Genomic DNA, 47,803 nt, shown 5'->3' with positions numbered 1-47,803 from the left:
GTAAGAATATCCTTTTAAGAAAATGTTTTGTTTTTGGGAAATAACATTTTATACAAAGAATATTAAAATTGAATTTTAGAAGTATAACATTATTTGATTAAATATATATTAATTACATATAATTTAAATATTATATAGATATTTTTTACATATCCATATAATATTATTTATAAATTAGTATGATATATTATGTCAATTTTCTTCTTTTGCAAAAATAATGAAAGTTATTGTAAGTTCCTTTTTCGCCTAAAAATTTCCAAATATTGCGTAAGGTTATTTTTTTAGATATAAGCTCTTTTATTAGATCTTCATCTTTATCATACATACTATTAAAACTATTTGTAGGACGACCTATATTTTTTCCATTTTTGCGTGCATTAGCAAGTCCTGCTTTTGTTCTTTGTGAGATAAAGTCTCTCTCTGTTTCTGAAACATAAGCGTAGAAAGAAAGGAGTAATTTTTGAGAAGGATTGTTAAATGAACTTAATTCAGGTTGTCGTAAAAAAACAAATTGCACACCCTTTTCAGAAAGTTCTAATATTAATGTAATAACTTCAAGCATACTTCTTCCTAATCTTGAAAGTTCTGTGCAAATTAATAAATCACCTTCATTGAGTTTATCTTTTAATTCATTCATACGCCTTTTTTCTAAACTTTTTCTTGAACTCATTTCAACTTCCATAACTTCATCAATATTAATTTTGTTTTTTATACAATATTCATATATTTGGAGTTTTTGGACTTCTGAGTCTTGTTTTGCTGTACTAATTCTTACATATGCTATTACCATTATGTAATTATATCTAAAATTGTTTGAAGTATTATTTTTTAATAGTATGTATCATTACAATATGTATATAATATTTTTTATATATTATATACATATCAAAATTATATTTTTAAAATATCTTTTAGTTATTTAACACCTTAAATCTTATAAAAGCACCTTTATCCATACCCATTTGTTCTGCCATACTTGATAATCTTTCATATTCTTCACTTGTAAAACCTACAAGAAGCTTTTTATCTCTTTTGATTCTTCCAGATTGCGTAGGGGTTTTTTGTGTTGAAGTTTCTCCCGTAGCTCCTTCAATAAAACTATCTAAATTCACATTTGTATTTTTTTTAAATGCCATTTTATTATCCTTTGATTTTATTTATTAATTCATTATAGAAAGTATTAAATTCTTCTAAAGCTTTATTGTTAGAATTAATTTCTGTTTCACTAATTCCTAAACCCATTTGAATGCAAGTTTTATATTTTTCTCTTTCACAGATAATATTATCTAAAAGTTTAATATTGTCATCTTCTTGCTCTTTAATATAGGCTCTTAAATCTTCAATCTTTTTATTTAAAAAAGGATTTGGAGAGCTTTTATTGATTAAAACAAATGTTTGTAGATCTCTATTTAATTCCTTTGCCATTTTAATAATTGTAAACATTTTATCTAAAACACTAACATCAAATTGACTTGGGATTGTAGGAATAATTACAACATCTGAAAAACCTAATGCTATTCTCATTTCTTTTGAGTCTCTACCACCAGTATCAATAATAATTAAATCATACTCATTTTTATTTTTTTCTTTTTGTATAAAATCTTTTAAAGATTCGCCAACTTTAGATACAACAGAGAATGTTCTATTAATACCTTCTTCCATTCTAATATTGACAAAAGTCATAACAGATTTTTGTGGATCGCTATCACACAATAAAACCTTTTTACTCTCAGCTGCCTTAATTGCTAAATTTACAGCTAATGTGCTTTTGCCACTTCCGCCTTTTTCATTACAGATGGATATAATCATACTTATCCTTATGATATTTATTATATATCATAATTATATCATAAAAATATTAAATACATAGTATAAAAATATATATAAAAAATGTAAAAGATATTTATTTGATATAAATTAAATATAATTTATTTTTAATATTCCATATTTTTTAATTCGATTCAAGTTGTTTATATTTTAATAAGTTCTTTTTTAATTTCTTCAAACATCTTATTGTGAGCGTAATACATCATTACCTTATCCAATATAAATAAATTTGATAATAAAACTTTTTTATTTTCTTTATATAAAGCAATTAAAATTTTTTCTGCTTTATTTTTTTCGTTTGGTTTTAATTTTAAAAGATTTTTATTTTCTTTGATTTTCTTAAAAGCTAAATTTACGCTAATCTCGTTTTCTGTTTTTTCAAACATAATTACTGATAAAACATTATCAGCTTTTATTTCTTTTTCATATTCAAATACAAGCCCAAAAAACCCTTTTTTATTTTTTAAAGTATCTTTGATTATCCACAAAACTTTTTCATAATCTTCTTTCATAGTTTCTTTAATACATTCTAATATTTTATCTTTATCTATATTTTTCATTTTTCCCTTTTTCTTATTTTTTAATTTTTCTGTTTTAAAAACTTAATTTTTGATATTACAAAAATATTCATATTCTTCTTCACAAAAAGAGCTGAAAAACAAAAAGCATAAATAGTTTAATTCTTTAACTTCATTTTGTTTTAAAAATTCAAAAAATTCATCTTTGCTTAATTTTTTTTCCGTTTCTATTCCTTGTGAAAAATAAGGAATTATTTCTATATTATTTTCTTTGAAAAATTTAGATATTATAAATTCTTGCTTTTCAAAATCAATTTTAATGGTTTGTTTTGTTAATTCTTCAAATAATTGAGTTTTTTTAAACAATTCTATTGCTTCAAAAATAACAATATTTTCATATTCTCGAAATTTTGGCAAATAAACCCTAAGACTTATTGTCTTATAATCATTTTCTTGTTCATATCCAAATAAAAATCTAATTCCAACTATGTATTTTTCATAATACTCTTCTTTACTCATTGCTTTAAATTTTTCAACCATTTTTTTCCTTTTTACATAAATTTAAATTATTCTTTTGGCTTTTTAGTAATTTAGCAATTCCTTATCTTTTAATAATTCCTCATTCTCGTGAGTATTGCCGATGACTTCTAAATATTTTTCATTTGCTTTATTATAAAATTTACAATCACAATTTAATTTATGCGATAATTCTATTTGAGAATAAGAAGTTTGTATAATTGTTTGACTTTCTTCATCAAAGCTATATTTTAAAAATGAAAATTCTTTGCAATAAGTTAAACCATCAAATACTTTAAAAATATATTTTTTCTTATTTTTTTTATATAAAAGAATATCTTCTTCAAAAATCTTTTGTCCATTTTTATCTTTTATTCCTACAAAAAGTTCTAACTCAAATCTTTCTAATTTTTCATTAGGTAAATTTTTTATAATCGCTCTGCTTTTTGTATAAGGATCTAAAAAACATTTTTCATCTTTATCCCAAATCCTAAAATCAAATTCACTCAATTTCATTTATTTTCCTTTGCTTTGCAAAATTCTTTTATAAAATCATCTCTAAAGAATTCTTTAGTGATTTCATAGAATTTTTTATATTTATAATTTTCAATCCAACTATCTACCCAAATAGGAATGGGCTTATTATTATCATTCCAATTACTCACACTACTATAAGCTAAACCGGTTATATTGCAAAAATCTTGTCTTGTAAGTCCTAGACTTTTGATTTTTTCATCAAACTCTTTTTTTAGCATAGTTACTCTTTTTATGTTTTTCATAAAAAATCAACTTTCTCATATTCTTTGAAATTTTCTTCAAAATATTCTTGTCCTTCTTTTTTTGTTTGAAGACTATATCCTGAAAAAATTATTTTTTTATCTTCATCTTTTTTAAAGACAATTATTGTGTAGCATTGTTTATTCTTTGTTGTAATGAGAAAATTATTTTTATTTTTAAAACATTCGTATATTTTTGTAATATTGTATTTTTTTATCATTTCTTTTAAGAAATTTAAAAATACTTCTTCTGTAAGTTCTTTTTGTTCTTCTTTATATTTTTTCATCAGACAATCTGCTTCTTCTAGAAAGTTATAATAATCTAATTCTTTCATTTGTTGCTTTTTCCTTTCTCTACTTCAATCATCATTTTGCATTTTGGACAGATAACTTTTTTATATGCTTCATCTTCTGTATATTCAATATATTTATTTTCATTGCAATTTTTACATTTAATGTTAGTCCATAAGATCATAGGATGAAAATAAATTTTGTTTGAAAGAAAATAAGGATATTTTTTACTCATATATTCTTCTCTGAAATTTTAGATTCAAATATAATCGAGATTTAGGTTTTAAGTTTTGTTTAATTTTACTTCTTACCTTTATAATTTTTTTATACAAATCTGATTTTTTAGTTGCCAAATTTACTCCTTTTTAATCCAAAATCAAAAAAATGTTTATTACACATTTAATTTTAATAAAAAATTAAAATTAAATAATACCTTTATATTTAATATAAGAGCTAAATTTATCGTTCGTTATTTTTTAATGAAAGGACTCCTTTAAATGTTTAAAAAAATACTATTAATAGCATTAGCTGTAAATTTAGCTTTTGCTGTAGGCGGTATTGATAAAGTCAATACTTTGGCACAAGATATAGAGTCAGCTTTGTTTGGTGTTTCTATTATTGCTATTACAATAGCTTTTTGTATTGCAGGTTATAGAATGGCAATATTAAAACAGCAATGGACTGAAGTTTTACCAGTGGTAATTGGCGGTGTTGTTATAGGTTCTGCTTCTTCTTTGGCTGCTCTTTTGGTGGGTTAAAAGTTTATGAATAACTATTTTGATCCGCTCTTTAAAGGATTAACACGCCCTGCACTCCTTTTTGGAGTGCCTTTAGTGCCTTTTATAATAAACATTTTAGGATTTATCTTAATAGCTGTTTATACACAACAATTTTTTCTTTTAATTTTTGGAGTTATTTCTTATTTTATTATGAAAGCAATGACTAAGAAAGATGAGCAAATGTTTAGATTGTTTTTTTTAAAAACTAAATTTATTAGTAATTTTTTGAGTAGAAAATACCATAAAGCAAAAACTTTTAATAGCGTAAGCTATAAACGATTGCCAACTAATAATGATTTTCCAAAATTATCTATATTTCCACTTCATGCTGAACCAAGTTTAGAGAAATTAATTCCTTATAGCTCTTTACTTACAGATAGTATTGTTATTACAAAAGAACATATGCTAATTAGCACATTTTTTATTGAGGGTATAGAATTTGAGTGTGAGTCAGATGAGAATTTAATTTTTAAAAAAAATCTTTTAAATATGATGATAATGTCATTTTCTAATGAACCTATTGCTTTTTATTTTCATAATGTAAGATTTAAATTACATGAATTTTTAGATTCTCATTTTGAAAATTCTTTTTTAAAGGAAATTGATGAGAAATACCATAAGAGTTTTGATAAAAAAAGTTTTCAGCAAAATTCGCTTTATTTAACTTTGGTCTATAAGCCTTTAAAATCTAATATTGATCTAAAGACTTTCAATAAATTAAATTACAAATCAAAAGCAAAAGAAATTTCAAATTTTGTTCTTAAATTCCAAGAATACTTAGGAAAACTTGAAGCTAACATTAAAGATTTTAAACCAAAAATATTAAGTGTATATAAAAAGAATAATATTAAATATTCCGAGCAATTAGAATTTTATAATTATTTAATAGGTGGAAAATTTAATCCTGTTGTAGTTTGTGATACTCCGATATATCAATATCTAACAGGAACTTTAAAAAATATTCAATTTAACCACGATATGATTCAGCTAAACTACAATGATGATACAAAAAGATTTGCTAGAATTATTGAAATTAAAGATTATTCTAATGAAACTTTTTCAGGTATTTTAGATTCTTTAATGTACCTTGATGTAGATTATACTATCACTCAAACTTTTGTTCCTTTATCAAAATATGATTCAAAATCAGCATTAAACAAACAAATTAATCAACTAATTTCAAGTGAAGATGATGGCGTAAGTCAGATAGAGCAATTAAATTTAGCATTAGATGATTTAATTAGTAATGTTATAAGTTTTGGAAATTATCATTTTAGTATTTGTGTTTTTGGTGATAGCATTGATGAATGCAAGAAAAATACTAATAAAGTAATAACTTCATTAAATAGTTTAGGCTTTACTTCAACATTAGCAAATATTGCACTACCTGCTTCTTATTTTTCACAATTTCCAAGTAATTTTGCAATACGCCCAAGAGTTCATATGATTTCATCTTTAAATTTTTCATCTTTAGTTGCATTACATAATTTCTTAATGGGTAAAAAAGAAAAAAATTGCTGGGGTGATGCTGTAACTATTTTAAAAACACCAAACAAACAACCATATTTTTTAAATTTCCACAAAAGCGATGGAAAAAACAAAGATGAATTTGGTGATTTGAATTTAGCTAATACTTTGATTTTAGGTCAAAGTGGTGGTGGTAAAACCGTGTTTATGAATTTTATCATTAATCAAATGATAAAGTATGCTAATAAAGATAGTTTCCCTGCAAACATACCTGAAGATAAAAAGAAATTTACAGCTGTATTTTTAGATAAAGATAAAGGTGCTTTAGGCAATATTCTTTGTGCTGGCGGTAGATATATTTCTATTAAAAATGGTAAGCCTACTGGGTTTAATCCTTTTATGGTTGAAACTAATGAAGAAAATTTAAGATTTTTAAAACAACTAATAAAACTATGTGTAACACGCAATGGCGAAATTCTTAATACAAAAGAAGAAAAACAAATCAATGAAGCTGTAAATACTCTAATGTTTCAATTTGAAATTTCTGAAAGAAAATATCCTATTTCTTTACTTCTTGAAAATATTACAGATGATTTTAATGACAATAACTCTTTAAAAAGTAGATTGTCTTTATTCCAAAAAGGAAAACAATTTGGCTGGGTGTTTGATAATGAATATGACAACCTAGATTTTCCTGATGATATTAATTTATTTGGTATTGATGGAACTGAATTTTTAGATGAAAAAGATGTTTCAGCATTAATCTCTTATTTTATTCTTTGGCGTGTTATGAATTTAGCAGATGGAAGAAGACTTTGTATAGATATTGATGAAGCTTGGAAGTGGTTAGAAAATGATATTGTGGCAGAAGAAGTAAAAAACAAGTTTAAAACCATAAGAAAACAAAATGGCTTTTTAAGACTTGCTACACAAAGTATAGAGGACTTTTTAAAACTAAAGATAGCAAATACTTTAGTTGAGCAATCTGCTACAAAAATATTTTTACCAAACCCTTTAGCAAAAGAAGATGAGTATTTAAGACTAGGTCTTAGTAAAGATGAATTTTTAATAGTTAAAAACTTTGCCCCACATAAACGACAATTCCTTGTTAAAAGACAAGATGAAGCAGTTGTTTGTTCTTTGGATCTTTCATCTTTAGGCAAAGAAAACCTAAAAATTTTATCTACAGGCACAAGCTATATAGAAAAAATAGAAAATATCTTTAATCAAAAAAACAAAACTTTGGAAGAAAAAATCAATGAACTTAAAACATTTTATAAGGAAGAACAATGAGATTAAGTTTAAGTAAAAATCAAACCAAAAAGCCACAGGGGTGCTTTATCTTAAATAGCCCTGTCAAAAGACAGGGTAAGACTCAAAAAGCCTTGACTACTATTAAACTTAGTAGTATAATTGCTACTAAGATAAAGCGTGTGAACTTCATCTTAAAATATCTCCTTTCTGGAGTTAAGATTAAGCCACAGGGTTGCCGCCCTGTGGCAAACCCCAAAAATAATTATATCCAAAAACAAAATAAATTTTTATTTTCCATAATTTCATCATTATGTATTGCAAATTTAGCTTTTAGTGCTGGTATTCCTGTAGTTGATGCGACTGCAAATTCACAAATGGCAACCCAAAATGCAAAAGAAATTGCAGAATGGACTAAACAAGCTACAAGATGGCAAGATACGGTTAAACACTATCAACAACAAATTCAAGCTTATCAAAATGAACTTATGTCTAAAACAGGTGCAAGAGATTCAGTGTCTTTTATGAGAGACACAAAACAAATTTATTTAGATTTTGCTGAAGCTGGACAAAACATACAATCTTTTTATGATGATGTATTGCAAGATCCACAAGGCTTTTTAAGCGATAAAAGCAAAGAAACATTTAGAAAATTCACTCTTTTTGATCGTTGCAATGCTAGTTATTTGAGTGAAGAGCGAAAAAGAATATGTAGAATGGATATGATTACTTATGCAGCTCAAGTGGAGCATTATAATCAAGCTTCTATCCAAGTTAATACCGTAGCAAAGTCTTTAGAGAAACTACACCAAAGACTTATAGAATCAAAAGATATTAAAGAAACTAATGACATTAACAATGCGATTAATGTAGAAAAAACCAAACTAGAAATCATTAAAACTAATCTTGAAATTTCTAATATGCATTATGAAAATCAAAGAAGAATAAGACAAGATCAAGCAGCACAGCTGTTTGCAGAATCAATGGGGAAAGAGCCTTTGGATTATGGCGAGCTTAGAAAAAAATATGATAAAGAAGCTGATGCTTTATTTGACTAAATAGGAGTGAAAAATGAGTAGTGTTATTAATATTAACAATATAGATGTCATCTTTGAAAACAAAGATGAGCAAATTTTTTGCACAAGTTTAGATATAGCTAAAGTGTTTGGGAAAAGACATGATAATGTATTAGCAGATATTAAACTCATTTTAAATGAATTGCGAGAAATAGGAGCTTCTCAAGGTCTCCTCAATTTTGAGGAGACCTATAGAAATACTGAAATTAGGGGTTTTGGTAAGGTTAAAGGAAAAACAAGAAAAGATCGTTGTTATAATCTAACTCGTGATGCATTCACGCTTTTAGCTATGGGTTTTACAGGTAAAAAAGCTTTACAATTTAAAATAGCTTTTATCAATGCTTTTAATCAAATGGAACAAATCATTAAAAACAAAGAAATAGAAAAAATAAAACAACTAAAACATTATGATCTTCCTGATACACCTTATAAGGAAAAGATAGCAAACGCTATAAAGGAAATAGAACAAAAACAAAATTCTAAATTTATAGAACTAATAGAATATGAAATAGTAGAAAAATTTAAAAATGGAAAAACACAAGTTTTACAAAAACTTAATTTTAAAACCAAATTAATTTAAATAAAAACAAATTTTAAAGAAAGGAGATAAAGAAAGTTTAAGAAAGGCCGTAGGGTAAACTTATACCCCTAAAATAGGGGCAAGGCTAATAAGCCTTGACTGTAACTATACAAAGGAGTATAATTACAATTATAAGTTTGTTATAACTCAATTTAATCACCTACTTTCTAGGGTTAAATTTAGCCATAGGGTTGCAGCCTACGGCTAACCCTTCGGGGTATTATACCTTAGTCTTCTTAAACTTCTTAAAACACAATAATGTTTAATCTTGTATTTTCTTTTAAGGCTTACCATGCAAGGTAATTTCTTTACAGAGCTTGGTAATGCTACTCATGTGATTTTAGAAGTAGTAAGAAATGCAGCACTGAGTGAAAAAATGACTCAACTTGCTGTGCTTTTTTCTATTACCCTTGTAATTACTATTATGTATAAGGGTTATGAAATCTTATTTGGTCGTTCTCAAAGTCCTACTAAAGAAGTAATGTGGGATTTAGCTGCTAAGGCTATGATCATCACTTTTGCTTTAAATATCGGCGGATGGCTTACTTTAGTCATTAATGCTATGGATGGCTTTCATGAGTGGGCTGGTGGAAGCCTTAGTATGTATAAGCAAATTGATATTATTTTTAATGAAGTTAGAAATTTAGCTGATAGTATATGGGCTAAGGCTAGTGGATTTAGCATTATAGTTGCTGCATTTAGTATAGTTATGATTTATACAGGTTTTGGTATAGCTGTGTTACCTGCTTTAGTGGTAATAAATGCTACTGCTTTTACTCAAACTATATTAGTGATTGCTGCACCTTTAATGTTTTATTGTCTTTTATATAAAAGCACTAAAAATGTTTTTACTCAATGGCTTGCATTGCTTATTTCTAATACCTTATTAGTTCTTTTTATGAGCTTATTTTTTAAAGTTTTTGCAAAAGAAATATATCGTTTTGCTAGGTATTCTCAAGATCAATATATGAATGCAGATGCTGACTCATTTTTCATAGGAATATCAATGATTTTTTCCTCTGTTTTATTAGTTGCTATGGTTTTTGTAGCAAAGGTTTTTGCTGAAAAAGTAGGAAGCGTTGCTTTAGATTCTGCTATGCAAAGTGTGTTTTCAAGGGTAAGCAATCCTATAAGTTCTGCAGCTGGAAAAACTCTTGGAAAATTATTTGGGCATGCTCAAAAAGGAGGCTCTAAAATGGCAGAAGGTGCTTATTCTATGATGAAATCAGGTGCTTCTGTTGCAGGTGCTAATGCTATGTCTTTAGGAAAGAGCATATTACAAAGGATGAGAAATGAAGCATAAGGTAATTTTATTTGCATTTTGTGCAATCTTTTTTAGTGCTTGTTCTATTAAAAACAATACTAATTATAACTATTTGTTTGATGATAAAAGTGGTTGGGTTGCTGTAAATGATATTAAAGATCAAGAAAAGTTTTTAAAAATGGAAATTGTTCCTGTGTTTGAAAAGAAAGAAGAAAAAGAAACTTCCATTAAAAGCTTTGAAAACATTAAAAAGAAAAAGAGAATTATTTTAAATTATCCGAGTATGTCTTATGTGATTTTAAAAAAGGCTGTAAATGATTCTAATTCTTATCATGAAGATAAGATGGTTGAAGCTGGCGAGTTTGATTATTCTATCACTTACCATACGGAGCAAGGAGATGTTTTTGTAAAAGTTTTAAAACAAAATCTTTTTTTCAAAGAAAAAGATGTGCAAATAATTGAAACTGAAGTTTTAGAAAACAAATTTTAAAGAAAGGAGATAAAGAAAGTTAGTATAAAGCCAAAGGGATTATCCTAAACCCTGCTATAATTGCAGGGAGATTAGTATGCCTTGACAAAGCAAAGCATAACTAATATAATTACTAGGATAATTTTAGTCATTCGACTCACCTCCCTTCTGGGCGGTAAATTGAATGTCAAAGGTGGCACCCTTTGGCATTCCACCCTTTTTAATTATACTAACTTCTTTTAAACATAAAATTGAAAAACCAAAATGAAATTAATTCTAATGCTTTGAATTTTGAAGCAAGTGTAAGATATTTGATTGAAAAATCAAATCAAAGAGCTTGGTTAGTTGCATTTATAAGTATGGCAATATCAATTATTGCTGTAATTGCTGTAATTTTCTTAACACCATTAAAAACTACTGAACCTTATGTGATTAAAGTAGATAATACTACTGGTATGGTGGATATTATTACTAGCTTACAAGAAGAGCAAATTAGCTCTATTGAAGCTTTAGACAAATACTTTATCTCTCAATATATAAAAGCTAGAGAAGGTTATTATTATAAGTTTTTAAATCAAGATTATGTTCTTACTCAATTAATGAGTGATGAAAATGTTGCAAATGAGTATAGAGCTATCTATGCTGGCGATAATGCTTTAGATCAAATTTATAAAGATAATGTTGAAGTAAGCGTTAAGATTTTAAGTATTGTTCTTGGAAATAGCAATGGAGTAAAAACCTCTACTATAAGAGCATTAATTACTAAAAAAGATTCTGTAACAAAAAGCACACAGCAATCAACCAAAGTTATAACTTTGGCGTATGATTTTTTACTTGCAAAAACAAGTGAAGAAAATAGAATTTTAAACCCTCTTGGCTTTAAGGTTACTAACTATAGAGTTGATGAGGAAATAAGATGATAAAAAATATTAGCCTAGCCCTTTCTTTTTCATTTTTGGCTTTACCTGTTTTTGCATTAAATGAACCGCAAAAATCAGAATACGATCAACGCGTAGCACATGCTGAGTATAACTCTAAAGATGTTTTTAAAATGGTAGCTAGAAATGGTTTTGTAAGTATGATTGAATTTAGCGATGAAGAAGTCATTATAAATACCGCTACAGGATTTTCTGAAGGTTGGGATTTAATAGAGAAAAAAAATCTTTTATTTATTAAACCAAAAGCTTATAAAACTAGACTTTTTGTAGAAAATGATCCTTATAATCAAGGTCAGCAAAAAGAGATGATTGTTGATCCAAATCCAAAAGACTGGAAAACAAATTTAATTGTTACCACTAATTTAAAAACTTATATTTTTGATTTATTGCTAACTAATGATAGTAAGCAAGCAACTTATAAATTGTCTTTTAGCCACGCTGATAAAATCTTAAAGCAAGAGAATAAAATAAAAAAAGAGCTAGAAAAGAAAATTGTAAGAGAAGAGCTTGATAAAAATATAGTTCCTAGAAACTGGGATTTTTTAATGAAAGCGAATAAAGGAAGTGAAGATATAGCACCAAATTATGCTTATGATGATGGTGTTTTTACTTACTTAGGTTTTGATAACACAAAAACATTTCCGAGTGTATTTTTATATGAAAACGGCAAAGAAATGATCTTAAATACTCACATTAAAAAAGATGGAAAATATGATGTTTTAGTAGTTCAAAAAATTGCAAAACAAATTCTACTAAGAAGTGGAGATAAGGTTGTTGGAATTTTTAATAATGGCTATGGAAAAAATCCTTTAGATAAAACTAGAGAAACCTCTAATGAAAATATACAAAGAGTGATAAATGATCCAAGTAAAACACTTTTACTAGAACAATCTTTATTAGGAAATGAGCAATGAGTAATCAAGAAAAACAAGAATTAAAAGATATGGATTTACAAAGTGAGTTGCAAGCACAAAGCGTTAATGTTAAAAAAATTCAAATCTATGTATTCTTTATTGCTTGTGTATTTATATTATTGATTTTTGCATATATCTTTGCAAAATCTTTTATTGGTAGTAGTGATGATACTGCAAATACACAAGCAAAAGAAGTTAATAAAGACATTGCTAGTAGTGTGAAATTAAAAGATTTTATTTTACCTCAAAAAGAAGAACCTGTTAAAGAAGAAACAAAGAGTTTTGAAGAAGTATTGAAAGAAAGAGAACAGGAAAAACCCGTTGAAGTAACTCCAAAAGAAAATCCTTTCGAGCTTGTCTCAAAACCTTTACAACCAAGAATAGTAAAAGGTGCAGGGTTAGTTGTGGTAAGTAGTAGTAGTGATGGTGGGGCTTTTAATGCACAAGAAAACAATACACAAGAAAGCTCAAATAATATTTTTAATTCTAAACCTATGCAAGGAGATAATGCTTTATTATCTAATGGATCAAATGATTTTATCGGCGATGTTTTTACCCCAACTAGTGCTAGTGTTAGTCAGTTTGATCCAAATTTATTATTATCTAAAGGAACTTATATAGGTTGTTCTTTAAAAACTCGTTTAGTTAGCACTATTAAAGGGGGTATTGCTTGTATTGTTTCAAATGATGTTTATTCTTCAAATGGCAATGTTCTTTTAATTGAAAAAGGAAGCACCATTACAGGAAGTTTTAGTTCAGGACAATTAAATGATGGTATGGATAGGCTTTTTGTTATTTGGCAAGAAATAAGAACGCCTAATAATATTATTATACCAGTTTATTCAGGTGCAACTGATGAGCTTGGAGCAAGTGGAATACAAGGATGGGTAGATCATCATTATATGAAACGCTTTGGTTCAGCTATTTTATTATCAATAATTGATGATTCTTTAAATATTTTAGCTAATCAAGTTATTAATAAAAAAGAAAATAGCGTTGATTATACGGAAAATTCAAGAGAAACTTCTCGTGAAATAGCTAATACTGCTTTAGAAAAAATGATTAATATCCAACCAACTCTTTACAAAAATCACGGTGATTTAGTAGGTGTATATGTTAATAAAGATATTGATTTTTCTAAGGTTTATCAATTAAAAAGAAAGGGCTTTTTTTAATGAGTAATTCAAGAACCCTAGAAAAATTAGCTAATGATTTTTTTGGAAAACATTTGGCTAATTCCAGCGTAACTGAAATATGCTACAACGGCAAAGAAAATATTTTCATACAAACTAATGATGGAAAATGGCAAGAAGAAACAAGTAAGTTAGATTATGAAGCTTCTAAGTCGTTTGCTACTTCTTTAGCTTCTTTTAAAGAAGATAAGATAGATGAATCACGCCCTATCCTTTCTTGTATATTACATGGAGGTGAAAGGGTTCAGGTAGTAATTCCGCCAGCGACTAAAAAAGAGCATATTTCAATTACAATTAGAAAACCAAGCGAGAAAAGATTTTTAATACAAGATCATGTTAAAAGTGGTCTTTTTGAAGAAATAAAAACTGTTCATTTTATAACAAATCCTTTGGATGAGGAGTTGAAAAAGCTTTATGAGGCTAAAAATTTTAAAGATTTTATTTGTAAAGCAGTAGAGTATGAAAAAAATATCATTATAGCAGGAGGTACAGGAAGCGGTAAAACAACTTTTATGAAAACTTTAATTGATTTTATTCCCAAAGAACAAAGAATTATAACTATAGAAGATGTTGAAGAAATAAAATTTTATGAGCATAAAAATTTTGTACAACTTTTTTATCCTAGTGAAGCTAAAAATGAAGATTTTTTAAATTCTGCAACTCTTTTAAAATCGTGTCTTAGAATGAAGCCTGATAGAATCTTATTGGCAGAGCTTAGAGGTGCTGAAACTTATGATTTTATCAATGTTCTTTCTAGTGGGCATGGTGGTAGCATTACAAGTTGCCATGCAGGAAGCACTTCTGAAACATTCGAGCGTTTGGCTTTGATGACTTTACAAAATACTCAAGGTCAAAAAATACCTTTTGAAAAAATACAAGATATGCTTAAAAATCTTATTGATGTAGTTGTCCATATTAGAGCTCATAATGGAAAAAGACATATTAGTCAAATATATTTTAAAGAGATGAAGAATGGCAAATAAAGAAAAAAGAGGAATTTATAATGTGAGTTTTAACGATAAAAACTCAACTCCAATTAATACAGAATTAGAGATTATTGAAGAGGCAATCATTGATTATGTTGTCCATTATGTTAAGGGTTGGCATAACACAAAAAGAGACAAAGGAAGAGGTGCTGAACATATCAAATTACATTTAGCAAAAGAAAGCGAAGGAGAAATAAAGATTGAAGAGCTTTTAAATCTTGGTAACTCTATAAGAGAATATTTGAAAGTCTTTAAAGAACCATTCCTTGAAGATCAAAACAAAGATGGTAAAGTATATGAATGGGAAAATAAAGAAGGTGTTCGTTTTAGGGTTGCTACTGATAAGATCAAAGGGGAGGGTCTCATTCCGCCACTATCCCCCTCTGATGAAATTATTATAACTTTTTATTCTGATAGAAATCTTAATAAGAGAATGGAATTTAAAAATCCAAAAGTTAAAGCTTATTATGAAGAAAAATCTTTAAAACAAGAAAAAAATTCTGATTATTTTAAACAAAAATTAGAAAGCTTTTCTACAAAAATAAAAGGAATAGAAAATGAAAGATAAGATTGTAATGCTTGTTTTTATAAGTATTTTTTCACTATTAATAGCTTATTTTTTAAGCCCTTTTGTGATGTTTTATCTTAATGATGTAAGCTTAAAAAGAATTCTTGGATTTTACAATCTTAAATTCACTTTTGAGGCATTAATAAATGCTTACCCAAAAGCTTATATTTCTTTCTTTGGTATGTTTGGTTTTAGTGTTATTGTTTTAATGCTTTTAGCATTAATAGCTAAAAGCAAAAAAACTCAATTTGGCGAGGCAAGATTTGCAAATTTAGCAGAAATTAAAAAAATGAAATTATTTTCAGACAATGGAATAATCATCGGAAAATATAAGGGAAAATTTTTAAGATTTAAAGGTCCTCAGTTTGTGGCTTTGGGAGCTCCAACAAGAAGTGGTAAAGGGGTTGGTATTGTAATACCAAATTTAATGGACTGGAAAGAGAGTGCTGTTGTTCAGGATATAAAACAAGAATGTTTTGATTTTACAAGTAAATATAGAAAAGAAGTTTTGGGTCAAGATGTTTTTCTTTTTAATCCATTTTCAAAAAGAACTCATCGTTACAACCCTTTAACTTATATTGATATGAGTGATAGTGATAATTGTGATAGTCAGTTAATGGATTTAGCAAATATCATTTATCCAAAAGAAGGAGATTCTACAACTCAATTCTTTAATGGTCTTGCACAAAACCTATTTATAGGACTTTGTTATTTGTGGAAAGATTTAAATTTAAAAGAAGATGGGAAACTTTTTTTAGAAACATTTAACTTAAAAACAGAATTTAGTTTTTTTGGAATATTACAACTTTCAAAAGGTTTTACTTTTGAATATGAGGGTAAAAAAATAAATGGATTTGATAATACTTATAAGTACTTATCAAATTGTGATGATCTGCTTTCAGATATCACAAAAAGAAGGTTAGAAACTTATTTTAGTATTTCAAGTGATAATACAAAATCAGGAGTTATGTCTTCTTTTAACGAGCCTTTAACTCCTTTTGAAGCAGAAGTGTTAAAACTTTCTACTCAAACTAGTGATTTTGATTTGAGAGATTTACGCAAAAAGAAAATGACTATTTATATAGGTATAACCCCTGATCAATTAACTAATGCAAAATTTATATTGAATATTTTTTGGTCGCAGTTAATTCTTTTGAATACAAAAGAACTTCCTGAACAAAATCCACAAATTAAATATACTTGTTTAATGCTTATGGATGAATTTACAGCACCTAGAAAAATTCCTATATATCTTTCGGCAGTAAGTTTTATGGCAGGTTATTTAATGCGTTCTTTGATGATTTATCAATCAAAATCTCAACTTAAAGCACCTGCTCCTGATGGATATGGGGATGATGGAGCAAAAACTCTTTTGACTAACCATGCTTGTCAAATTTTTTATACCCCAAGAGAGCAAGAAGATGCAGAGGAGATTAGTAGAATACTTGGTAATACTACATTTAAAACAAGATCAAGAAGTGTAGGGGCAAGTGGTGGATCTACAAGTTATAGTGAAGCAAGTAGGGCATTAATGCTTCCACAAGAACTTCGAGAAATGTCTTTTGAAGATGAGCTTATTACTATAGATAATGGAAAGCCTATTTTATGTAAAAAAGCTTTTTATTATAACGATCCATATTTTATTGATAAGTTTAAACAAGTCTCTCCAACTTTGGCAAAAATTAAAGGCATACCTAAAGAACATATCTTAAAAGGAGCTTTTCAAAGAGGAGAGTGTCGCATACAAATACCAACAACAGGAGAAAATAATGAAAAAAACGCTTAGTTTGCTTTTATTAACAAGTGTAATTTTTATAGGATGTGCAAGTTCTGCACCAAAACCTAAAAAACTTGAAGGCGGTTCAAAGCTAACCTTGAATAATTCTTTATTGGAGGAAAAATATAGATTTGTTCCTAAAGATTCAAAGTTAAGCAATATGGACTGGATTTATCAAATAGAGCTTACAAAAAATAAAGAAGGCTTGCTCACTAATGAACAAATAGTAAAAACTTTTCTTTTGGCTCATAATGCAAAAAGAATTATCTTAATAGGCGAAAAAAATATCATTCAAGAATATGAAGAGTATTTTAAAAAAAATGGTGTTGAAGCAGAAATGATCTTACAGCCTATAAGCATTATTAAGGGAGATAAAAATACTATCAATATGCTTTTTTTTCATGCAAAAGATGGAGAGATAAATGAGTAATTCTTTATTTGATAATAATGAGATTAAACCAACCGTGATTAAAACCATTAATCAAGATGAAATTGTAGAAAAGAAAATGATACAAGAAGCCAAAAAAATTAAAAAAAAGGAGAATAAAAAATGAAAATAAAATTGATATCAATAATTTTAGCTATGTTTATGTTCTCAAATTTAAAAGCTATAAAATTGGATTATTTAAGTGGGGATACTAGATATGCTTGTGAAGCTATGCTTTGTTTAGCTTCGCCTATTAAACCACCTGAATGTGCAAGTGCAATTGCAAGATATTTTGCAATCAAGTTTAAAAAGCCTTGGAAAACCATACAGGCAAGAAAGGATTTTTTGAATTTATGTCCTGTGGATAATAGTGATACTGAAATGCTTAAATATAAGAATGATATTTTAGTTCATTTAGATGGTGAATGTAATTTATACGAATTAAACAAAAGAGTTCAATCTACTATTATAGGATACGAAAGAGTATGTGGAGGCGTGGGAGATCCTTGTGAATTAAAACCTGTTTATGGATATAGAATTAATCCAGAATTAACACAATCTTGTTATTTACTACAATCATCTTCATATACAGATTATCAAGGTTTTGAATATATTTGTCCTAAAGAATACATTGAAGAAGAAGCTTGGCATAGAGGCTATAAATTAAAAGAAATTTCCGAACAAGAATACAACTTGCTTCCTAATAATTTAAGAGAAAAATATCGTAAAAAAATAAATTTTCGATGGAAATGGGTTTTTTATAAAAAAATCTTTATTAATAAAAAATGCTGGATAAAAAATGACTGAAGAAAATCAAAATCTTTTTGATGAGCAAATAGAACAAGAAGATACAAGTAGTTCTTTATTTGATGAAATAAAAATTTGCAACTATCAAGAAATTATTGATGAGCAGATAAAAATATTAGAAATCATTAATAATACTATCAATATAGGCTTAAATAATGTTCTTGATGAGAATACCAAAGAAGGAATTTTTAAAGATTTAGAGCAAAATTTTTATAAACTTAAAATAAATATTGATTCTCTAATTTCATATTTTAAAAATCCTCCAAGTCAAGAAGAATTGGAAATAATCAATAAAACACTTTTGATTAAAACAGAGCTTGATAGTTTGAATTCATCTTTTTCAAAATTAGAAATAGAAGAATTTAGTCAAAAAGCAATGGAACTAAAAACTGCACTTGATAATTCTTTAGTTAATTTTGATAATACATTTCTTGAATCATTAAATAGTGCTTTAAAAGTAAGTAATGATGATTTAAAGGATTTTAGGTCAAAAACTGAAGCTAGATTAAGTGATAGCTTGCAAACATATGATCAAACTTTAAAAGTTTTTTTAGAAAAAGAAAAAAATGCAATTTTAGATTTTTCTAAAATTTTTTCGAAGCTAACTAAAAATATCAAACAAACTATGATTATTTCATTGATGTTTTTTGTTTTATTTGGGTTTTCTTTTGGAGTTTTTTCTTTCATCGTATACTTAAAATACGAAGATTATAAAAAAATAACCCAAAACGCCCAAAAGTTAAGCTCTATCATTATAAAAGAAAATAAAGACAAAAGCTTAACTTTGAGCTTCCCAAAAAACAAAACCATTCTTAATAAAGATGAGAATGGCATTCATATCACACTACAAGGAGGTGAATGAACATGTAATTATATATATTTTTTTTAAATTCCAAAACTAAAAACCAAAAAACAAAACATAAAAAAATTTTATTAAGGAGAAAAAAATGGCATTTGTAAAGTTATCAAATGGAAATAATCCAAGACTTATGGTTGATGTAAATAATGCATTAAACTATAAAGACACTCAAACAGGTGAGATTAAGCAAAGACAAGTCGCTACTGCTTTAGTTGATGTGATAGAAGAGGCTGGAAAAGTTGCTGGTATGGATAAAGGTGCTGTAACAGCTTCTTTTAAAGTAAATAATGAATGGAAAAATTATTTCGTAAATAGAGACAAGGAATCTCATAATATTGTTTTAGTTCCAACAGATGCGGTTGAAAGAAAAAATAGAGATAATCATATCTTTATTAATAATAACTGGAGTGAAGAGACTAAAAGATTTTATCACACAATTAATGATAAAAGAGAGGCTGGAAAAGCTTTAATTGAAGGAATTGGAATTAGTGAATTTCAAAATAAAGATGGTAGCAAAAGTTTTTATCTTGACACAAACATTAAACTTTCAAATGATGATATTAAATTTGCTTTAGAAAAAACTAAGCTTGAAAAAGGGGATGGCTATTTAGCTGTTGTTCGAAGTAGTGGTTTTGAAATAAAAAATGAAGCCGAAATGAAAGAGCAAAAAGCAAAACAACAAGATGGTTTTTCTAAAGAACAAACAATAGAGCAAGAAACTCAAGTTCCAAATAAGGAAAAAGATATCGAAAGATAAATTTTACACCCTTATTACAAGGGTGTAAAACAAATAAAGATAAAAGGTAAAAGATGAGATTGTTTATAGCGGAAAAACCTGAACTTGGTAGAGCAATTGCAGAAGGCTTAGATGGTAATGTTAAGAAATTTGAAGGTTATATTCAAAAAGGCGATAATTTAATTACTTGGGCTTTTGGTCATATATTGAGATTAGCGACACCTGAATTTTATAATGAAAAATGGAAGTTGTGGAATTTAAATGATTTGCCTTTGGACATTAAAGAATTTAAATATATTCCTATAAATAATAGCAAAAAACAATTAGAAATTATCTGCAAATTGATTAAAAATGATCAAGTAGATAGTATTGTTCATTGCGGTGATGCAGATGATGAGGGTCAAATTCTTATTGATGAAATTATTCAGTATTCAAAAACAAAAAAACCTGTTTTTAGAGTTTTAATTAATGATTTAACTCCAAAAGCAGTTAAAGTTGAAATTTCTAAAATGAAGCCGAATTCTCAATTTAAAGGAATGAGTGAAAGAGGATTTGCAAGAAGTCAAGCTGATTGGATTGTAGGTATTAATCTTACAAGAGCTTATACAAGTGTAGCACAGCAAAAAAGTGGTTTTAGAGAAGTTCTTACTTTAGGAAGAGTTCAAACTCCGATTTTAGGGCTTATAACAGCAAGAGATAATGAATATGAAAATTTTAAAAGCATGGATTATTATTCATTGCTAGGAAAATTTGAAATAAATGGAAAAATATTTAATGCAAGATTAAAAACAGAAGAAAAGATTATCGATGAAAATATTGCTAAACAAATAAAAGAAAACAACATTAATAAAACGGGGTTAATTAGTGTTTTTAAAGAAAAAAAGAAAGAATATCCCCCTTTGCCTTATAGTCTTTTAATTTTGCAAGCAGAGTGTGCTAAATTATATGGTTATTCACCTGATAAAACATTAGAAATCACTCAAAATTTAAGAGAAAAATATAAAGCCATAACTTACAATAGATCAGATTGTCAATATTTACCTGAAACAATGTTTGAACAAGCTCCAAATATTTTAAATTCTATTAAATCAAATATAAAAAATAATGATAGTGATTTAAGTTTATTGCTTGAAAAGAGTGATTTAAGCATTAAAAGCAAAGCTTTTAATGATAAAAATATTTCCGCTCACTATGGAATAATACCAACTCAAAACAATTTTGATTGTGGGCTTTTAAAAGAAGAAGAAAAGAATATCTATATTTTAATAGCAAAAAGATTTGTGATTCAGTTTTTTAAACCAAGAGAATATGAAGTTACAAATCTTGAGATACAAACTTATGATAAGAGTGTATTTGGCACTTCTCAAAGTAAAAATATTAGCGAGGGTTTTAGAAAATTTTTCAAGCAAAGTGATGAAAAAGACAATGAAGATACTAATAATCATTTGGACATTTCACTAATAGAGAATAATAGTGTTTGCAAAATTAAAGATATTGAAATAGAGAAAAAGCAAACAAAACCGCGTCCTTATTACACGATGGATTCTTTATTAAAGGATTTAAATAGTGTTGCTAAATATGTGAAAGATGAAAAAATAAAAAAATTACTAATTGAAAAAGATAAAGACAAAAAAGGCGAAAATGGAGGTATTGGAACACCTGCTACTAGATCAACTCATATTAAAAATTTAATTGAGCAAGGATATATTGAGGTAAGTAAAGATAAAAAACAAGTTGTTAAATCTACTAAAAAAGGAAGACTCTTAATATCTTTAGCACCTGAAACTCTTAAATATCCTGATATGACTGCTTTATGGTTTGAACAACAAAAAATGATTGAACAAGGCACAATAAAAAAAGAAGATTTCTTACAAAATATATTAAAGGAGGTTAATAGTGAAATTTTGAAAATAAAAGAAAATGGGAGTATGAATCAATTCTCACAATTATCAAAAGAAAAACAATATAGTTGCCCTGAATGTAAAAATGGTTATTTAATAAGAAGAAAAAATACAAAAGGGACTTATTGGTGGGGATGTAGTGAGTATAAAAATGGTTGTAAGTTTATGTGTTTTGATGAAAAAAATAAGCCAAAATTAAAATAAGGAGATGAAAAAATGAATGAAGTAGTATTATGTGGTTTTCTTGGTAAAGATTGGGAAGTATTTCAAGGAAAAAAAGAGCTTTTAGCAAAAAATAGTTTAGCAATTACGACTATTACTAAAAAAGCAAATGAGGAAATAAAACACACAGATTGGATTCCTTTGGTTGTTTTTGGAACAAATAGGGTAAATGCTTTAGCAAATTACTTAAAAAAAGGAGATAAATTCTTATGCAAAGGAAGGATTTTTACTTCAGTTTATGAAGATGAAAATCAAAATAAAAGAACTGGTTTTCAAGTTATAGTTGATAATTTTGAATTTGTCCATCAAAAAGAAAAGCAAAATATAGATCACCAAGCAATTAAAGAAGATAATTCTGTTGAAAATTTTGCTCAAGCAGATAATACGGAAGAAGAAGCATTTTAATAAGAACTAAAGAGGGTAAAATGAAATCAGTACTATATAAAAAATCTTTAGCAACAAAATATCCAAAAAAAAGGATATTAAGAAAAATCTTGTTGTCTTTTTTGTTAAGTTCATCTTTAATAAATCAAACACACTCAAGTGTTATTTTTGACAATGTAGATAGTGAGATTGAAATATTAAGTAAAAAAATTATTTCATCAACTAATACTGATAATGAAATTTTACCTTCAAGCACCCAAAACACAAACACTATTCAATCACAAAAAACACAAGTTAATGAAGCTAGTGAAATTATAAAAGAAGAAAAAGATAGCAAAGAACTTAGTGAGCAAGAAATCTATGCTAAATATGCAAAAATAAACAAAGAAATCAGAAGTATAGATAAAGAATTAAGTAATAATTCAAACAATAATGAATTAATTGCTAAAATTGCTAAAAAAGAACAACTAATTCAAGAAAAAAACAATCTTGATAATAATTTAAAAGAAATTAATAACGAAGAAGATAATGCAAATTTTCAAAAACAAACTATAAAAAAAGCAAAAGTAAAAGCTCATCGCATAATCTCAAGAGAAAAACCAAATGTAAAAAGCAAACAAGTAGAAATTTATAGAGAAAATAGAATATTAGATATTGAAAATATCATAACTAATGAAACAGGCACTAAGTGGGCTAAAATAGTTAATAAAGAAGAATATATTTCAGCTAAGTGGCTTGAGTTTGATGATAAAGAAGTTATCAAAGAACACGCTCATATTAATTTTAAAGACAAAAAAATTATCAAAGAACCTTTTGAAGATATTTATCTTAAAAACCCTACAAATGCAAATTATTATAATGAAAATTTAAAAACACAAGAAGCTTTAAATGATAGTAAAAAAGATGATAATTTAAGCAAAGAAGATCAAGAATTTTCAAATAAAGTAATGAAAGTTATTCAAACAGCTGGTGCTATTTATGATAGTGAAGATAGCAAAAGTAAAGAAGAAATTGTAAAAAATATGGCAAGTTCTTATTTAAATGCAAGTGCAAATGAGTTAGCTAAAGAATTTATTGATTCATTAAATACTTCTATTAATACAGATTTTTCATTTAATTACAATGAAAGAAGCGGTTTTAGTGGTAATGCTAAAGCACTTTTACCTATTGTAAGTGAAGATAATCCAAAAATATCTTATTTTTTACAAAGTGGTATAGGCGAATTTGCTAATGATAGAACCATAGGACACTTTGGTGGGGGTATAAGGTTTTATCCAAATGCAATAGCTTTAAATAATTCAGGTAATATTATGTTAGGACTAAACTCAGTCTATGATCATGATTTTAGCAGAGGGCATAAAAGAATGTCTTTAGGTGCTGAAGCTATGGTAGATACACTCGCGTTTAATGCAAATGTTTATCAAAGACTGAGTAACTGGATAGATAGCTATGATTTTGAAAAAGATTATGTGCAAGAACGCCCTGCAAATGGCTGGGACGCAAAAATAAAATATGCTTTTCCATCTCTTATTAATGTTTCAGTTTTTGCAAAAATGGGACAATGGTATGGCGATAAAGTAGGTGTTTTTGGAGCAAATAGCGTAGATGATTTAGAGAAAAATCCATTAATATATGAAGGGGGAATTTCATATTCTCCATTCCCTGCATTAACTTTTACTTTAAGTCATAGCAGAAGTGCAGAGAGTTCTAAAAAGAATACTTCAATTAATGCAAACATTAATATACCACTTGATGAAAAAGCTATGAAATTAGCATTTGAACCAAAACTAGCAGGAATTAGTAATACTATTGAAGGCACTAGAACTCAATTTATTGATAGAGATTATTCTATGGTTCTTGAATATAGAGCAACTCCAAATAAGTATCATATTTCTTATTGTGGGGATTTAGGTAATGATAAACATTGTATATTATTAAAAAATGGCTTTGATGAAGTAGTAAAAAATACTCCTATGAGAGTTACACCAACTCATTCTTGTGTAGTATTTGAAAAAGGTTTTGATTACATTACAGACAATAGCGGAAAAGTTTATGTGCAAATTATTCGTTCTTGCACTCCAAAAACTGATTTAAATGCAGTAGCTGGCGAAGCAAATGGTAAATTTCCTATTTCAATTATAAAACTTGATTTTAAAATTAAAGCAGATCCTGAAAAAATAGAAAGATTTGAAGAAAGTCTTATCACTTTAGCAGGTGGAAACTTAGCTAATAATTTAAAAGTTGTTTGGAGATTAATAGGCAAAGGCGAACTGATTAAAACAAATACTTCAGATATAACTGATAACAATGGTGAAGCTATTATCAAATACAAAGCTGATGATACGATGAAAGACAAAGAAGAAGTTAAAGTTATTGCTAGTGTTAATGGAGTTGAGTTTAAAGCACCTGTGCAAATTATGGTATTTGGTAATAACGATAATGATTTAAGTATTGATAAAGAAGTCATAGGAAATAAAGAAATAGCAATTGCTACTTATAAAAATTTACGCCCAAATAAAACTAATGTAAAGTGGAGATTAGAGGGCGAGGATAAAGCTTTATTTGTATTAGAAAATAAAAATAAAAACTCTACTGCTAAAGAATTACAACTTATTGCAGATAATAAAGGCGAAAGCAAAGTTAAAATCGTAGGCTTAGAAAATAATGGTAAAGTAAAAATCTTTGCTAAAAATACTAATGATGAATTAGTGAGTGAAAAAAGCAAAGAATTAGAGGTTAAAAATTATAAAGCCACTATGATTTTACCAACTCACAAGCACCCAGTTACAAATGCTTTATTTGAAAATGGAACAATTGATTATGTGAGTGAGTTTGAAGTTAAACTTACTGGATTAATGCCAAATACTAAAATAGAATGGATAGCAAAAGATATTAATAGTGGTAAGAAAATTAGAATTAGTAATAACAAAGAAACTACTTCAAATGAAAAAGGCGAAAGCAAAGTAGTATTTGAAGCAATCAAAGATTATAATGTTAAAAATTTAGAAATTAAAGCTATTTATAATCAAAGTATCGCAAATAAAATTGAAGTTAAAGATAATATCAAACTTTATCAATATTCTTTAGCAATGGATAGTCAAAAAGATAAGCTTGACGCTTATGAAAATGGCTTACCTACAAAAAATTTAGTTTTAGATAAAACTGAAGTTAAGGTTACAGGTGGAAAGCCAAATGAAAAAGTAGAATGGGATTTAACTGGCGATGGCACATTAAGCAATCAAGAATTAAGCTTTGATCAAAATGGAGAAGCTAAAGCTTTATTAACTTCAAAAACTCCATTTAAAAACCCTATTAAAATTGTTACTTCAGGTGTAGGTAAAAATTCAAATAAAACTATTGTGTATGATTTAAGAACCTTCACACCAGTAATAACATATCCAGTATTTAATTCTACCCTTTATGGCAAACACAATAATACAATAGATTATGACACAGATTATTCAATTTTAGTAAAAGGACTTTTACCTGATAGCATAATAGAACCTATTACAAATGGAGTAATTAAACCAAAAAGCGATAGTGTGCAAGTAAATAACAAAGGCGAAGCGACAATTGCTTATCACAAAATAAGTGATTTTAAAATTAAAAAGATAAAACCACAATTTAAATATATTAAAAGTGGAGATACCAAAGAAACTTTTACTATGAATGATATTAATTTATATCAATACAAATTAAGCATTTCAAGTGATAAAACTGAACTTGTAGGCGATGAAAATTTCAAAGTAACAGTCAAAGGCGGAAAACCAAATGCAAGTGTAGAATGGACTTTAAGTGGAGATGGAAAAATTACCTCAAAAGATAGCAAATTTAATGCTAAAGGCGAGGCTTATTTAAATGGTCAAGGAAAATCACCCTTTAATAACGACATAAATACTAACGCTAAAAGTTTAGGACAGAACTTAAATCTAAAGACTAAAATACAAGTTTCAGATTTGTTTTTTACCATAGGAGAGACTGGATCTTATAGTGATTCGACAATTGGAGAATTTGGCAATAATGGTTATGGTGGAGAAGGATATTATAAAAATAATTATAGAGAAATACATGTTACTAAAGCATATAATTATCCTCCTACTATGGAACTATATATTTTTGGATTTGATAATAAAGATGAGGCAAAAAATGTTTTAATGAGTTTTACTTATCAGCCAGCTTATGGTGGTAATACTAAATATCCTTTTAAATATGGAAGCGATGGACTTGGGATATATAAAGGAGACAACAAGTCTTCACAATTTCCTTCAAATAAATGGGGAACAATAATTTGTAACTTTGGAAAATATCAAGATACAAACCAAATTTCTGTTCATAAAAAACACAACGGAATATATACTTTTAAAACTACCTATAAGGGTAAAACCTATACGAGTATTTTACACTTAAAATTGAGTGAATAAACATTTAGCCTATAAAAAATTAAATTTTATATAGGCTATTTTAAAATTCATGTGATTTTTAAGGTAATTTCAAGTGCAAATAGGTGGGCTTTATGTATTTATTATTTAAATCTTCAAACTTATATATGCCGTTGTTTTGTTTGGTTGGAATAGAAGCTTCCTCATCACTAAATAATAAGTAAGTATAATGATTCATATCAAAAGGAAAATAAGTATTTCCTAAATAATAGGATTTTGAATTAATAAAATAACTTAAATTCCATTTTTGACTACCCCCATAAGCTGGCGTATAGGTTATTTTTATATTTGCATTCCATATATCATTAGTGTTTTGATAACCATAAATTCCTAAATCAAAATTACCATTATGATTTGTTAATGTAAAAGTAGAGTAACCTTCTGAATAATTACCAAAAGCTTGTCCATCTTCTCCATTATTAGTTCCTAATAATGTAGTTCTTCCATCTCCTCCATTTCTATTTCCAGTAGGGTGTCCTAATATCCCCCTTGTTTGAAATACACTAATTTTAGCACTAGCTTTTAATACCTGATTAAAAGCTTTGGCTAGTATATTTATGTCGTTATTAAAGGGTTCAAAGATAACACTAGAATTTAATCACAAACTAAAGCAAAAATAATTATAATTTTATTGTTTTAAGGATTTAACCAAATGGAGGCTTTATTAAAGTCGAAAGGAGGTTAAGATGAGTGAAGTTATCGTTTTTATTATAGCTTTAATCGTTCTTATTTTAGTAATAAAACACTAAAATAAGAACTCTCATAAAAAAACTAATTTTATTTTAGAAAAACCCTGCTTAGTTTATCCTTAAAACATAAGCCTTCATATTAGCAGGGTTGAGGGCTTATTCATCATAGTTAAACCTTAAATGTATTTGTATTCCACTAGCATAACACCTCCAAGCGTCTGTATTAATAGCTCCTGCTTTTATATTAATTTTATTAACTTTATTCCATTTAACTTTTATATTTCCTTGATACCAATTATCAATCCACTCATAAGGAAAAATTCTACCATCTACAAAAGTGTCATGTATGGTTATACCAAACCTATCATCAACTGCACCTTTCCATTTAATTGTAACTGATTTTACTTTATCTGTGTTTGGTATGGCATAATCTCCTAAGTTTATAGGCTGATAAGTTAATTCATAGCCATTACAAGTATAATTAGCAAAAGCACTTACATCAACAGGAACTTCAGAATAAGATTTTATTGCTAACGCTTTATTCATTCTTTGATTTAAAGCATTAAAAACTACATTTATGCTGTTATTAAAGGGTTAATTATTTTAAACTAGAAAAATCATACCTTTTTTGATATAAATAATCTTTATTTTATTAAAAGGAGAAACATCAATGATATATGCTTATATAAGAGTTAGCACCGATAAACAAAACACTGAAAATCAAAAATTTGAAATACTTCAGTGGAGCAAAAGAAATGAAATTAAAATCAATTACTTTGTGCAAGAAGTTGTTAGCGGAAAAATAGCAATAGATCATAGAAATTTAGGAAGATTATTTAAAAAATTAAAAAATGGAGATTCTTTAGTTGTTACAGAACTTTCAAGATTAGGAAGAAGTCTTTTGGATATTATGGAAAAATTAAACTGGTGTATTAAAAATAATATCACTATATATTCTATCAAGGAAAATTTTGCTCTTAATGATAATATTAATACAAAAGTAATTGCTTTTGCTTTTTCTCTTTCAGCTGAGATTGAAAGACAATTGATTTCACAAAGAACTAAAGAAGCTTTAGCTAGAAAAAAAATGGAAGGTGCAATTTTAGGGCGTCCCAAAGGCAAAAAGAATAGAATTGAAGTAAATCCATGCTATCCAGCATTAAAACAAATTTTAAAATGGGATAAGCAAGGCTACTCACATTCAAAAATAGCAAGAAGAATAGGTGTTCATAGGGATACTTTAAGAAAATTTCTAATTACAATGGGATATACACATTTGCTAAAAAGATATAAAACCGAGATTTAACTTTCTCTTTTAAGGGAAAAAATAGTGTGCTTTTAGTAGAATAAAAAAATTAAAAAATAACGAACGATAAATTTTAACAAAATATCCTAAAATTTATATTAATTATTTATATGTGTAATTAATAATTAAGTGTTTTGTTATCTAAAGGCAACTTATGAATATAAAACTTAATATTCCTTATTCAGAAAAAGATAAATTGAAAGAATATGGAATAAAATGGAATCAAGAACATAAAACTTGGTATTTGCAAGATTATAAAAATTTAAACTATGTTTCAAGTTATTTAGAGAATAAAAATTTTACATTTTATGCAACTGAAACTTTAAATATTGTTCAGGGATTTATTAATTGCTGGAAATGTTCTAAAGTTATACCTGTATATGCTTTGGGAAGCTCTAAATTTATTTATAAAGAAAAAGGCGAATGGTTATTTCAACCTAAATTTAAAATATTTAGAAATATAACTGCATATTCTGAAGATTTTTCTAATATTTTAAAACATATGAATATAAAATCTCTCGAAAAATCATTTTCAAATACAGCTGGAAGTTCTTATTTGATGAATAAATGCCAATGTTGCCAATCAAAACAAGGAGAGTTTTTCTTGTTTGAAGAAATAGATTCTATTTTTAGTCCTAACACTGTTAAAGAAGCACAACAACTAAAGATTTACGATTTTCCTTTATTATTTGATTTGGGTTTTACTGGAGAAATTATTGAGATACTTACAAGCGAGTGTTCAGATATTAATGCTTTAATTTGGTTTAATGCTGAGCGTATTAAAATCATTAAATAATTTTATATCTAATTAATATTTTTTAGATATAATTTCAATATCATTAAAATATAACGAACATATTTAAAAAATATATCAAGGATATAAAATGAAAAAAGTAGTTTTAGGGTTAGCTTCTCTTAGTCTTATTGTTTTTTTAGGTGCTTGTTCATCAGAGCCTAAGTCTATGGAATATTTTAAAGACTCCAAAAATGAAAAAGAATTAAAAGATACTTTAAAATATTGTAAAGATAATAGAGACTCTATATTAAAAGATAAAACTTCAAAAGAATATATAGAATGTGAAAATGCTTTTAAAGCAGATATAGGCAAATCAATGGGGAAAGAGCCTTTGGATTCTAAAGAGCTTTTAGATGAAGGTAGAGAAAAAGCAAATGCTTTGTTTGACTAAATAGGAGTGAAAAATGAGTAGTGTTTAGCTACTCGTTTTTTTAAATAAGAATAAATTTTTGATAGCCTATAATAAAACAGGATGCCAATATAAAAGCAATAGCAATAGCAACTAATAAATCTTTTATATATCCAAAAGAAAACTCAAAATTCATTATATAAACTTTAAAATATGCTACATAACAAACACAACAAAAAAACATAAAAGCGTGTATGATTAAAAATGTAAGCATATAAGTTAAAAAATCTATAAACATTTTACTCCTTTTTTTGTTATTATATCATATCCCTAAACATCTGCATTTTAATTTCTTTTGTTACAAATTCTAGTCCTTTTAAAAGCATTAAATCATTAAAATCACTCATACCTTGAGAGCTTTGCTCTTGTGTAAAATTTGGTAAAATTACACTAACATTAGAATATTTTTCTTTAATCTCTAAAGCTGTTTTTTTACCTGTATTTTCTAAACCTCTTAATTCTTTTTTTACATCATTATCAGCAAATATTGTGATATTTTTATCAGGATAGAGAGTATTTAGTTTTTTAACCACACTTTCTAAATTACCAGCATCTACTGCCATAATGATAGGTTTATTTAAAGCTTTATACAAAGTAGCACCAGTAGCAAAACCTTCACATAAATAAAATTCTTTTAAATTATGAAGTGTTTTAGCTCCTATAATATGAAAACAACCTTGTTTTTTTGCAAGATATTCCACACCTTGATCTTTTTCTTCTTGAGTTTTAATTACTCCTATGATTTTATCTCCATTTGAAAATATTCTTTGAAGTGACCATAATTTTCCATTTTCATCTTTTAAAGGAATTAATAATGAACCCATTTTATCTTGTTTAAGATAAAAGTTTTCATCAAAGCCTTTTTTCTTTAAGTAAGCATGGTTAGAATTAGCCCATCTTGCATTATTATATTCATCTTCTAATTTTAAGGCAGTTTTTTCTTGTAAGGCTAAAATTTCTTTTTCTCTAAGCTCTTGATCTTTTTTTATTTGATTATGTAATTCTTGAGAACTTTTTAAATTACCATTATAGTTTTTTTCTACTTGCATTTTCCAATTTTTCTTTACGCCTGTTTTAAAATTTTGTATAAAACCTGCAGGAAAATTGTTATTTAAATATCCAATATAAGCACCACTTAATTCTCTACCTTTATCATTAGTAGTTTTTACTCTATGAATTTTACCATCCATAATAGGTAAATTATCTATAATTAATCCTTCTTCTTCAAGTGATTTTTTAAATGATTGAAGGGCTAGGGAGGTGTTGGTTGAATAAGAATTACTTTTATTATTTAATGCGGTTTTATCTAACCATTTTTTAAATATATTAATATCTAATGATTTTGGTGCAAACCATTGTTTTTGTTTGTTATCCCACATTGCACCAAGTTTTTTAGCTTCACGAATATCTTGATATGGAACAAACAAAAACATTCTTTTTTTTGGCAAGATATTCCCCTATTTATTTTAATTTAATGTTAGATTGACTATAATTTTGATGAAATTCAAAGGGCTTCCTAGTAGCCCATTCCAACTTTTAACAATATCATCAAAATCTACTTTATTGAGCGATTTCATGTTTTCCTCTAATTTTTAAATATTTTTAATATCTTAACATGAGATAGATGAAATATTATTATATGTTTGTATCGCCATATCTTTTTATAGGTATTTTTAAATTTGGAAAATTTTTATCCATAGTATAAATTGCTGTGCAATTTTCTTTTTCTGCACAAAAATACTGCAAATAGTCTTCAAAATCACCTTTATTTTGCAAGTAAAAATCACAAGCCATATTAATAACGCTTGATCCAAATGAAACTATATCAAAATATGGATTTGTTATTGTGTTTTTAAAAAAAGACATAAGGGCTGGTAATTTATCTTTATCTATTAAATAAGCGATAGTTGAAATCATATCTTCTGAAAATACTATTTTTATTTCATTAGATATTAAAAAATATATCAATTGTTTAGCTTGTTCATTATTTATTCTTGCTTCGTCAAAAAAATCAATAAAAATATTTGTATCAAGAAATACTTTTTTCATATATTACCCTTTTTTAAGTCACTTTCTAAAAATTCTTTTTTCATTTCTTTGGCTGTTTTACTTGGATGAAAAGCTCCATTAAACATACCTGCAAATTCATTAATAAAAGCCATTGCCTTTTGCTCATTTTTGTTTCCATTGAATAATGTAGGTTCTACATTATCATTTGAAGTTAAGTTAGGAATGTTACTATTAACATCAATTATTTTCTCTTGTTTTAATGAAGGATAATTTATTTGCTCATCATCTTTTTTAGAAATAATCACTTGATTTTCTACAACATTCTTATCCGAAGCTATTTGCTTAACTTCTTCAATAACATAATGATCTGGATTTTTTTTAATTTGCTCAAGACCTTCATATTCACTTTCAACTGACACTTCTTGCTTAAATTCTAAATTGTCAAAATCAAAAGTTTTAACGACAGTTTGTCTTAATTTTTTTAGATCTTTAAAAGAACCCTTGCCTATGATTTGAGGATTCATAATATATGAATTTGAACCAATAATATCATATTCTTTTCTCTGCTCTTCTGTTACTTTAAAAATAACTTGTTTATCTTCAAGTTCTTTTATCGCACGATAAACACTTGATTTTCCTAAAATCTTCCTACTTTCAAAATAATGAACGAACTCACTATTATATTGAAAAACATTTTGATAATTTAAATTTTTAATCATCATCAACACAACTCTTAAAGCAGGATTTGAAAGATTATCAGTAAGAAAACTAATGTTTTCTACAAATAACTTAATAAAATCATCTTTGGTTTTTTCTCTTTGTAAAAAAGAACTTATTACTGTGGTAACTTCTCCTGTTACAGCATCAACTTTCTCTTGAACATTACTATATAATTTTTTAGTTTCTTTGTTTTCTAAATTAACTATCTTTGCCATATATTACCTTTTCCCAAAAATTAAAAAACATTATAGCATTATTTTCCCAAAAAATGATAAATTCCCAAATAAAAAAACAAATTGTATCCCATACAATGAATTTTATTGATTATTTTGGGAAAAATTACTTTTTTAGTTTTTTCCCACCACGAGCAGTTTTTGTCCCACGGGTGGGAAAATTTGTCCCACGGGTGGGAAAATTAAAAACCTTAATAAATAGCTATTTTATAGGCGTTTGAGAGCATTTTTTATAAGTCTTTTTCTTCTTTATCTGTTCTTAAATTCAAAAAACCGCAAATTTCGCTAACGCTCATTTGCCAATAATGTAAATCAAAAGTAATAATATTACTTTTGAACTTTTATAATAATAAAATCCAAAATAAAAATTAATAATTTTTCTTTAAATTAATGTTTTCTAAATAAAGTCTTCCGGCTTCTTTTATATTAGTTAAAGTTTTTTTATAGGTATTTCCTTGTGAAATGCAATTTTCAAACACATACAAAATGTCCATCTAGACTCTTTCAATAATAATATTTAGTGATACTTAATTTCCTCACTGTTCCAAAAAAGAAGTTTTAATTTAATTATTTATGTTAGAATATATAAAAAATTATATAAGAAGTTTTAAATGAAAGAATTAGAAGAATTAGAAGGTGAAAATTCTTTAGATATTAATAATGATGAAAATTATAAACAAATTTATCCTCTTGAAAAGATAAGAATAGAAAAAGGGCGTATGAGTCTTTTTGAGATAAAAAGAAGGCAAGAAAGAGGTGATATTCAAATAAGTCCGAAATTTCAAAGAGAAGATGTTTGGAATTATAAACAAAAATCAGAGCTTATAGAATCAGTGCTTATGGGTATTCCTATCCCTGTATTTTATTTTTTTGAATCTAAAGATACTAAAATTCAAGTAGTAGATGGTAGACAAAGAATTACAACATTTATTGATTTTATGAAAGATGAATTTGATTTAAGACAAGTAAAAATTATTACAGATATTACTGGCAAAAAATTTTCTGATTTAAATGCTGTCCAGCAAAGAAAGATTGAAGATTATCAGGTTGATACCTATACAATTCAACCACCAACTCCTGAGCAAGTAAAATTCAATATTTTTGATAGAGTTAATCGAGGTGGGACTAGATTAAATAATCAAGAAATGAGAAATGCTCTTTATCAAGGAAATTCCACTGATCTTATTGATGAATTAAGTAAAGAAGAGTGCTTTAAAAAAGCAACTGCTCATTCTATCAAATCAAATCATATGAAAGATAGATATATAATTTTAAGATTTATTGGATTTTATATTTATTATTCTAAAATAATCAATAATATTGAATATAAAGGAAATATTGATGATTTTTTATCTGAAATTATGTTGTTTTTAAACAATACCATGGATATATATTTAATTAGTGAACTAAAACTTATGTTTAAAAATACAATGAATTTTACATATGATAATTATGGTCAAGATATTTTTAGATTTAATAATCTTAATGGAATAAATAAAAGACCAATAAATATGGCTTTATTTGAAAGTTTAAGTTATTTATTTACTCTATGTATGCAACAAGGTAAAAAACCTCCAAAAGAAGCTATAGATAATTTAAAATTAGAATTTGATAAATCAGGGAAATTTGTTAGTGGGATTGATAGTGTAATTAGTGTAGATTATAGATTTAATAAGGTAGATAAATTTTTAAAGGATTGGAATGATTACAAATCTTAAAATAAAAAACTTTAAAAGTATTAGTGATTACAATTTTGAGTTTAAACCATTGACAATTTTAGCTGGAACCAATTCTTCTGGTAAATCAAGTATTATCCAAGCACTTTTATTTTGTTCTTATTATGCTAATAAAGATATATATTTAGAGGATTATTTGCGTAATTTTGGAGAAGGGAAAGATCTTTTATGTTTAGAATCAAATGAAAATCAGATTAAAATTACTTCTAATGTAAACAATGGAGAAATATTTTCTTTGGTTTTTGAAGATAATCAATGGGTAAAATCAAATAATAATTTTTTTGTTTTTGAAGAAAAATTATTTCATCTTTGTTCAAATAGAATTGGACAAGAAAATTTTGGGAAAAAACATTATACTTTAAGAAGTGGGAATAATGGAGAATATTTATTTGGATTTTATGAAGAAAATAAAAATAATGCTTTAAAAAATGATAGACTTATATGCGATCAAGAATCAGATTCACTATCAATGCAAATCAGATTTTGGATAAATAAAATTTTGGAATTAAAGCTTGAGCCAATAACTCAAAAAATTGATAGCAGTGGTGTAAAAATATTGTATAAAAATTATGATTTAGGTATGGAATTTTCTCCATTTAATTTAGGTTCAGGTGTTAGCTATCTTACTAAAATATTAATTTTAGGATTATCTTTAGAAAAAGGCAATATCTTAATTATAGAAAATCCTGAAGTTCATTTGCATCCAAAAGCGATTTCAAAATTAACTGATTTTTTTGTTTTTTTAATAAAAGCTGGAATTCAATTAATAATAGAAACCCATTCTGAACATATACTTAATGGAATTCGATGGAATGTTTTTAAAGAAGAAATATCACAACAAGATGTTCAAATTTATTATAGAAATAATATAAATAACAATTTCCAATCTATTGGGATTAATAAACAAGGCAAATATATTAATAGTAATGGTGAGATTATTGATTTCCCTGAGGGATTTTTTGATAGCGATTTAGATCATCTTTTGGAAATGATGTAATGAAATTTACAATGGTATTAGAAGATAGTTTAGCAGAAGAATTGTGTAATTTTAAAAATAAAAAAGAATGTGATATCAAAATTATTGAAAGAATTTTATATTATTATAAACAATATGTTTTATTACGAAAAGAATATATGAGAAGATATTATGATAGTGAAACTTTAAAATCTATTCTCGGACAAAAGACTAGTTTAGAATATAGCGATGATTTAGAATGTCTTTCTAAGAATACTATATATAAAATTATTTTATCTGAGAAACAATATAATTTTCCTTATGTAAATATTTTTGAAGATAAAATAGAAAATAATTTTACAGCTAGTTTTATAAAAAATGAAGATAGAAAAAAAGCTAAAGAACATTTAAAAGCCTTATTTTTAAATGCAAATCATTTGTTTGTTTATGATAAATTTATAAATAAAAATCAGAAGCGATTTATAGAATTTGCTGAAGAATGCTTTCCGAGAAAAAAATTAAACATTTTCTATCCTGTTAAAAATGGAATGAAATTTCCGAAAATTTTACGTACTAATTTGGAAAATATACATAAAGAATGGAATATTGTAGAGAATAAAGATTGTGTAATTAACAGAAAATATAATTGTTTGCACGATAGATATATAATTGTAGATAAGAAAATTCAAATTATTTTAACTAGCGGTATTGATAACTTAATGAAAAAAAAGAAAGATTTTACATACATAATAAGAGAATTATAAAATATATAATTAATGTATATTGTCAGTCACTAAAATAACTATTATATATTAGTAATTTTAATATATAATAGTATTTACTTTTAAGCAACCTTTACATTTGTACCTATTTTCCTAATAGCATCAATAATTTGCTGTAAGTTTTTACCTAGATTGCCAATAATGTAAATCAAAAGTAATAATATTACTTTTGAACTTTTATAATAATAAAATCCAAAACAATAAAATATTCATAAAAGAAATTTTTTAAACTAAAATAGCTATAATTAAATAAAATAATCTCAAATCAAAAATTAAATTTTTTATTTATTTTTATATCTAATTAATATTTTTTAGATAAAATTTCAATATCATTAAAATATAACGAACATATTTAAAAAATATATCAAGGATATGAAATGAAAAAAGTAGTTTTAGGGTTAGCTTCTCTTAGTCTTATTGTTTTTTTAGGTGCTTGTTCATCAGAGCCTAAGTCTATGGAATATTTTAAAGATGTTAAAAATGAAAAAGAATTAAAAGATACTTTAAAATATTGTAAAGATAATAGAGACTCTATACTAAAAGATAAAACTTCAAAAGAATATATAGAATGTGAAAATGCTTTTAAAGCAGATATAGGTAAATCAATGGGGAAAGAGCCTTTGGATTATGGCGAGCTTAGAAAAAAATATGATAAAGAAGCTGATGCTTTGTTTGACTAAATAGGAGTGAAAAATGAGTAGTGTTTAGCTACTCGTTTTTATATATTCCTATAAATTTACATACTATTCCTATAATTTTTTTTAAAAAACTTGTCTTATTAGTATCAGTATTATTAATATTGATTTTAGCATTATTTATGCTTATTTTAGAATTATCTCTAATATCTGCAATTTCTAAATTTTCAAGATCTTTTCTAGAATTATTTATAATTATAGTTGCGTTATCGGCAATAATTTTACTATCTTTATCAGCTCTAAGTAGAGTTATTTTACTACCTTTTTTTTCAGCTGTAATTTTTAAATTTTCTTTCCTTTTCCAAAAAAGTAAAAATCTAAACATAACATTTTATCCTTATGTGAAAATATTTTTGATATTTTACTATAAATTAAATAAAATATCTACCCAATATCAATAATATATGATATAAATATTAACTAGATATTTTAATCCCTAGTTAATTCTTTATCAGAATTTTCTTTTTTTAGGCATATTACTTTATCCCTAAACATCTGCATTTTAATTTCTTTTGTTACAAATTCTAACCCTTTTAAAAGCATTAAATCATTAAAATCACTCATACCTTGAGAGCTTTGCTCTTGTGTAAAATTTGGTAAAATTACACTAACATTAGAATATTTTTCTTTAATCTCTAAAGCTGTTTTTTTACCTGTATTTTCTAAACCTCTTAATTCTTTTTTTACATCATTATCAGCAAATATTGTGATATTTTTATCAGGATAGAGAGTATTTAGTTTTTTAACCACACTTTCTAAATTACCAGCATCTACTGCCATAATGATAGGTTTATTTAAAGCTTTATACAAAGTAGCACCAGTAGCAAAACCTTCACATAAATAAAATTCTTTTAAATTATGAAGTGTTTTAGCTCCTATAATATGAAAACAACCTTGTTTTTTTGCAAGATATTCCACACCTTGATCTTTTTCTTCTTGAGTTTTAATTACTCCTATGATTTTATCTCCATTTGAAAATATTCTTTGAAGTGACCATAATTTTCCATTTTCATCTTTTAAAGGAATTAATAATGAACCCATTTTATCTTGTTTAAGATAAAAGTTTTCATCAAAGCCTTTTTTCTTTAAGTAAGCATGGTTAGAATTAGCCCATCTTGCATTATTATATTCATCTTCTAATTTTAAGGCAGTTTTTTCTTGTAAGGCTAAAATTTCTTTTTCTCTAAGCTCTTGATCTTTTTTTATTTGATTATGTAATTCTTGAGAACTTTTTAAATTACCATTATAGTTTTTTTCTACTTGCATTTTCCAATTTTTCTTTACGCCTGTTTTAAAATTTTGTATAAAACCTGCAGGAAAATTGTTATTTAAATATCCAATATAAGCACCACTTAATTCTCTACCTTTATCATTAGTAGTTTTTACTCTATGAATTTTACCATCCATAATAGGTAAATTATCTATAATTAATCCTTCTTCTTCAAGTGATTTTTTAAATGATTGAAGGGCTAGGGAGGTGTTGGTTGAACTATTATAATACATCGATAATCCTTTTAAATTTTATAGTGATTTAGAAAAAGATTTTTCGTTAGTCCGAACATGTTCCCTTTCACGAGAATTAAGCTTTTTTTGAAAAAACTCATCAACTTTTTTAAAAAAATAGTTTTTATCTTTTTTCTTATCTTTTGAATTATCTATGGTTTTATTACTTTCAGATGTTTGTTGAGTTTCCTTGTAAGCTTTTAAAAATTCTGAAACAAAATTAGAAAATTCATTCGCATTTGATAAAACTCCAACTTCTTTAATTGCTTCAAAAGTTCCATTTAGAATATTTTGAAAATTTTCAGCTTTAAGCGGAGATAATATTTTGTCAAAATTTTCTTTTATTTTTGGATTGATTCTTTTGTTAATACTAGCATCAATATTTTGACTACCTAGTTTAATTAACTCATCTAAACCTTTCTCAAAATGTCCATCACCTAATCTTACCTTTAGTGGTATTTTTAAATCATCCGTGATAATTTCAAATGCAATTTCTTGTTTTGAAAAAGATAATTTTTCCATTCGTTTTAGCTTTTCACAAGAATCAAAAGTTTTTAAAGTATTAAAAAGAGATTCGATCTCTTTAGGATTTGATGTATTGTCATAAGTTCCATTAAAAACACACTCTTGATATTCTTCACATAATGATGAATTATCAATAACTTTTACTTTTATATTTTCAAATGTTATGTTTTTATTTTCATTTTCTTGTATATCTATGTTTTCCATTTTTCATCCTTAATAATTTTGTTTTTTGGTTTTGTTTTTTTGGATTATTGTAAAAATTGTTTGTATTTTTTTAGTTGCTTTTATCCTCCTTATTGTTGGTATAGTTGATATTAAAAAAATCATCAACTTCACTACATAATGATTTTATCTTTTCTAAATTATTTTTTTGAATATAATCAAAAAATAAATTTCTAAAATCATCTTTATCTAACAAAGAGATAATTTCAGAGCCTATCTTCTTACAAAGCTTCTCTTTTCTCTCTTTTTCTTTTTGTTTTGCTTTTTGGATTTTTTCTTTATACTCTTGTTTGAGTAATTCTATTTCTTTGCTATCTTTTTTCATCTTACTCCTTGTGAATATTTTATATATTAATTATATCATAAATGTTGAAAATATTAATTTTTATGTAAAGATAAATTGACTAAAATACAGGTGTAAAAAATGTATCAATAACAGGATAGCTATTTACTCCAAAAAATGACACCATTTTTTTAGTAAATAGCAAAATATTCTCTGCGAGGCTCAATAAAAGGTGTTGTAATTTTTATGAAAAAAACTAATATTTACTTTGATGAAAAAAGTTATTCTTATCTTGTTAAACTAAAAAAAGAAATGAAAGTTTCTTTCAGTAAAATAATAAATACAATTTTAAAAAATATTTATGATAATGAAAAAGAAAATATAAACACCATAGATAAAATAAATTATCAAAATAATGAACCAAAAAAAGAAATTAGATTTAAACTTACTGAAGATGAATATAAAATATTTTCAGATTTTGCAAAGAAAAATGGAAATGGAACCGCAACAAAACAAATAAGAATTTTAACTTTAAATCATATTTATAAAGATAAATTTTTTGATAAAAATTATATCGATGAATTCATATTAGCAAGAACAGAAATAAACACAATCGGAAGGAATATATATCAGCTTTTAAAAATTTTAAGAAGCGGAAAAAGTGTGAGAATAAATGAAAAAAATTTAGAAAAATCTTTTGAGGATATTTCAATAAATATTGAAAAATTATCCAAAGAATTAGAAAAAATTATTCTTAAAAATAATGAAAGAATTTAATGTCAAGATTTAAAATTTTTGATGATGAGATCATAGCAAAAAGAGTTTATACTAAAATAGAAGTTGGATCTAAATCTACATATAATTTTGTTAAAAAAAATATATCAAATAAAACAAATAAAGTTTTTAGAAAAAACACTGAAGTCGTTGTAAAAATTACATCAGGCTCGAAAAATTTGCAAGCAGTTTGCAAACATTTAGATTATATTTCAAGAGAAGGAACAGTAGAAATAATTACAAGTGATTTTGATATATTAAAAGGAAAAGATGAATTAAAAATTTTAAAAAAAATTTATGAAAATGAGGGCGCTCCTATTCCTAGATTTGGACAAGAAAAAAAAGAAAAAAGACATACTATTAATATGGTTTTTTCCATGCAAGATTATAAAAATGCACCCCCAGAAAAAATGAAAAAAGCTGTTTTAATGACATTAAAAAAAATGTATCCAGATAATTTTTTTGCAGTTGCTTTTCATGATGATACTGACAATCCACATTGTCATGTTTGTTTAAAAGTTGCAGATAAAAATGGAAAAAGAATTAATCCAAAAAAATCAGATTTAATGAATTTGAGATTATCTTTTGCTAAAGCATTAAACAATTTAGGTGTGGAAGCAAAAGCAACTATTCGTTCAAAAAACAATGAAGAAGTATCCTATAAACTTGAAAAAAATAAAGAACAAACTAAAATGCATTATTATCAAGTTTTAGATTATGGAAAAGCAAAATATAAATTTAGTCTTGATGAGAAAGCTAAAGATAGTTTTTATGTGAAATATAGAACAAAAAAAGGTATAGCTGTAATATGGAGTAATGATCTTGAAAGAGTTATCAAAGAAAATAAAATTTTAAAAGGGGAATATGCAAAGTTTAAAATTATAGGACAAGAAACATATCAAATTAAGAAAAAAATTAAAGCAAATGGAAAGACTTTTGAAGTAACCAAAATGGCAAAAAAATCTGTTTGGGACGCTTCTGTTTTAGGTAGAGAAAAAGAGCTAAAACCATTGCAATCAGATGAAAAAAATAATCCAAAATATACTATAAAGGAAAACAATGAGAGAGATTATACAGAACAATATAGACAGAGAATCTTACAAGAGTCCAGTAATAAATCAAATATCCCAAGAGAATCTGCCAAAGAAAGAGACTTTATGCGAATATTGTCCGAACAGTCTGTGGTTCATGAGCGAAAAGGAACTCAAATGCCTATGCACATCAATGCACTCAATCAGCTACAGCAAGGAAAGCGAGAACGAACCGATAGTAGCTTGCGATGGACAAATTCTAGGAATAATGAGATTGAAAGAGATGGATAATAATTGATTTTGTTTGTTTTAAAGAATAACCGATTAATTAAAGCAAAACTTTAATTAATCAGTTGTTTTTTCTTTAACCTCTATCTTGAGAAAATTCAATATTATTTTTATTATTTAATTTTTCCAAAATAGCATTAGACTTTGGAATAAAAGGGCTTTTATAGTCTTTTTGCTGACTCATTTTTTCTATTTCTTGCATTATAATAACATTATCCTCTTTTAACGCTTCATAATACTCTTTTCTTTTATATTCAGGAGTATTTTCACCAGTTATTAACTTCAATTCTTTAACATCGTTTTTTAATTTTTCTATGTTTTTTAAATTCACATCACTAAATTTACTAAGATTGTTATAAAAATTATTTATTCTTTTTATAAATCCAGTAAAATTTACATAATTTTCTAAATTGAAAAAAGTATTTTCATCGCGTTTGTAAATTAAATTATCAGGTTCAACGAATATTTTTTTATCAGGGGTAGATACATAAAAATTTAAAGTGTTTAGATCAATTTTTTCTCCACTAATTATTAGTCCTTGATATTCAAAAATTTTATATTCTTTCTGATAATCGTGTGCAATAGTTTTAATGGTTTTATCAAAAAACTTTTCAAGTTCTTTTTGTCTTGTTTTATTTAGCTCTGAAGCATCATCTTTAATGATACAAAAATCTTTTGTGCTTTCTTCATTGTTTTCATTATAAATAAAACATTTTCCTTGAAAATTATCACTTTTGTTTTTTTGGATAATGTCTCGGAGTATATTATATTTTTTTGTTTCTTTTTCCAAAAATTCAATTTTAGATATATTAGATCTAAGACTTTCTTCATTGTTATGAATTTGCCTTTTATAGCCACTATAAAGCATTTCTTCTTGTCTTAAATCGCTACTTAATTGCACTTGTAATAAAATAAGTGGATTTCCAGTAGCTTCTGCTTTCATTTCTGCTGCATCGGCAGCACCACTTGTAATATCATCAAGCGTTCTTACATCAGCACCTGCTTTTCTAAATTGTTCTATAGAGCGTGCTTTACTTTCGATAACTTGCCACATTCTAGCATCATAAGTTCTTTCAGTTGCGTATCTAAATTCTTTTACTCGAAAGTTTTGTGGATCTCTCATGAAAAGCTCATTTCCTTGTCTAATAACCCTTCCACTTCTTTGTTCTAAATCACTTGGACGCCACGGACAATCTAAATGATGTAAAGCTACAATTCTTTTTTGTACATTTGTTCCTGCACCCATTTTTTGTGTTGAACCAATTAAAATTCTAGCTTTTCCTGAATTCATATCCGAAAAAAGTTGTCCTTTTTGTAAATCTGTTTTTGCATCGTGAATGAAGCGAATTTCATTTTGTGGAATACCTTTTACAACAAGTTTTTTTAAAATATCAGTATAAACATCAAATTTTGATTGCTCTGCTAAAAGCTCATCTAATGTTTTATTATTATCATCTTCTGATTGTTCTATAATATCATTTATATTGATAAATTCATCTTCGCTTTTTTCTAATAAATTAGTTGGTGTAGTATTGTTTAAAATAACTTTTTGTGAATGCTGTTTTGGGGTTGATAAATCACAAAATATTAGTTGAGTGCCTTTATCTTCATTCCATGATAAATATTCATTATAAACATTCTCCACTAGCTTATTTATTTTAGAATTTGAATAGTCTTTGGCTTGAGGATTAATTAATCTAAAATCAAGTCCAGCTTTTCGAGCGTCTGTAGTACAAGCAAGTAAATTATTTCTTATAATATCTTCTTGTTGGTGTTCCATTCTCCATACAATAGACCCTTCATTCCACGAGCCTTTTTCATCTTGAATTCCTATAAATTCTGCTATTTCATCACTTCTTGGTGCAACCACATTAATAGGTTTATCATTATATAGCTTTGGAACAAAATCTTTTTGATATTTCATAATATCATTATTTGTTACGATATCAGCTATACTTTTATACATTGTTGATAATTCAGGAACATTTTTGAATTTATTAAATCTTGCCACTATTTTATAATTTATTCCAGAACTATCAAGCTCCCAAGCATTTGTAATTTCTCCAAAAATAGAAGCCCAAGAATCAAAAGCCTCTATTTCTTTTTCTTTTAATATATTTGGTTGGATATATCTTTGCAAAGTATAAAGTTCTGTGATCGAATTGCTTATAGGTGTTCCTGTTAAAAAATAAACTTTTTTATTTTGCTCGTGTAGAAATTGTGTTTTGCAGTATAAATCATATGCTTTTTGAGAACCTTTTAAATTCCCAAGACCACTTATATTTCCCATAGAAGTTGTAATAAGTAAATTTTTAAACTCATGGGCTTCATCGACAATTAACGCATCAATACCCAATTCTGAAAAATCTATCGCTTTAGATTTTTTGTGTGATTTTTGTAAATCTTCCAATTTTGCTTTAAAATTTTCAATGCGTTTTTCTAATTCTTTAACAGAATATCTCATCACATTATCATCTTTTTGCTTTCTGTTTAAGGTTTCTTCCAAAATAAGAATATCTTCTTGATATTGTTTTTTAATAGTCTCATAAGGGGCAGGTATCAATTTAAATTGCGAATGTGTCATAATAACAGCATCAAAATTGTTTGTAGCTATTTTTGAAAAAAATCTTTCTCTATTATCTTTCTTTAGATCATCATTTGTGGCAACTAAAATATTTGCGTTTGCATAAGCGTGATAAAATTCATCATTCCATTGTCTTGCTAAATGATTAGGAACTACAATTAATGGTTTGTTTAAAAGTCCCATTCTTTTTTGTTCCATCACAGAGCAAATTGCTACTAAGGTTTTTCCTGCACCTACTTGATGATCAAAAATAATATTATTTTCTTGAATAGATCTATATATAGCATTCTTTTGGTGTTTTTTCAATTTTATGCTAGCATTAAAATTTGGTAATTCTAATTTTTCTCCGTTATATTGTGGTTCTATGTTGGTGTTAAATTTTTCATTATAAATATTTTCAAGATCTGTACGCCTATCATAATCTTGATAAATCCACTCAACAAATTCATTTTTAATATTTTCTAATTTTGCATTAGCAATTGCTGTCTCTTTTGCATTAAGCTCTCTTATTTCTTTTCCATCAGCATTTTCTTTTTTATCATAAATACGAATCGGCTTTCTTAATAAAGCGTGTTCAAATAAATCAAAACACCCTATTCTTTCAGTTGCATATTGTGATCTAACATAAGAATTTAATGCGTAATTATTACCTTTAAGATTCCATTCACCAGTTTTATTTATCAAGAATAAATCATAATTTTTAGAATCAATTTGTAAAGTTTTTTCTATAAATTCTTTATAATACTTTATAGGTATCCAAGTTGTTCCAAGAGCAACTGATATATCAACAGCTTTTAGATCTTTAGGTAAAACTTTTTCCAAACTTTCTAAATTATTAGCAAAATCATTCAAACCATCATCTACTAATTTCTTAACCTCATTATATTTTGCCTTAACATTGCCTGAAAGATATTTTTCTGCTAATACATAATTAGTAGGGTTATTATGATCTTTAAAAATCATTCTTTCATTTTCTAAAACCTCTATGGTTTTTTCTATAGGTTGATCTAAATTATTTTCTAAAAATTTTAAATCAATTCTTCCACATTCATTAATACTAGCTACTAATGCTTCTTGAGGGGTAGAAATTTTCATTTCTTTGCGTGCATTTATAGTTCTTTTAAAAAAAATATCAGCTTTCGTTGCACTTGGTTCTATAGGATCAATACCTTCTTTTAGTGCTACATTTTTAGAAATACCACTACTATAATTTTTTTCTAATGCTAAAATTTTATTTGCTTCCACATCTTCTTTGAAAGCTTTTTTATTTGCATCTCTATTTAGGTAACCTTCTTTGGCTACAAAATCATCATATAGTTTATTTAGGTATTTTCTTTGGTTTTCTACTAAAAGCTCGCTAGATTGATTTTTTTCATACTCAATAAGAGTATTGAATTGATCTCTAATATCTATAAGTTTTCTTATTCTTCTTTTATCATGTTCATTTAAAACAGGTTTTGAGAAAACTATTTCTTCATCATTTCTAATTCTCATATAGATTTCATTTTTGTATTTGAAATAATTACCATCTTTTAATTTATTTAAAGCATTACTATAGTTTTGATATTCGGGAGATTCTTTATCAATTCTATAATAAGATAATTTAATTTTTGTTTCTTGGTATTTGTAGATATCTTTTGGTAGGCTTTTTACAAAGTTTTCTAAAGCCTCTTTTAAATTTCTTCCATCATCTAAACATACTAAGTCTTTTCCGTATTGAGAGCTTTTGATATCCATTTTGCCTAAGATATTTTGAGGATTTTTTTTAAAATATTCATTTATTCTAAAATCATTAAAAACATCAGTATGCATACCTCTTTTTTCAGCTTCAGCAAAACGATTATCATAATATTCTACGCTTTCTAACCACGAATTGTTTATATTTAAATCTTTTCCTTTTTTGAAAAAGATGATATCGGTGGTAACTTCTGTATTAGCTCGTTTTTTGAAAGCATTGTTTGGTAATCTTACAGCACCCAAGAATGTTGCTTGTTCGGCTATATAATTTCTTATTGTGCTATTTTTAGAATCTAAAAAATAACTTGATACTACAAATGCTGCAATCCCATCTTCTTTTAAATTTTTAATAGCATTACCAATAAAATAATTATGAACGCTAGTTTTATTTAAAGTAGGATTATTTGGATCAATAATCTTTTTTTGACCAAAGGGCGGATTGCCTATAAAAGCATCATATGGTTTATCAAATAAATGGTGTTGAAATGCCTTGTTATAGATTGTTTGATTAGGATATAGGTTCTTTAATATATTTGAACTCATAGTGTCAAGTTCGATACAAGTAAAACGATATTTATCGCTATAATTTTTAGCATGCGATAAAAAAGAGCCTATGCCAGCACTCGGTTCAAATATTTCTTTGGTGTGATTATCGTTATTAAATCCTAGCTGATTAAGTCCTTGATAAATCGTATCAATGATAATTTTTGGAGTGTAAAAAGCATCTAAAGTAGAGGTTTTTGCTTTTTCATATTCTGCATAATCAAGTGTGTTAATAAGTTCTTTAAATTCTTTTTCCCATTCTTTATTTTGAAAATCAAAAGCTTGAGGAATTCCACCCCATCCTGAGAATTTATTTAAAATTTCTTGCTCTTGTTTAGTAGCATAGCGATTTTCTTGTTCGATAGTTTTTGAAAGTTTAATAGCTTGAAGATTTTTTTGAAATCTATCTTTCAAAGAGCCAAGATAGACTTCATCATCACTTGCAAAATCTAATTTTTGTCCAGATTTGAAACTTCTTCCTTCATATCCATCATATCCTGTTGTAAGCTCCAATACTGATCGTTGATTGTTTTCTCTTGATTTTGTTGTTTGTCCTTCATCATCATCTCTTGAAATAAAGGAGAATAAATTTGTGGTTCTATCTCTATATAATGATTGAGATTTATTTGTTCCTCCATCAATATTTCCATATCTGTTAAGCCCTGAGATCTCTTCTTGTCCGCTTCTTTGCTTTCCAAGATTGCTAGTTCTATTTGTGCTTGTGGTAGTGCCAATGTTATTAATTCCGACATTCCCATATTTTTGATTGTATTTGGATAAATTTGTGTCCATCTCTCCAGTATTATTAAGCTGTATTGAGGGATTTTTTTGTCTATCCAAGCCTGTTGAAGCTGTAAAAATGCTATCTTGTTTAAACTCTTTTCCAATATTTTCATATTTGGATAATTTTCCATTCTGTTGCTCATTCTCTTTCCTTTCATCTGTAATAATTAATTCCTCTTCTATAAAATAGAATAGACTAGGTTGATCATCATTCAATTTTTTCTTCTTTGCCAT

49 protein-coding genes and 1 pseudogene are annotated in these 47,803 nt (G+C 26.4%); 30 read left to right on the top strand and 20 right to left on the bottom strand.

Features of this window, described 5'->3' with window-relative positions; all coding sequences use genetic code 11:
• Positions 1–187: 187 nt before the first annotated feature.
• The 9 genes from CPEL_RS08640 to CPEL_RS08600 form a co-directional block, all read right to left on the bottom strand.
• Complete coding sequence (locus tag CPEL_RS08640; protein ID WP_012662252.1) at positions 188–790, bottom strand: site-specific recombinase/resolvase; 603 nt, start codon at positions 788–790, stop codon at positions 188–190.
• A 121-nt stretch (positions 791–911) separates the two neighbouring features.
• On the bottom strand, positions 912–1,136 hold the full coding sequence (locus CPEL_RS08635) for a hypothetical protein (RefSeq protein ID WP_044599639.1): 225 nt from the start codon (positions 1,134–1,136) through the stop codon (positions 912–914).
• A 4-nt stretch (positions 1,137–1,140) separates the two neighbouring features.
• Positions 1,141–1,809, bottom strand: coding sequence for a plasmid partitioning protein (locus CPEL_RS08630; RefSeq protein ID WP_044599638.1), 669 nt, complete (start codon positions 1,807–1,809; stop codon positions 1,141–1,143).
• A gap of 161 nt (positions 1,810–1,970) precedes the next feature.
• Positions 1,971–2,387, bottom strand: a complete 417-nt coding sequence (locus CPEL_RS08625) for a hypothetical protein (RefSeq protein ID WP_044599637.1) — start codon at positions 2,385–2,387, stop codon at positions 1,971–1,973.
• Positions 2,388–2,429: 42 nt separating this feature from the next.
• On the bottom strand, positions 2,430–2,885 hold the full coding sequence (locus CPEL_RS08620) for a hypothetical protein (protein WP_044599636.1): 456 nt from the start codon (positions 2,883–2,885) through the stop codon (positions 2,430–2,432).
• 42 nt (positions 2,886–2,927) lie between these two features.
• Complete coding sequence (locus tag CPEL_RS09055) at positions 2,928–3,377, bottom strand: YopX family protein (RefSeq protein WP_084083597.1); 450 nt, start codon at positions 3,375–3,377, stop codon at positions 2,928–2,930.
• Positions 3,374–3,616 (bottom strand): hypothetical protein, encoded by a 243-nt coding sequence (locus CPEL_RS08610; protein ID WP_044599643.1) that lies wholly within the window; start codon positions 3,614–3,616, stop codon positions 3,374–3,376. Before CPEL_RS08610 ends, CPEL_RS09055 begins: the two co-directional genes overlap by 4 nt.
• Positions 3,617–3,636: 20 nt before the next feature.
• A complete protein-coding gene (locus tag CPEL_RS08605) occupies positions 3,637–3,972 on the bottom strand; it encodes a hypothetical protein (RefSeq protein ID WP_044599635.1) in 336 nt (111 codons plus the stop codon).
• Positions 3,969–4,163: a hypothetical protein gene (locus tag CPEL_RS08600; RefSeq protein ID WP_041570416.1), complete on the bottom strand. Its 195-nt coding sequence runs from the start codon at positions 4,161–4,163 to the stop codon at positions 3,969–3,971. Before CPEL_RS08600 ends, CPEL_RS08605 begins: the two co-directional genes overlap by 4 nt.
• 262 nt (positions 4,164–4,425) lie before the next feature.
• Here CPEL_RS08600 and CPEL_RS08595 point away from each other — a divergent pair, with 262 nt between their 5' ends.
• From CPEL_RS08595 to CPEL_RS08505, 21 genes and pseudogenes are all read left to right on the top strand, one after another.
• On the top strand, positions 4,426–4,686 hold the full coding sequence (locus CPEL_RS08595) for an attachment mediating protein TraC/VirB2 (RefSeq protein WP_044599634.1): 261 nt from the start codon (positions 4,426–4,428) through the stop codon (positions 4,684–4,686).
• 6 nt (positions 4,687–4,692) lie between these two features.
• Positions 4,693–7,467, top strand: coding sequence for a VirB4 family type IV secretion/conjugal transfer ATPase (locus CPEL_RS08590; RefSeq protein WP_044599633.1), 2,775 nt, complete (start codon positions 4,693–4,695; stop codon positions 7,465–7,467).
• Positions 7,464–8,483 carry a type IV secretion system protein gene (locus tag CPEL_RS08585; RefSeq protein ID WP_084083596.1) on the top strand — a complete coding sequence of 340 codons (1,020 nt, stop codon included), beginning with the start codon at positions 7,464–7,466 and terminating at the stop codon, positions 8,481–8,483. Before CPEL_RS08590 ends, CPEL_RS08585 begins: the two co-directional genes overlap by 4 nt.
• 13 nt (positions 8,484–8,496) lie before the next feature.
• Positions 8,497–9,081: a Rha family transcriptional regulator gene (locus CPEL_RS08580; protein WP_044599632.1), complete on the top strand. Its 585-nt coding sequence runs from the start codon at positions 8,497–8,499 to the stop codon at positions 9,079–9,081.
• A 73-nt stretch (positions 9,082–9,154) separates the two neighbouring features.
• Positions 9,155–9,280: pseudogene (locus tag CPEL_RS09845) on the top strand (type IV secretion system protein); the annotation flags it as partial.
• Positions 9,281–9,373: 93 nt separating this feature from the next.
• Entirely contained in the window at positions 9,374–10,384 is a 1,011-nt protein-coding gene (locus tag CPEL_RS08575; RefSeq protein WP_044599631.1) for a conjugal transfer protein TrbL/VirB6, read from the top strand.
• Positions 10,374–10,835: a hypothetical protein gene (locus CPEL_RS08570; RefSeq protein ID WP_012662264.1), complete on the top strand. Its 462-nt coding sequence runs from the start codon at positions 10,374–10,376 to the stop codon at positions 10,833–10,835. The genes CPEL_RS08575 and CPEL_RS08570 overlap by 11 nt, the downstream gene beginning before the upstream one ends.
• Positions 10,836–11,065: 230 nt before the next feature.
• Entirely contained in the window at positions 11,066–11,734 is a 669-nt protein-coding gene (locus CPEL_RS08565) for a VirB8 family type IV secretion system protein (RefSeq protein WP_084083595.1), read from the top strand.
• Positions 11,731–12,666, top strand: a complete 936-nt coding sequence (gene virB9, locus CPEL_RS08560; RefSeq protein WP_012662266.1) for a P-type conjugative transfer protein VirB9 — start codon at positions 11,731–11,733, stop codon at positions 12,664–12,666. Before CPEL_RS08565 ends, virB9 begins: the two co-directional genes overlap by 4 nt.
• Positions 12,663–13,841 (top strand): type IV secretion system protein VirB10, encoded by a 1,179-nt coding sequence (gene virB10, locus CPEL_RS08555; protein WP_044599630.1) that lies wholly within the window; start codon positions 12,663–12,665, stop codon positions 13,839–13,841. The genes virB9 and virB10 overlap by 4 nt, the downstream gene beginning before the upstream one ends.
• On the top strand, positions 13,841–14,842 hold the full coding sequence (gene virB11 / locus CPEL_RS08550; protein WP_044599629.1) for a P-type DNA transfer ATPase VirB11: 1,002 nt from the start codon (positions 13,841–13,843) through the stop codon (positions 14,840–14,842). The genes virB10 and virB11 overlap by 1 nt, the downstream gene beginning before the upstream one ends.
• Complete coding sequence (locus CPEL_RS08545; protein WP_044599628.1) at positions 14,832–15,413, top strand: hypothetical protein; 582 nt, start codon at positions 14,832–14,834, stop codon at positions 15,411–15,413. The genes virB11 and CPEL_RS08545 overlap by 11 nt, the downstream gene beginning before the upstream one ends.
• A complete protein-coding gene (locus CPEL_RS08540) occupies positions 15,403–17,199 on the top strand; it encodes a conjugal transfer protein TraG/VirD4 (RefSeq protein ID WP_044599627.1) in 1,797 nt (598 codons plus the stop codon). Before CPEL_RS08545 ends, CPEL_RS08540 begins: the two co-directional genes overlap by 11 nt.
• Positions 17,183–17,620 carry a cag pathogenicity island Cag12 family protein gene (locus CPEL_RS08535; RefSeq protein WP_044599626.1) on the top strand — a complete coding sequence of 146 codons (438 nt, stop codon included), beginning with the start codon at positions 17,183–17,185 and terminating at the stop codon, positions 17,618–17,620. The genes CPEL_RS08540 and CPEL_RS08535 overlap by 17 nt, the downstream gene beginning before the upstream one ends.
• Positions 17,613–17,744, top strand: coding sequence for a hypothetical protein (locus tag CPEL_RS09655; RefSeq protein ID WP_256378939.1), 132 nt, complete (start codon positions 17,613–17,615; stop codon positions 17,742–17,744). Before CPEL_RS08535 ends, CPEL_RS09655 begins: the two co-directional genes overlap by 8 nt.
• Entirely contained in the window at positions 17,741–18,424 is a 684-nt protein-coding gene (locus CPEL_RS08530) for a TrbM/KikA/MpfK family conjugal transfer protein (RefSeq protein ID WP_044599625.1), read from the top strand. The genes CPEL_RS09655 and CPEL_RS08530 overlap by 4 nt, the downstream gene beginning before the upstream one ends.
• Positions 18,417–19,286 (top strand): hypothetical protein, encoded by an 870-nt coding sequence (locus tag CPEL_RS08525; RefSeq protein ID WP_044599624.1) that lies wholly within the window; start codon positions 18,417–18,419, stop codon positions 19,284–19,286. Before CPEL_RS08530 ends, CPEL_RS08525 begins: the two co-directional genes overlap by 8 nt.
• Positions 19,287–19,371: 85 nt before the next feature.
• Positions 19,372–20,040 (top strand): hypothetical protein, encoded by a 669-nt coding sequence (locus tag CPEL_RS08520; protein WP_044599623.1) that lies wholly within the window; start codon positions 19,372–19,374, stop codon positions 20,038–20,040.
• Positions 20,041–20,093: 53 nt separating this feature from the next.
• Positions 20,094–22,124: a DNA topoisomerase 3 gene (locus CPEL_RS08515; protein ID WP_044599622.1), complete on the top strand. Its 2,031-nt coding sequence runs from the start codon at positions 20,094–20,096 to the stop codon at positions 22,122–22,124.
• Between the two features lie 12 nt (positions 22,125–22,136).
• Positions 22,137–22,547 (top strand): single-stranded DNA-binding protein, encoded by a 411-nt coding sequence (locus tag CPEL_RS08510; protein WP_044599621.1) that lies wholly within the window; start codon positions 22,137–22,139, stop codon positions 22,545–22,547.
• 20 nt (positions 22,548–22,567) lie between these two features.
• The gene (locus CPEL_RS08505; protein ID WP_044599620.1) at positions 22,568–26,947 is read left to right on the top strand and encodes an inverse autotransporter beta domain-containing protein; all 4,380 of its coding nucleotides are present in this window, start codon (positions 22,568–22,570) and stop codon (positions 26,945–26,947) included.
• An 863-nt stretch (positions 26,948–27,810) separates the two neighbouring features.
• On the opposite strand, the gene CPEL_RS08500 is transcribed toward CPEL_RS08505, so the two are convergent.
• Entirely contained in the window at positions 27,811–28,200 is a 390-nt protein-coding gene (locus tag CPEL_RS08500) for a hypothetical protein (protein ID WP_044599619.1), read from the bottom strand.
• 124 nt (positions 28,201–28,324) lie between these two features.
• Here CPEL_RS08500 and CPEL_RS08495 point away from each other — a divergent pair, with 124 nt between their 5' ends.
• The 3 genes from CPEL_RS08495 (at position 28,325) to CPEL_RS08485 (ending at position 30,147) form a co-directional block, all read left to right on the top strand.
• On the top strand, positions 28,325–28,960 hold the full coding sequence (locus CPEL_RS08495; RefSeq protein WP_044599618.1) for a multiple promoter invertase: 636 nt from the start codon (positions 28,325–28,327) through the stop codon (positions 28,958–28,960).
• A gap of 154 nt (positions 28,961–29,114) precedes the next feature.
• Entirely contained in the window at positions 29,115–29,756 is a 642-nt protein-coding gene (locus tag CPEL_RS09420; protein ID WP_012662281.1) for a DUF5710 domain-containing protein, read from the top strand.
• Positions 29,757–29,844: 88 nt separating this feature from the next.
• Positions 29,845–30,147, top strand: a complete 303-nt coding sequence (locus CPEL_RS08485) for an EexN family lipoprotein (protein WP_049984627.1) — start codon at positions 29,845–29,847, stop codon at positions 30,145–30,147.
• A 40-nt stretch (positions 30,148–30,187) separates the two neighbouring features.
• On the opposite strand, the gene CPEL_RS08480 is transcribed toward CPEL_RS08485, so the two are convergent.
• From CPEL_RS08480 to CPEL_RS09140, 5 genes are all read right to left on the bottom strand, one after another.
• Entirely contained in the window at positions 30,188–30,403 is a 216-nt protein-coding gene (locus tag CPEL_RS08480) for a hypothetical protein (RefSeq protein ID WP_044599617.1), read from the bottom strand.
• A gap of 19 nt (positions 30,404–30,422) precedes the next feature.
• A complete protein-coding gene (locus tag CPEL_RS08475) occupies positions 30,423–31,613 on the bottom strand; it encodes a DUF5710 domain-containing protein (RefSeq protein ID WP_044599616.1) in 1,191 nt (396 codons plus the stop codon).
• A gap of 187 nt (positions 31,614–31,800) precedes the next feature.
• Complete coding sequence (locus CPEL_RS08470; protein ID WP_044599615.1) at positions 31,801–32,214, bottom strand: type II toxin-antitoxin system VapC family toxin; 414 nt, start codon at positions 32,212–32,214, stop codon at positions 31,801–31,803.
• A complete protein-coding gene (locus CPEL_RS08465; protein ID WP_044599614.1) occupies positions 32,211–33,110 on the bottom strand; it encodes a replication/maintenance protein RepL in 900 nt (299 codons plus the stop codon). The genes CPEL_RS08470 and CPEL_RS08465 overlap by 4 nt, the downstream gene beginning before the upstream one ends.
• Before the next feature lie 386 nt (positions 33,111–33,496).
• On the bottom strand, positions 33,497–33,622 hold the full coding sequence (locus CPEL_RS09140; protein WP_232088192.1) for a type II toxin-antitoxin system HicB family antitoxin: 126 nt from the start codon (positions 33,620–33,622) through the stop codon (positions 33,497–33,499).
• Positions 33,623–33,739: 117 nt separating this feature from the next.
• Between CPEL_RS09140 and CPEL_RS08460 the strand changes: the two genes are divergently transcribed.
• The 4 genes from CPEL_RS08460 (at position 33,740) to CPEL_RS08445 (ending at position 37,281) form a co-directional block, all read left to right on the top strand.
• A complete protein-coding gene (locus CPEL_RS08460; RefSeq protein WP_044599613.1) occupies positions 33,740–34,846 on the top strand; it encodes a DUF262 domain-containing protein in 1,107 nt (368 codons plus the stop codon).
• On the top strand, positions 34,830–35,861 hold the full coding sequence (locus CPEL_RS08455; protein ID WP_044599612.1) for a DUF3696 domain-containing protein: 1,032 nt from the start codon (positions 34,830–34,832) through the stop codon (positions 35,859–35,861). Before CPEL_RS08460 ends, CPEL_RS08455 begins: the two co-directional genes overlap by 17 nt.
• Positions 35,861–36,583, top strand: coding sequence for a hypothetical protein (locus CPEL_RS08450; RefSeq protein ID WP_232088191.1), 723 nt, complete (start codon positions 35,861–35,863; stop codon positions 36,581–36,583). Before CPEL_RS08455 ends, CPEL_RS08450 begins: the two co-directional genes overlap by 1 nt.
• A gap of 395 nt (positions 36,584–36,978) precedes the next feature.
• Positions 36,979–37,281, top strand: a complete 303-nt coding sequence (locus CPEL_RS08445) for an EexN family lipoprotein (protein ID WP_049984626.1) — start codon at positions 36,979–36,981, stop codon at positions 37,279–37,281.
• A 28-nt stretch (positions 37,282–37,309) separates the two neighbouring features.
• Here the strand turns inward: CPEL_RS08445 and CPEL_RS08440 are convergent, their stop codons facing one another.
• From CPEL_RS08440 to CPEL_RS08425, 4 genes are all read right to left on the bottom strand, one after another.
• Positions 37,310–37,621: a hypothetical protein gene (locus CPEL_RS08440; RefSeq protein WP_044599611.1), complete on the bottom strand. Its 312-nt coding sequence runs from the start codon at positions 37,619–37,621 to the stop codon at positions 37,310–37,312.
• Between the two features lie 104 nt (positions 37,622–37,725).
• Positions 37,726–38,799, bottom strand: a complete 1,074-nt coding sequence (locus tag CPEL_RS08435; RefSeq protein WP_044599610.1) for a toprim domain-containing protein — start codon at positions 38,797–38,799, stop codon at positions 37,726–37,728.
• A gap of 18 nt (positions 38,800–38,817) precedes the next feature.
• Positions 38,818–39,528 (bottom strand): hypothetical protein, encoded by a 711-nt coding sequence (locus tag CPEL_RS08430; protein WP_012662288.1) that lies wholly within the window; start codon positions 39,526–39,528, stop codon positions 38,818–38,820.
• Positions 39,529–39,598: 70 nt separating this feature from the next.
• Complete coding sequence (locus CPEL_RS08425) at positions 39,599–39,871, bottom strand: hypothetical protein (RefSeq protein ID WP_044599609.1); 273 nt, start codon at positions 39,869–39,871, stop codon at positions 39,599–39,601.
• A 204-nt stretch (positions 39,872–40,075) separates the two neighbouring features.
• On the opposite strand from CPEL_RS08425, the gene CPEL_RS08420 reads away from it, so the two are divergent.
• The gene (locus tag CPEL_RS08420; protein WP_044599608.1) at positions 40,076–40,606 is read left to right on the top strand and encodes a hypothetical protein; all 531 of its coding nucleotides are present in this window, start codon (positions 40,076–40,078) and stop codon (positions 40,604–40,606) included.
• The gene (locus tag CPEL_RS08415; RefSeq protein ID WP_044599607.1) at positions 40,606–41,925 is read left to right on the top strand and encodes a nickase/relaxase; all 1,320 of its coding nucleotides are present in this window, start codon (positions 40,606–40,608) and stop codon (positions 41,923–41,925) included. Before CPEL_RS08420 ends, CPEL_RS08415 begins: the two co-directional genes overlap by 1 nt.
• Before the next feature lie 73 nt (positions 41,926–41,998).
• Here the strand turns inward: CPEL_RS08415 and CPEL_RS08410 are convergent, their stop codons facing one another.
• Entirely contained in the window at positions 41,999–47,803 is a 5,805-nt protein-coding gene (locus CPEL_RS08410; protein ID WP_044599606.1) for a methyltransferase/helicase, read from the bottom strand.

The sequence above is a fragment of the Campylobacter peloridis LMG 23910 genome (genome assembly GCF_000816785.1).
Classification (GTDB): Bacteria; Campylobacterota; Campylobacteria; order Campylobacterales; family Campylobacteraceae; genus Campylobacter_D; species Campylobacter_D peloridis.
The sequence above is the reverse complement of the archived record's forward strand: the minus strand, read 5'-3'. Positions and strand labels throughout refer to the sequence as shown.

Bases quoted from the DNA above. Each gene is read 5' to 3' on its own strand.
- CPEL_RS08640 (WP_012662252.1), bottom strand. From the start codon at position 790: ATGGTAATAGCATATGTAAGAATTAGTACAGCAAAACAAGACTCAGAA.
- CPEL_RS08635 (WP_044599639.1), bottom strand. From the start codon at position 1,136: ATGGCATTTAAAAAAAATACAAATGTGAATTTAGATAGTTTTATTGAA.
- CPEL_RS08630 (WP_044599638.1), bottom strand. From the start codon at position 1,809: ATGATTATATCCATCTGTAATGAAAAAGGCGGAAGTGGCAAAAGCACA.
- CPEL_RS08625 (WP_044599637.1), bottom strand. From the start codon at position 2,387: ATGAAAAATATAGATAAAGATAAAATATTAGAATGTATTAAAGAAACT.
- CPEL_RS08620 (WP_044599636.1), bottom strand. From the start codon at position 2,885: ATGGTTGAAAAATTTAAAGCAATGAGTAAAGAAGAGTATTATGAAAAA.
- CPEL_RS09055 (WP_084083597.1), bottom strand. From the start codon at position 3,377: ATGAAATTGAGTGAATTTGATTTTAGGATTTGGGATAAAGATGAAAAA.
- CPEL_RS08610 (WP_044599643.1), bottom strand. From the start codon at position 3,616: ATGCTAAAAAAAGAGTTTGATGAAAAAATCAAAAGTCTAGGACTTACA.
- CPEL_RS08605 (WP_044599635.1), bottom strand. From the start codon at position 3,972: ATGAAAGAATTAGATTATTATAACTTTCTAGAAGAAGCAGATTGTCTG.
- CPEL_RS08600 (WP_041570416.1), bottom strand. From the start codon at position 4,163: ATGAGTAAAAAATATCCTTATTTTCTTTCAAACAAAATTTATTTTCAT.
- CPEL_RS08595 (WP_044599634.1), top strand. From the start codon at position 4,426: ATGTTTAAAAAAATACTATTAATAGCATTAGCTGTAAATTTAGCTTTT.
- CPEL_RS08590 (WP_044599633.1), top strand. From the start codon at position 4,693: ATGAATAACTATTTTGATCCGCTCTTTAAAGGATTAACACGCCCTGCA.
- CPEL_RS08585 (WP_084083596.1), top strand. From the start codon at position 7,464: ATGAGATTAAGTTTAAGTAAAAATCAAACCAAAAAGCCACAGGGGTGC.
- CPEL_RS08580 (WP_044599632.1), top strand. From the start codon at position 8,497: ATGAGTAGTGTTATTAATATTAACAATATAGATGTCATCTTTGAAAAC.
- CPEL_RS08575 (WP_044599631.1), top strand. From the start codon at position 9,374: ATGCAAGGTAATTTCTTTACAGAGCTTGGTAATGCTACTCATGTGATT.
- CPEL_RS08570 (WP_012662264.1), top strand. From the start codon at position 10,374: ATGAAGCATAAGGTAATTTTATTTGCATTTTGTGCAATCTTTTTTAGT.
- virB9 (WP_012662266.1), top strand. From the start codon at position 11,731: ATGATAAAAAATATTAGCCTAGCCCTTTCTTTTTCATTTTTGGCTTTA.
- virB10 (WP_044599630.1), top strand. From the start codon at position 12,663: ATGAGTAATCAAGAAAAACAAGAATTAAAAGATATGGATTTACAAAGT.
- virB11 (WP_044599629.1), top strand. From the start codon at position 13,841: ATGAGTAATTCAAGAACCCTAGAAAAATTAGCTAATGATTTTTTTGGA.
- CPEL_RS08545 (WP_044599628.1), top strand. From the start codon at position 14,832: ATGGCAAATAAAGAAAAAAGAGGAATTTATAATGTGAGTTTTAACGAT.
- CPEL_RS08540 (WP_044599627.1), top strand. From the start codon at position 15,403: ATGAAAGATAAGATTGTAATGCTTGTTTTTATAAGTATTTTTTCACTA.
- CPEL_RS08535 (WP_044599626.1), top strand. From the start codon at position 17,183: ATGAAAAAAACGCTTAGTTTGCTTTTATTAACAAGTGTAATTTTTATA.
- CPEL_RS09655 (WP_256378939.1), top strand. From the start codon at position 17,613: ATGAGTAATTCTTTATTTGATAATAATGAGATTAAACCAACCGTGATT.
- CPEL_RS08530 (WP_044599625.1), top strand. From the start codon at position 17,741: ATGAAAATAAAATTGATATCAATAATTTTAGCTATGTTTATGTTCTCA.
- CPEL_RS08525 (WP_044599624.1), top strand. From the start codon at position 18,417: ATGACTGAAGAAAATCAAAATCTTTTTGATGAGCAAATAGAACAAGAA.
- CPEL_RS08520 (WP_044599623.1), top strand. From the start codon at position 19,372: ATGGCATTTGTAAAGTTATCAAATGGAAATAATCCAAGACTTATGGTT.
- CPEL_RS08515 (WP_044599622.1), top strand. From the start codon at position 20,094: ATGAGATTGTTTATAGCGGAAAAACCTGAACTTGGTAGAGCAATTGCA.
- CPEL_RS08510 (WP_044599621.1), top strand. From the start codon at position 22,137: ATGAATGAAGTAGTATTATGTGGTTTTCTTGGTAAAGATTGGGAAGTA.
- CPEL_RS08505 (WP_044599620.1), top strand. From the start codon at position 22,568: ATGAAATCAGTACTATATAAAAAATCTTTAGCAACAAAATATCCAAAA.
- CPEL_RS08500 (WP_044599619.1), bottom strand. From the start codon at position 28,200: ATGAATAAAGCGTTAGCAATAAAATCTTATTCTGAAGTTCCTGTTGAT.
- CPEL_RS08495 (WP_044599618.1), top strand. From the start codon at position 28,325: ATGATATATGCTTATATAAGAGTTAGCACCGATAAACAAAACACTGAA.
- CPEL_RS09420 (WP_012662281.1), top strand. From the start codon at position 29,115: ATGAATATAAAACTTAATATTCCTTATTCAGAAAAAGATAAATTGAAA.
- CPEL_RS08485 (WP_049984627.1), top strand. From the start codon at position 29,845: ATGAAAAAAGTAGTTTTAGGGTTAGCTTCTCTTAGTCTTATTGTTTTT.
- CPEL_RS08480 (WP_044599617.1), bottom strand. From the start codon at position 30,403: ATGTTTATAGATTTTTTAACTTATATGCTTACATTTTTAATCATACAC.
- CPEL_RS08470 (WP_044599615.1), bottom strand. From the start codon at position 32,214: ATGAAAAAAGTATTTCTTGATACAAATATTTTTATTGATTTTTTTGAC.
- CPEL_RS08465 (WP_044599614.1), bottom strand. From the start codon at position 33,110: ATGGCAAAGATAGTTAATTTAGAAAACAAAGAAACTAAAAAATTATAT.
- CPEL_RS09140 (WP_232088192.1), bottom strand. From the start codon at position 33,622: ATGGACATTTTGTATGTGTTTGAAAATTGCATTTCACAAGGAAATACC.
- CPEL_RS08460 (WP_044599613.1), top strand. From the start codon at position 33,740: ATGAAAGAATTAGAAGAATTAGAAGGTGAAAATTCTTTAGATATTAAT.
- CPEL_RS08455 (WP_044599612.1), top strand. From the start codon at position 34,830: ATGATTACAAATCTTAAAATAAAAAACTTTAAAAGTATTAGTGATTAC.
- CPEL_RS08450 (WP_232088191.1), top strand. From the start codon at position 35,861: ATGAAATTTACAATGGTATTAGAAGATAGTTTAGCAGAAGAATTGTGT.
- CPEL_RS08445 (WP_049984626.1), top strand. From the start codon at position 36,979: ATGAAAAAAGTAGTTTTAGGGTTAGCTTCTCTTAGTCTTATTGTTTTT.
- CPEL_RS08440 (WP_044599611.1), bottom strand. From the start codon at position 37,621: ATGTTTAGATTTTTACTTTTTTGGAAAAGGAAAGAAAATTTAAAAATT.
- CPEL_RS08435 (WP_044599610.1), bottom strand. From the start codon at position 38,799: ATGTATTATAATAGTTCAACCAACACCTCCCTAGCCCTTCAATCATTT.
- CPEL_RS08430 (WP_012662288.1), bottom strand. From the start codon at position 39,528: ATGGAAAACATAGATATACAAGAAAATGAAAATAAAAACATAACATTT.
- CPEL_RS08425 (WP_044599609.1), bottom strand. From the start codon at position 39,871: ATGAAAAAAGATAGCAAAGAAATAGAATTACTCAAACAAGAGTATAAA.
- CPEL_RS08420 (WP_044599608.1), top strand. From the start codon at position 40,076: ATGAAAAAAACTAATATTTACTTTGATGAAAAAAGTTATTCTTATCTT.
- CPEL_RS08415 (WP_044599607.1), top strand. From the start codon at position 40,606: ATGTCAAGATTTAAAATTTTTGATGATGAGATCATAGCAAAAAGAGTT.
- CPEL_RS08410 (WP_044599606.1), bottom strand. From the start codon at position 47,803: ATGGCAAAGAAGAAAAAATTGAATGATGATCAACCTAGTCTATTCTAT.